We start from the raw sequence: 54,091 nt of genomic DNA, 5'->3' as shown, positions 1-54,091 counted from the left end.
GCGGCGCCGACGGTCACCGCGTCCGGCCCGAGCCTGCCCAGCTCGATGCCGACCTTCTCGGCCGGATGCCGCAGCGAGTAGGCGGCGGCGTGACGGCGGACGGCGGGCAGGAAGCGGCTGCCGAGCTGGAGACCGGCCCAGCCGCCGATCAGGATGCGCTCCGGCTGGAAGAGGTTGATCAGGTCGGACAGGCCCGCGCCGACGTACTCGGCGGTCTCGTCCAGCACGGCGAGCGCCACCGGGTCGGCCGGACCGCCGTCGGCCGGGTAGGCGCCGGAGAGCATCACGGACAGCGCGGTCTCCTCGTCGGCGCCCTGCGGGGCGCTGCCGCCCGCCTCGAACCAGCGGGCGAGCAGCGACTCGGCGCCCGCGTACGCCTCCAGGCAGCCCAGGGCGCCGCAGCGGCAGCGCCGGCCGCGGACCCGTACCGTCAGATGGCCCCACTCGACGGCCCGCCCGTGCTCCACCTCCGGGGTGACCAGACAGGCGCCGACGCCGGAGCCGAAGAGGACGACCAGCGCGTTCCCGGCGCCCCGGCCGGCGCCGAACCACATCTCGGCCTGGCCGAGTGTCCGGGCGCCGTTGTCGATGAAGTAGGGGACGCTGCCGGGCAGTTCCGAGCCGTCGCGCAGCAGCCGCTCCAGCGGGACGGCGTCCCAGCCGATGGTCTGGCCGTGCACCACGGCACCGAGGTCCGGGGTGCGTTCGACGATGCCGGGGACCCCTATGCCGACCCCGAGCAGCCGCCCGGGTCCGATGCCGGCGCCCGCGAGGACCTCCGCGATGCCGTCCCGCACATGGCGGACGATGCCGTCGACCTCGTAGCGCTGCTGCTCCAACGGCCGCTCGGCGCGGGCGAGTTCGGTGAGCGTGAGGTCGAACAGGCCGACCCGCACCCGGGTCTCGCCGACGTCGACGCCGATCATGTGGCCGCTGCCGGGGGCGACCCGCAGCAGGATGCGGGGACGGCCGCCGTCGGAGTCGACGCTGCCGGCCTCCTCGACCAGGCCGTCGCCGATCAGCTCGGCGACGACGTTGCTCACGGAACCGGAGCTGAGTCCGGTCGCCGGGCCGAGTTCGAAACGGCTGAGCGGGCCGTCGAAGTAGAGGCGCTGGAGTACGGCCGTACGGTTGCCCCGTCTGAGGTCCCGTACCGTGCGCCCGTTCCGCCCCGCCATGCGGCTCCCTTCCGACCTGCCGTTTCCCGCCCCGATGGATCCGCCTCCATTGTGAACCACGACGTCAGATGCTCGGCCGGGCCCCGGCCCGTGGCCCGGCGGCGGGGAAAACCGCTGGCCCCCGTCCGCCACCCTGCCTAACCTAGCCCAGAACCTAGAGCCCCTAGGTTTCGTTCGTTCCGTCCCAGCGCCCCCTGGAGGCTCCCATGAGGTCACTCACCGAGGCCGAGATCCGCGATGCGTTCGTCAACTGCTCCAAAGGCGAGGCGAAGCGCCTGTCCGTTCCCCGCGACCTGGACGAACGCCCCTGGGACGACCTCGACTTCCTCGGCTGGCGCGAACCGGGGGCGCCCGACCGCAGCTATCTGGTCGCCGAGCGCGAGGGGCGGCCGGTGGGCATCACACTGCGCTTCCCTTCGCAGCAGCGCGGCTTCACGCACCGCAGCCTGTGCTCCCTGTGCCTGACGACCCACCCCGGCGGGGGCGTCTCCCTGATGACGGCCCGCAAGGCGGGGCCCGCCGGGCGCGAGGGCAACTCGGTCGGTCTGTACATGTGCACCGACCTGGCCTGTTCGCTCTACGTGCGCGGCAAGAAGGTCCCCGCGTCCGGCGGGCGGTTCGAGGAGAGCCTGACCTTGGAGGAGCAGATCGCCCGCACCACCGGGAATCTGCGCGCCTTCCTCGACAAGCTGTACGCCTGAGCCCTCGCTCCGCTCCCCCGTGAGCCCGTTCGGCCGACCTCCGGGCCGGGTGTCGGTGGTCACCGGCCCCGCCTCCTGCTGTCGCCCGGCCCCTGCCACCACCCTGGGGTTTTGTGCGGATCATCATGTTCCGCACGCGGTGTGCGGGGGTGGCGGAAGGGGAACAGCCCAAGGATGCGTGAGGCACGTGAGGAGCAGTGGTCCCGCGAGCGGCTGGCCAAGCTGCTCCGGGACCCCGTGGTGGTGCAGACGCTGCGGTCGGCGGCCGCGGCGACGATCGCGTACGTCATCGCGCTGCGCCTGAGCCCCGAGGCGGCACCGCTGACCGCTCCCCTGACGGCGCTGCTGGTCGTCCAGGTCACCTTCTACGCCACGCTCACCAACGGCATCCGGCGGGTGAACTCGGTGGTGGCCGGCGTGCTGGTGGCCATCGCCTTCAGCCTCCTGGTCGGCCTGACCTGGTGGAGCCTCGGCCTGCTCATCGTGGCGGCGCTGGGGGTCGGCCATCTGGTGCGGGTCGACGAGTACGTCCCCGAGGTCGCGATCAGCGCGATGCTGGTCCTCGGCGTCACCTCCGTCGGCGACGTGGCCTGGGCGCGGGTGCTGGAGACATTGATCGGCGCCGTCGTCGGCCTCGGCTTCAACCTGCTGCTCGCACCGCCCGTCTGGGTGGACGAGGCCGGTGAGTCGATGGGGGGCCTGTCGCGGCGGCTGCGGCAGTTGATGCTGCGCATCGGCGAGGAGGCGGCGGGCCGGCAGCCGTACGAGCAGGCGGCGGCCCGGCTGCACGAGGCGCGCCGGCTCGACCACGACATCATCGAGGTGGACGCGGCGCTCCGGCAGGCCGAGGACAGCCTGCGCCTGAACCCGCGGGTCCGTGAGGGCCTGCTGCACCGCGTGGTGCTGCGCACGGGGCTCGACACCCTGGAGATCTGCACGGTGGTGCTGCGGGTGCTCGCGCGCACCCTGACCGACCTCGCCAAGGACCGCGAGCCCGACTCTCTGTTCGAGAAGGAGACGGGCGCGGTCCTCGACGAACTGCTCTCCGAGATCGCCGACGCGGTGGTCAGCTTCTCGGTCCTGGTCACCACCCATGTCAGCAGCAACGCCGACGCGGCGGAGTCCCGGCTGTCCGCGGAACTGCGCGCGGCGGCCGGCACCCGCGACCGGCTCGCCCCGCTGCTGCGCGAGGAGGCGACGCGCCGGCCCCAGCACTGGCAGCTGTACGGCGCCGTCCTGACCGAGGTGAACCGGATCATCGACGAGATGAACACCGAGCACCGCTCCCGCCGCCTGCTGGAGGAGCTGGACCGCGTGTCGCAGGCGCAGCGCGCCAGGATGCCTGGGCTGTACCGGATGCGGGAGCGCATGGGGATCCAGGAGCGGCTGTGGAGCCGGACCGGGGTGAGCGGGCGCTCCCGGTAGCCGTGCGGAGCCCGCGACGCGCGTGACGGCCGGTGCCGTCCTTGCGCCGGGCGGGCGCGGCGCGCCAAGGTGGCCGGGCGACCACGACGACCGACGACCTGAGGTGGGACATGGGCACGGGTGGGCTGAGCAGGCGCCGGTTCCTCGGCGCCCTCTCGGGGACGGCCGCCGGCGCGGCGCTGCCGGCGGTCACGGGCTGCGACGGCACGCCCGCCCCCTCGGACCCGCCGGCCGCACGGACGTCCACCCCCGGGACCCGCCCCAGTCCGCAGGCCGAGAGCTGTGCGCCCTCCGGGCCGCGCCGCCTGTACGTCGGCACCTACACCTCCGTCGACGGCGGGGGCGACGGCATCGGCGTCGCCACGTACGACCCGGTCACGGGCCGGATCACGGGCGCCGGGACGATCAAGGGCGTCCCCGATCCCTCGTACCTGGCCGTCCATCCGGACGGACGCACGCTGTACGCGGTCGACGAACGCGACGACGGTGCCGTGACCGCCGTGCGCCTGGCCGACCGGAAGGTGCTGGGGAGCCGAAGCACCGGCGGTGCGGCGCCCTGCCATCTGTCGGTGCACCCGAGCGGACGCTGGCTGCTCAGCGCCAACTACGGCACGGGCAGCGTGGCCGTGCACCCGATCGACGCGTCGGGGGCGCTGGGGGAGCGCACCGACCTCGTCACGCACTCTTCTCCGCCGCCCGGCCCGGACCAGGACGGCCCACACGCCCACCAGGTCGTCACCAGCCCGGACGGCCGCCATGTGCTCGCCGTCGACCTGGGCACGGACACGGTGTACACCTACCGTCTCGACACGGACGCCGGGAAGCTCACCGAGGTCTCCCGGGCGCGGGCCGCGCCCGGTGCGGGGCCGCGCCAGCTGACGTTCCACCCGGGCGGGCGGTACGCGTATCTGGCGAACGAGGTCGACGACACCGTGGCGGTGTGCACGTACGACCCGGCGACGGGACGGCTGGCGATCGGTCCGGGGCAGGACACGGGGTCGGGTTCGGGCACCAACTATCCGGCGCAGGTCGTCGTCGCGCCGGACGGCCGTCACGCGTGGCTGGCCAACCGGGGGCACGACAGTCTCGCGCGCTACGCGGTGGAGGAGGACGGCGCCCGGCTGCGCCTGCTCGGCACGGTGCCGGCCGGCGGGGACTTCCCCCGCCAGGTCGCGCTGTCCCCGGACGGCGCCCTGCTGTTCGCCGCGAACCAGAAGTCGGGCACCCTCGCCGTCTTCGGGGTCGACCCGGAAGACGGTGGACTGCGCCTGGTGGGCAAGCCGTTCGGGTCACCCGTCGCCGTCTGCGCGCTGCCGCTGTAGGGTCCGCGGGCAGCCGGCGGCGGCCTGGGCGAGCAGGGCGTGGACGCGTTCGGTGAGCTGGCCGAGGTCGTCGGCGGGCCGGTGGAAGGTGAGCCGTACGTCGCCGTGGGTACGGGCACGTTCGATCCGCAGGGTGAGGCCGTGCCGGTCGACGGCGAGGGGCCGCACCCGGACGGCGCCGTGCAGGCTGCCGGGGTCGACGAGCCGGGTGAGTCGCTCCACGGCGTCCGGGTGGCAGTCGGCGAGGTGGGTGAGCAGTCGGGCCTCAGCCCCGGCCAGCGGGTCGGGCCGGGCCTCGGCGAACTCGGCGAGGTCGACGACCTCGGGTCCGGAGGGCCGGCGCAGCACCACCCGTGCGGGCCTGAAGGCCAGTTCGTCCCGCTCGGGGGTGAACCAGCCGGACAGCCAGAGCCGGGCGCGGATGCGGGCCCGGACGGGTACGGGGGCGACGTCGGCGAACTCCAGGACGGCGGAGGGCTCACCGCGGGGCGCGCAGATCACGGCCGTGTGCAGGGCGCTGTCCTCCGGCACGGCGAGCAGCAGCCGGCCGTCGCCGGCCATCCGGTGGGTGCCGACGAGCTCCTCCCGGCAGCCCTCGGCGGTCACCGCGCAGGACCACGCGGCGGCGAGCACCGAGCGGGCCCGCTGCGCCGCGGAAGGAGCGGCCGTCCAGGTCTGGCTGTCACCCATCCCCAACCTCCTCTTAGGTAAGCCTTGCCTAACCTAGCGGAGATCGGAGCGCACGCCAACCAGCCCCGCCCGCCCGGACTCCCCCTCTCCCGCGGTCAGGAGGTGAGAACCCCGAGCAGCGCACGGACGCACAGGTCCCGCACCTGCTCCCGGGTCAGGTCCTCGCGCCGCAGCCACTCCAGGCAGACGGCCGTGGTGAACGCCAGCCAGCCCCGCACGGCGAGGCGGACCTCCGGGCGTTCCCGCGCGGCCGGGCCGAACTCGGGATCGGCGGCCAGCGCTTCCAGGATCTGCTTCTCCTGCGCGGCCAGGGCGCGCCGGTAGACCGAGCGCACGGCCTGGTCGCCCGCCGCGTCCGCGCGGTGGAAGGCGCGGTAGCCGTGGGCGTGGGCCTCGACGTACCCGAGGAACGTGTCGAGGCTCGCCGTGAGCTGGTCGCGCACCGGGACGCCGGGCGCGGCCGCGGTCATCCGCAGCATGCGCTCGCTCTCCCGTTCGACGACGGCCGCGAAGAAGTCCCGTTTGGTCGGGAAGTAGTGGTAGAGCAGCCCGCGCGAGACGCCGGCGATCTCCGCCACCTGCTCGATCCACACCTCGTCGTACGGGTGCTCCGAGAACAGGCGGGCGCCGACGGCGAGCAGTTGGGCCCGCCGCTCCTCGGTGCCGAGCCGGCGGCGTGTGCGCTCCTGGTTCCCGGCCATGCGCGCACCTTACTTGACGGGGCTTCGACGGCGGGCCCAGACTGAGGCGCGCTATTGAACTCATGTACAACGAACCCGAACTGCCGCCCCACCGAGGGAGATCGCGTCATGGCGGAGACGACGACCGGCACCGGCCTGCCGAAGGGGTTCCGCGGCGCCGAGCAGGGCTGGCCGGAGCTGTCGCGCATACCCCACCCCCCGTACCGCGTCCCGCTGCTCGGCGATGTGGTCGGCGCCGGCCGGCACACCCCGCTGCAGGACTCGCTGCGGCTCGCGCGGCGGCTCGGGCCGATCTTCCGGCGCCGGGTGCTGAACAAGGAGTTCGTGTTCGTGGCGGGCGCCGCGCTCGCCGCCGACATGGCGGACGAGTCCCGTTTCGCCAAGCACGTCGGCCTGGGCATCGCCAATCTGCGGCCGGTCGCCGGCGACGGCCTGTTCACGGCGTACAACCACGAGCCCAACTGGCAGCTCGCCCACGACGTCCTGGCCCCGGGGTTCAGCCGGGAGGCCATGGCGGGCTACCACCCGATGATGCTCGACGTGGCCGGCCGGCTCATGGACCACTGGGACCGGGCGCAGGAGGCCGGGCGGACGGTCGACGTGCCCGGCGACATGACCAGACTGACCCTGGAGACCATCGCCCGCACCGGGTTCGGCCATGACTTCGGCTCCTTCGAGCGGTCCCGGCCGCATCCCTTCGTGACGGCGATGGTGGGCACCCTCACCCACGCCCAGCGCCTGAACTCCGTACCGGTGCCGTGGCTGCTGCGACGGGCCGCGCGGCGCAACGACGCCGACATCGCGTTCCTGAACCACACCGTCGACGAGCTGATCCGCGCGCGCGGGGAGAACGGGCCCGGGGACGGGGACCTGCTGGACCGGATGCTCGCGACCGCGCACCCGGAGACGGGCGAGCGGCTCTCCGCGCTCAACGTCCGCCGCCAGGTGATCACCTTCCTCGTGGCCGGTCACGAGACCACGTCGGGCGCGCTGTCCTTCGCGCTGCACTACCTCTCCCGGCACCCCGACGTCGCGGCCCGCGCCCGCGCCGAGGTGGACCGCGTCTGGGGCGCTACGCGGACGCCCGGGTACGAGCAGGTGGCCCGGCTGCGTCAGGTGCGCCGGGTGCTGGACGAGGCACTGCGGCTGTGGCCGACGGCGCCCGCGTTCGCCCGGGAGGCCCGCGAGGACACCGTGCTGGGCGGCACGCACCCGATGCGACGGGGCGCCTGGGCGCTGGTGCTCACGCCGACGGTGCACCGCGACCCGGAGGTCTGGGGCGCGGACGCGGAGCGCTTCGACCCCGACCGGTTCGCCCCGCAGGCGGTGCGGACCCGGGCGCCGCACACCTTCAAGCCGTTCGGGACGGGCGCGCGGGCGTGCATCGGGCGGCAGTTCGCGCTGCACGAGGCGACGCTCGTGCTGGGCCTGCTGCTGCGCCGGTACGACTTCCACGGCGATCCCGGCTACCGGCTGCGGGTCACGGAGCGGCTGACCCTGATGCCGGAGGGACTGCGGCTGGGCCTGGAACGGCGGACGGCCGCCCCCGCGCCCACCGAGGACCCCGCGGCCGTCGAGGAGGACGAGGGATCAGCCCTGCGCTGTCCAGTGCGCGGGGCGGGAGACTGAGCCGGGCAGCCGGGTCCCGGCGCTCCCGCGCGCCGCGTCGACCTGCGGCTGGGTCAGGAAGAAGGCGTCCGTCAGATCGGCGTCCGTGAGGTCGGTGTCGCGCAGGTCCGCGCCGATGAGGTCCGCTCCGCGCAGATCGGCACCGGTCAGGTCGGCCGCGATGAGGTAGGCCCCGCGCAGGTCGGCCCCGCGCAGGTCGGCGCCCCGGAGGCGGGCACCCATCAGGTCGACGCCCCGGCGGTTCTTGCCGCGCCCGCGCACCCCCGCGCGGGCCAGCTCGCTCGTCCTGAGCAGCAGCACGTTCACCCGCTGCCGGTGGGCGGCGACGTCGAGTGCGGCCAACTCCTCCGGGGTACCGAGGGTGAGCGCCTCGGTGGTGTCCAGGAGTGCGCGCAGGTCGGCGCGCAGCGGGCGGGCGGCGGGCAGGGACAGGGCCTCGGTGAGGTACCGGAGCAGTTCGTGCAGCTGGCGGACGACGGGGAACACGTCGGACATCCGCCGGGCGCGGTCGGCGGGGCCCGTGCGCCAGTCCTCCCCGGCGAACGTGACCTGCGAGACCTTCTGCCCGGCGCCGAAGCAGTCGTAGACCGTGCACCCGGTGAAGCCCGTGTCCCGCAGCTGGGTGTGGATGCCGCAGCGGTGGTCGTCGAGGAGATTGCGGCAGGGCGTACCGGCCGCCTTGTCCACCGCGAAGTCCGCGGAGGCGGAGAAGGGCAGCGCCACACAGCACAGCCCGAAACAGTTTCCGCAGTCGCCGCGCAGCTCGGCGAGGGCCCGGGGTTGATCTTGCATGCCCTCATCCTAGGCCGCCGCGGCGATAACGCCGGTGCGTCGATGGAGTGCCGCGCTCGCCGATGCCGCTCGAACTCGGCACCGTCCGGCCGACGTTGCGTCCGTGGACCGGGCCCGGCATCGACGCCCGTCGCGCGCTCGTCGCCGAGCGGGGCGGCGGCATGCCCTCGGCCGAGGACGGCGGTGAACTGGTGTGGCTCACGCGGTCCCTGCCGTGACGGGCCCGCGCGCAGGGCGCAACGGCCTCAGCCGCGGGGGAAGAGTTCGAACGCGACCGCCGGGCGGCCGCCGAACCGCTCGCCCGTCAGTACCTCGATGGAGGTGCGGTGTTCCAGCAGGGAGCGCACCGCGCGGTCGAGGCCGGCGGTGGCGTCCACCGCGTGCGAGATCCAGCGGTTGCCGGCGTCGCCCGCCGCGTCCAGGGTGGCCCGGCCGACCGCCACATGGTCCGGGGAGTTCCAGGCGACGCCGCCCCAGGTGTCCCGGTGGTTGAGGGTGATCACCAGCTCGGGCCGGTGGCGGCGGATCGCGGCGGCGATGTCGCGGCACAGCGCGGTGCCGTACTCGATCACGCCATCCGCGTGGTCCAGGAACTCGACCGCGGTGACACCGACGACCGCGGCACCGGCCCGCTGCTCGCGCTCGCGCAGCGGGCCGCACTTCTCCGGCTCCAGGGTGTCGACGCCGGCCTCGCCGCGGGTCGCGAGGACGTGGGCGACCTCGCGGCCCGCGTCGGTCCAGGCGGCGACGGCGGCGGGCTGGTGCGCGCGTCGCGCGTCACGCCTCGTCACGGGTGAGGGCGAGCAGCCGGTCCAGCACCCGGGGGCCGCCGGCGCGGACGCCGTCGTGCTCGAACTCGTCGGTGACCCAGGTGCGCAGTCCGCGGACGGCGCGGGCGGTGGCCAGGGAGTGCGCGGTGTCGACGTACATGTCGTCGTGGTACACGGCCGCCGCCACCGGCACCTCGTTGACGCTGAGACGCGCCGCGTCGTACAGGGGCGTCCAGTCGGTGCGGGCGGCGAGGATCTCGGCGGTCTCGCGCAGCGGGCGCAGCGCCGGGTCGCAGTCGAACATCCAGGGGTGAATCGATTCGCCGGTGAAGAGCAGCGGCCCGTCCCCGGCGAGCGTCTTCGCCGCGTCGAACTGCGGGAACTCGGCGCGCACCCGCTCGGCGGCCCAGGCGGTGGGCCGGGCGTCCTGGGCGTAGACCGCCTCGTGGACGAGCGCGTACAGCGGATGCCCGGCGTACGACAGCAGGCCCTGGACCTCCTCCTGGAAGGTGTCCGACAGGACGGTCCCGTTCGGGGTGCGGACGAAGGCGTCCTCCAGGAGGTAGTGCAGCCGGTGGCTGCCCTCGCTGCCGCCGAGGAGGATGCCGAGCGACTGGAAGGCCTCGGCGGTCAGGCGGTAGCCGTTCGGCAGGACGACGTCATGGGCGAGGAGGTGGTCGGCGATCCGGCGGGCCCGCTCGACGTCCTGCGGGTAGCGGGCGTAGTGCGCGGCGACCTTGCGCTCGATGCGCGGGTAGGCGGCCCGGTAGACGTCGTCGGCGTGCGCGTCCAGGGAGGGCAGTCCGCCGGTGACGACGGCGGCGGTCAGGGCCTCGGGAGCGGTGGAGAGATAGGTGACCGTGCAGAAGCCGCCGAAGCTCTGGCCGAGGACGGTCCAGGGGGCGCCGCCGGTCACCTCCCGGCGGATCAGCTCGCAGTCGCGGACGATCGAGTCGGCGCGGAAGTGCGTGAGGTGGTCGGCCTGTTCGGCGGGGCCGCCGCGCAGCGGGAGCGTCTGGCGGTTGGCGGGCGTGGAGTGCCCGGTACCGCGCTGGTCGAGCAGCAGGACCCGGAACTCCCTGAGCGCGCGGCCGAGCCAGGCGGCCTTGCCGACGAAACGGTTCGCGCCGAAGCCGGGGCCGCCCTGGAGGTAGACCAGCCATGGGAGGTCCTGGTGCGCCTTGTCCCCGGCGACGACCTCCCGGGCGAAGAGCTCGATCGTCTCCCCCGTGGGGTGGGCGTGGTCGAGCGGCACGGTGAAGCGGCGGTCGGTGAGGACGACGCCGGGCTGGCGGTAGCTGACGGACAACGGTGCTCCCGGGACGGAGATTTTTTCGGGCCGCGTCCCAGTTCAGCACATGTTCCTCCGCCGGGGAGCCCCCGGATCATGAAATCGTACTGAACGGCGGATCAGCGGGCGGCGAGCGAGGACCGCCGCACCACCGGTTCCGGCTGCAGGACGACCCCGCGGTGCTCGTGCGTCCGGACGCCCGTCCGCGCCTCGGTCTCCTCCGGCAGCACCTCCGCGGCGAGGGTCCCCATGGTGACGGCGGGCTGCCGTACGGAGGTCAGCGGGACTGCCGCCGCGGCGGCGGACTCGATGTCGTCGTGGCCGACGACGGCCAGGTCGTCGGGGACGCCGACACCGGCCGCGTACGTGGCCTGGAGCACGCCGAGGGCGAGCAGGTCGTTCGCGCGGAAGACGGCGGTCGGCCGGTCCGCGAGGCCGAGCAGGCGCGCCCCGGCGTCCCGGCCGGCGGCGACGTCGAGCCGTCCGGTGGGCAGCTCCCGCAGGTGCTCGGGTCCGAGGCCGGCCACCGACTCGACGTGGGCGAAACCGTCGCCGTGCGAGTCCGCGCACAGGTGCGGTCGGCCGCCGGCACAGATCACGTCGGCGGTACGAGCCCGGCGGGGACGCGGCGCGCCGGGCCGAGGCGGAGGCCCGGCTCGCCAGGGCGTGAGCGGGCCTCCCCGCGAGCGTGCCACCGCACTACCCTGCACTCGTCCGATGACCGACTCCGAGGAGCCGCGATGCGTGTCGCCCTGTTCCTGACCTGTGTCAACGACACGCTCTATCCGGACACCGGGCGCGCCGTGGTGAAACTGCTGACCAGACTGGGTGTCGAGGTCGACTTCCCGATGGCGCAGACCTGTTGCGGGCAGGCGCACTACAACACCGGTTACCGGCACGAGGCCGAGCCGCTGGCCCGGCAGTTCTCCGATGTCTTCGGGGAGTACGACGCGATCGTCACCCCGTCCGGGTCGTGCGGGGCGATGGTGCGGGAGCTGTACCCGCGGATGGGCGAGCGGGCCCGGGCCGAGGGGCGCGGCGACTCGCTCGCGGCCACGCTGGCCCCGGTGGTGCCCAAGACGTACGAGCTGACGGAGTTCCTGGTGGACGTGCTGGAGGTGACGGACGTCGGCGCGTACTACCCGCACCGGGTGACGTATCACCCGACCTGCCACGGGCTGCGGTCACTGGGGGTCGGCGAGCGGCCGCTGCGCCTGCTGCGGGCCGTCGAGGGCCTGGAGCTGGCCGAACTGCCGGGCGCGGACGAGTGCTGCGGCTTCGGCGGCACGTTCGCGCTGAAGAACCCCGACGTCTCGGCGGCGATGGGCGCGGACAAGGTGCGCAACGCCGAGTCGACGGGCGCCGAGGTGCTGTGCGCGGCCGACAACTCCTGTCTGATGCACATCGGCGGCACGATGGCACGGCTGCGCACGGGGATGCGGCCGGTGCACATCGCGGAGATCCTGGCGAGCACGAAGGAGGACCCGGCCGTATGAGTGGCACGTTCGTCGGGATGCCGGCGTTCCCCCGAGCCGCCCGGGAGGCGGTGCACGACGCGACGCTGCGGGGCAATCTGCGGCACGCCACGCACACCATCCGCGCCAAGCGCGCCAAGGCGGTCGCGGAGGTGGCGGACTGGGCTCGGCTGCGGGAGGCGGGCAAGCGGATCAAGGACCACACGCTGCGTCATCTCGACCGCTATCTGGAGCAGTTGGAGGCGTCGGTGACGGCGGCCGGCGGCACCGTGCACTGGGCGGCGGACGCGGATGAGGCCAACCGGATCGTGGCGGGCCTGGTGAAGGCGACCGGTGAGTCGGAGGTCGTCAAGGTCAAGTCGATGGCCACCCAGGAGATCGGGCTGAACGAGGCGCTGGAGGCGGAGGGCATCCGCGCCTACGAGACCGATCTCGCCGAGCTGATCGTGCAGTTGGGCAAGGACCGGCCCTCGCACATCCTCGTCCCGGCGATCCACCGCAACCGGGCCGAGATCCGGGACATCTTCCGCAGCGAGATGGGCGCGTGGGGCCGCCCCGCCCCGGACGGGCTGACGGACACGCCCGCCGAGCTGGCCGAGGCGGCCCGGCTGCATCTGCGGGAGAAGTTCCTGCGGGCGAAGGTGGGGATCTCCGGCGCGAACTTCATGGTGGCCGAGACCGGCACCCTGGTCGTCGTGGAGTCCGAGGGCAACGGGCGGATGTGCCTGACGCTGCCCGAGACGCTGATCTCGGTCGTCGGCATCGAGAAGATCGTGCCCACCTGGCGGGACCTCGAGGTGTTCCTGCAGACGCTCCCCCGCTCCTCCACCGCCGAGCGCATGAACCCGTACACGTCGATGTGGACCGGGACGACCGACGAGGACGGGCCGCGCTCCTTCCATCTGGTGCTGCTCGACAACGGGCGCACCGACACGCTCGCCGACGAGGTGGGGCGGCAGGCGCTGCGCTGCATCCGCTGCTCGGCCTGCCTGAACGTGTGCCCGGTGTACGAGCGGGCCGGCGGGCACGCCTACGGCTCGGTCTACCCGGGCCCGATCGGCGCCATCCTCAGCCCGCAGCTGCGCGGCACGGCCAGCGAGATCGACGCGTCGCTGCCCTACGCCTCGACGCTGTGCGGCGCCTGCTACGAGGTGTGCCCGGTCGCCATCGACATCCCCGAGGTGCTGGTGCATCTGCGGGAGCGGGTCGTCGAGGGCGGCCAGGTGACCTCGCGGGGCGACAAGGTGGTCCTCAAGCCCGCGAAGGGACACGCGGCGGAGCGCGCGGCGATGCGGGCGGCACGCTGGGCGTTCAGCCACCCGGGCGCCCTGCGCGCCGGCCAGCGGCTCGCCTCGCGCACCCGACGGCTGCATCCGCGGACGCTGCCCGGTCCCGGCCGGGCGTGGAGCGGGACCCGCGATCTGCCGGAGGTGCCCGCGGAGCCGTTCCGGGACTGGTGGCGGCGGACGAACGGCGGAAAGGACGGGGCGAAGTGAGCGCCAGGGAGCGGATTCTGGGCCGCGTGCGGCGGGCGCTGGCGGACGTGCCGCGCGAGGAGCCGCCGTACGAGGAGGCGGTGCCGCGCGACTATCTGCGCGAGCACGGACGGCGTGGCGTCGAGGAGACGGTGGACCTGCTGGCCGAGAACCTGGCGGACTACCGGGCGATCGTGCACCGGGCGGACGAGAGGGAACTGCCGGACCTCATCCGCCGGTTGCTGGACGAACGGGGGTCCGGGCAGGTGCTCGTACCGCCCGGGCTGCCGTCGGAGTGGCTGCCGGCGACCGGTCCCAGCCGTGTCGAGGACCTGGCCGGGAGCACGCCGCACGAGCTGGACCGGGTGGGGAGCGTGGTCACCGGGTGCGCGGTCGCCGTCGCCGAGACGGGCACGATCGTCCTGGACGGCTCTCCCGACCAGGGCCGCCGCCGCATCACCCTCGTCCCCGACCATCACATCTGTGTCGTCCGCGTCCCGGAGCAGGTCGTGTCGTCCGTCCCGCAGGCGCTCGCGCGGCTCGACCCGGTGCGTCCCCTGACGTGGATCTCCGGTCCTTCGGCGACCAGCGACATCGAACTCGACCGGGTGGAGGGGGTGCACGGTCCGCGCACCCTGGAGGTGGTGCTGCTGGGCTGAGGCCCGCCGGTCCGTCAGGCCAGGCCGGAGGCGTCGAGGAGCAGCGTCACCGTGTCCGTGGTCAGCCCGTCCAGGGTCTCGACGCGGGCCCCCGCCCGGGCGTTGGCTCCGTCGAAGACCAGCATGAGCTGCCGGGACAGCAGCTCCGGGTCGCGGGCGCCGCCCTGGTCGGCCAGGGCGCGGAAGTAGTCCCTCATCCAGTCCTTGGCGCCCCGGGCGACCACGCTGGCCGGGTGCTCGGGGTCCTTCAGCTCGACCAGCGCGGCGAGGTAGGGGCAGCCCTGGTAAGTGGGCTGAGCCGCGCTCTTCTCCAGGTGCTCGAACACGTGCAGGATGCGCTCGCGCGGGGTGCCGGGCTCCTGCTCGGGGAGGATCAGCTGGGCCTCGTACGCGGGGAGCCGGCGCTCCAGGCTGGCCGCCAAAACCTCGTCCTTGGAGGCGAAGAGCTGGTACATGGACCGCTTCGAGACCCCGGCGGTGCGGCAGAGCGCCTCGACGCCGATGGAGACGCCGTCGCGGTAGAAGAGCTCGGACGCCGCGTCGAGGAGCCGGTCCCGGGTGGACGCCTTGTCTGATGTGGCCATACCCGCGAGGGTACCGCGCGGACGACCGCGAGGAAACCGATCGGTGTACCGTCTTCCGGTGCCGGGAACGCGCGTGGCATCATCCACTGAACAAGCGCTTGGACAGCTCCCCTCGGAGGCCCCCGTTGTTCACTTCCGTCGACGACGTCTCCGCGCGTCTGGCCGCGAACGGCTACCTCGCCTCGCCCGCCGTCGCCACGACCGTCTTCCTCGCCGACCGGCTCGGCAAGCCCCTGCTGGTCGAGGGCCCGGCCGGGGTGGGCAAGACGGAGCTCGCCAAGGCCGTCGCCGAGGTGACGGAGGCCCGGCTGGTCCGGCTCCAGTGCTACGAGGGGGTCGACGAGTCCCGGGCGCTGTACGAGTGGAACCACGCCAAGCAGCTGCTGCGCATCAGCGCGGGCCGCGACGAGACGTGGGACGAGACGCGCACGGACATCTTCAGCGAGGAGTTCCTGCTCACCCGCCCGCTGCTGACGGCCATCCGGGGCGACGACCCGAAGGTGCTGCTGATCGACGAGACCGACAAGGCCGACGTCGAGGTGGAGGGCCTGCTGCTGGAGGTGCTCAGCGACTTCCAGGTGACCGTCCCGGAGCTCGGCACCATCGCCGCGACCCGCCGGCCCTTCGTGGTCCTCACCTCCAACGCCAGCCGGGAGCTGTCCGAGGCCCTGCGCCGCCGCTGCCTGTTCCTGCACATCGGCTTCCCGGACGAGGAGCTGGAGCGCCGGATCGTCCGGCTGAAGGTGCCGGGGCTCGACGAGGCGCTGGCCCGCTCGGTCGTCCGGGTCGTCGGCGCGCTGCGGGCCATGGACCTGCGCAAGGTGCCGTCGGTCGCCGAGACCATCGACTGGGCGCGCACGCTGCTCGCCCTCGGCGCGGGCACGCTGGACGAGGCGGTCGTGCGGGCCACCCTCGGGGTGCTGCTCAAGCACCAGGACGACGTGCTCAAGGCGACCGCCAAGCTCGACCTGGACGCCCTGTGACCACGCCCGCGGGGGTGGCCGAGCGGTTGACGTCCCTGGTGGGGGCGTTGCGGGCGCACGGCGTGCGGATCGGCACGGGCGAGAGCGTGGACGCCGCCCGGGCCGTGGAGGCGCTCGGCCTGGCGGACCGGGAGCTGCTGCGGGAGGGCCTGGCCGCGACCCTGCTGCACGGCACCGGGCAGCGGCAGGTGTTCGACCCGGTCTTCGACCTGTACTTCCCGCGCGGGGTCGGGGGCCCGGAGCAGCCGGCGGTGGGCCGCGAGGACCTGCGGGAGCGGCTGGCGGCCGCCCTCGCCGCCGACGACCGTGCGCTGATGCTGCGGCTCGCCGCCGAGGCGGTCGACGGGTTCGGCGGCTACGGTTCGGCGCCGGAGTCGGACGGCTGGTCGTCGTACCAGACGCTGGAGCGGGTGCGTCCGCAGACGCTGATGGCGCGTGTCCGCGACGACGTGCGGGCGCGGGGCGGCGCTCCGGGGTTCACCGACCGGCTCCTGGAGGACGAGGTGCGGCGCCGTATCGACGCCTTCCGGGCGATGGTGGCCGCCGAGGCGCGGCGCCGGGTGGCCGAGCGGCGCGGCCGGGACGAGATCGCGCGGCGGGCGGTGCGGCCGACCGCGGACCGGGTCGACTTCCTGTTCGCCGGCCGCACCCAGCTGGCAGAACTGCGGCGGACGGTGCAGCCGCTGGCCCGCAAGCTCGCGACGCGGCTGGCCGCCCGGCGCCGGCGGGCCTCCCGGGGCAGCATCGATCTGCGCAGGACCCTGCGGGGTTCGCTGTCCACGGGCGGGGTGCCGATGCGTCCGGTGCTGCGCCGGCGCCGGCCCGCACGGCCCGAACTGGTGCTGCTGTGCGACGTGTCGGGCTCGGTGTCGGGATTCTCGGACTTCACGATGCTGCTCGTGCAGGCGTTGCACGACCAGTTCTCCAAGGTGCGGGTGTTCGCCTTCGTCAACCGGGTCGACGAGGTGACCGGGCTCCTGGAACACGGGACCGCCGACCCGGAGGGGCTGGGCGCGCGCATCCAGGGCGAGGCGGGCGTCACCGGCTACCACGGCAGCAGCGACTACGGCATGGCGCTGGGCGAGTTCGACGAGCGGTACGAGGAGGCGGTGGGCCCGCGGACCACCGTGTTCGTCCTCGGTGACGCCCGGACGAACATGAGCGACCCGAACCTGCCGGCCGTGCGCCGGATCGCACGCCGGGCGCGCCGCGTGTACTGGCTCAACCCCGAGCAGCGGTCCCGCTGGGGCACCGGCGACTCCGCCGCCCCGGCCTACGCCGAACTGGTGGAGATGCACGAGTGCCGGACCGCCCGGCAGCTCAGCGCCCTGGTGGGGTGCCTGCTGCCGGTGTGATCAGGCGGCGAACCGCGCGTAGAGCGCGGTCGGGTCGGCGGCGAGCCCGGCCTTGACCTGGCGGGAGATGTCGTCGGCCAGCACCTCGAAGGCGTTCGTCTCGATCCCGTCGAGCGCCTGCGCGGCGACGCTGTCGGCGGTGACCTTGGGCGCGTCGATGTGGGCGGTCAGATCGGTGTCGACGTAGCCGACGTGCAGACCGGTGACCTCGATGCCGCGCCCGCGCAGGTCGAGCCGGAGCGAGTTGGTCAGTGACCACAGGGCGGCCTTGGAGGCGCTGTAGGAGTTGGCGAGGCCGATCCACGACAGCACGGAGTGGACGTTGAGGATGTGGCCGCCGCCGTTGCGCTCGATGACGGGGACGAAGGCGCGGGTGACCTGGAGCGGCCCGTAGAAGTTGGTCTCGAACTCGCGCCGGACGTCCTCGACGGGAGCGTCCAGGAACTTGGCGTTCACGGACGCGCCCGCGTTGTTGACGAGCAGGGTGACGTCCTGCGCCCGCTCGGCGGCGGCGGCGACGGACGCGGGGTCGGTCACCTCCAGGGCCAGCGGCACGGCGTCGGGGTGCGTGACAGTGCGCGGATCCCGGGCGGTGGCGTACACCTTCTTCGCGCCGCGCTCGTACAGGGCGGCGACCAGGGCCCGGCCGATGCCGCGGCTGCCTCCGGTGACCAGGGCGACGGATCCTTCGATGGCGGTCATGGCTCTCTCCTCGGAGCAGGGGTGCGGGTCGCGCCGACCCACGAGGAAACCGATCGGTTTCCTCTCCTGCCAGCGTAAACCGATCGGTTTTCCGAGGCAAGCGCGGGAGGTCCGTGCCCTGCCACGGGCCGCCGGGACCCGGGGAGAAATCAGGGTGCGGCCCGGATGGTCAGGTCCGGTGGGCTTTCCTACGCTCGGCGTGAGTGGAGGGGGATCCCATGAAGGCAGTGGTCCAGGACCGGTACGGCCCGGCGGACACCCTGGAGTTCACGGACGTCGAGCGGCCGGTGCCGGGCGCCGGTGAGGTGCTGGTGCGGGTGCGGGCCGCGTCCGTCAACGCCTACGACTGGCACTTCATGCGCGGTGACCCGCTGATCGGGCGCGGCACGATGGGCTGGCGCCGGCCCAGGACCCGCATCCGGGGCCGGGACCTCGCCGGCGTGGTGGAGACGGTGGGCGCCGGGGTCACGGGCCTCGAGCCCGGCGACGAGGTGTACGGCGAGGCCGACGGCACCTTCGCGGAGTTCGTGTGCGCCCGGGCCGACGAGATCGGTCCGAAACCGGCCGGGCTCACCTTCGAGCAGGCGGCGGCCATGCCGCTGGCGGGGAACACCGCGCTGATGGCCCTGCGGGACACCGCCCGCGTCCAGGCGGGCCGGACCCTGCTGGTGAACGGCGCCTCGGGCGGCGTCGGCACCTTCGCCGTCCAGCTCGGCAAGGCGTACGGCGCCGAGGTGACCGCGGTGTGCAGCGCGCGCAACGCCGACCTGGTCCGCTCACTGGGCGCCGACCACGTCGTCGACCGCGCCCAGGAGGACTTCGCCCGGCGCGCCGAGCGCTGGGACGTGGTGCTGGACCTCGTGGGCAACCGCTCGCTCGGGGACCTCCGGCGCGCCCTCGCGCCCACCGGCACCCTCGTCCTGTCCGGCGGAGGAGTCTACGAGGGCGGCAGCGTCGTCGGGCCGATGGCGCTGTTCCTCCGACGGCAGATGGCGGCGCCCTTCGCACGCGGGCAGCGGCTGCTCGCCGTCGCCGCCCGGCAGAGCCGCGCCAACCTCGCGGCCCTGCGGGAACTGGCCGAGTCGGGGAGGATCGCCCCGGTCGTCGAGCGGACCTACGAACTGGGCGAAGCAGCCGAGGCGATCCGGTATCTGGAGGTCGAGCACGCGCGCGCCAAGGTCGTCATCACCGTCTGACGGACCGGAACGCGCCGCGCCCGCCTACGTCTCGGCGAGCTCCCGGGCCGTCTGCCCCTGGAAGCCGTACACGACGACCTGCTCGTCGCCGGCGACCCGGGCGTCGTGGCCCGGCCCTCTGCGATCCCGTCGTCCGGCCGGTCACTGGGGTCCACGGGCGGGACTCAGCGCCCCGGGCCGCACAACTCGGCGAACCGTCCGGCGTCCACGTTGCCGCCCGAGACGATCACGCCGACCCGGCGCGGGAGCGGTCCGGTCCGGCCGGTGAGGAGGGCGGCGAGCGGGGTGGCGCCGCTCGGCTCGACCACGATCTTCAGGCGCTCGAAGGCGAACCGCATCGCGTCGCGGATCTCGTCGTCGCCGACCAGCACGATGTCGTCGACGAGCCGCCGGTTCACCGAGAAGGTCAGCTCCCCCGGCGTGTGCACGGCCTGCCCGTCGGCGATGGTGCGGGGCACCGGGACGCTGACGCGCCGCCCCTCGGCGAGCGACCGCCGGGTGTCGTCCCCGGCCTCCGGCTCGACCCCGGTCATACGGATGCCCGGGTACTGGGCCTTGGCCGCCGTGGCGCTGCCGGCCATCAGCCCGCCGCCGCCGACCGGCACCACCAGCATGCCCAGCTCCCCCACCTCCTCGAGGAGTTCGAGAGCGGCGGTGCCCTGCCCGGCCATGATGTGCGGGTGCTCGTACGGCGGGATCACGGTCAGGCCCCGCTCGGCGGCCAGCGCCTCGGTGATCGCCACCCGGTCGCCGGTGTAGCGGTCGTAGGTGACGACCTCGGCGCCGTAGCCCTCGGTCGCGGCCCGCTTCGAGGGCGGGGCGTCCTCGGGCATGACGATCACCGCGGTGGTCCCGAGCTCGCGGGCGGCGAGCGCGACGGCCTGGGCGTGGTTCCCGGACGAGTAGGCGGCGATGCCCCGGGCGAGCTGCCCGGGACTGAGCCGGGACGCCGCGTTGTAGGCGCCGCGGAACTTGAAGGCCCCGGCCCGCTGGAGGTTCTCGCACTTCAGGAGAACCTCGGCGCCGACGCGTTCGTCGAGGACGCGTGAGCGCAGCACCGGGGTTCGGTGGGCGACGCCCGCGAGGCGCGCGGCCGCGTCACGGACGTCGTCCAGGGTGACCGTCGGGGTGGTGGTCGTCACGCGTGTCCTCCAGGGGGTGCGGTCGGTCGTGCCCGCCGCCCCCGACCCTACGGCCGTTCCTCCACCAGTTGAGGGCCGTTGTTCCGGACGCTGTTCACCGCCGTGGAGACGGGGCGGGCGGCGAGCCGGCCCTCCGCCGGCTGGACCAGCAGGGCACGCAGGTCGTCCGTGGACTCGTGCCGCGGGTCGAGCCAGGCGTCGTAGTGGTCGGGCGGGAGGGCCAGCGGCATACGGGGGTGGACGCGCCCGGCGGCGTCGGTGGCGTCGGTGGTGATGATGGTGCAGCTCAGCAGCCAGGCGGCCGGGTCGTCGTCGTCCTTGACGGCCGGGTCGCGCCAGAACTCGTACAGTCCCGCGAGGGCCAGGACGCTCCCGTCCTCCGGGTGGATGTAGTAGGGCTGTTTGCGGACCTTCCCCGACGCGTCGTCCCGGACCTGGTCCCACTCGTAGAAGCCGTCCGCGGGGATCAGACAGCGGCGTTTGACGAACGCGCGCCGGAAGGCGGGCTTCTCGTGGACGGTCTCCACGCGCGCGTTGATGAGCCGGGCGCCCGCCTTCACGTCCTTCGCCCAGGACGGCACCAGGCCCCAGCGCAGCGGCCGCAGCACGCGCGCCGCCGGGGCGTCCTCGCCGGCCCCGCGCGGCCGGCGTTCCAGGACCGCCCACACGTCGTCGGTCGGGGCCACGTTCCAGCTGGGTTCCAGGGCCTCCTCCGGGTGCCACTCGGCCACCTGGAACAGCTGTGCCAGGTCCTGGGGGCTGCGGGTGGAGGCGTAACGGCCGCACATGGGGCCACTGTGCCACGGGCCCGGCACCCGGTCCTGATTTCCGGTGCCATGCGGGAGCTGGACCTGTCCGCGGTCGTGGAGGGCCGGCGTCCGCCCTGACCCTCCTGACCGCGGGTCAGCCGCGCAGCGTGCGCGACGGGCTGGTGCCGTACACGTCCCGGTAGAGGGAGGCGAAACGTCCCGGGTGCGGGAAGCCCCAGCGGGCGGCGATGGCACCCACCGACGTCTCGTCACCCGGTCCGGCCGCCAGCAGCTCGCGGTGGGCGTGGCTGAGCCGGACCTGCCGCACATAGCCGAGCGGCGTGGTGTCCAGGTGCCGGCGGAACGCGTACTGCAGCGTCCGAATGATGACGTGGGCGGCGGCCGCGATGTCGGCGACGGAGATCGGCTCGTGCGCGTGGTCGTCCACGAAGGCGATGGCGCGCCGGAGGGTCGCCGAGTGGGCGTCGGTGCGGTCCTGGGCGGTGGGGTCGGTGCGCGCGTTGCTCGGGAAGGCCGCCAGGACGTTGGCGGCGAGCAGCTGGGTGCCGGCCGACACGACCAGGGGCTCGGCGGCGGCGTCCGGGTCCCCCAGCACGTGGTCGCGCAGATAGACGATCGTGCGCTTCAGCCGCTCGGCGGCGGCCGGGGTGTGCGGCCGGTGCCCGGTGAGCCGGACGGGCTCCAGCAGCGTCTTCCCGGAGCCGGCGGCGACCTGGTCGAGCAGGCCGGGGTCGAGCATGGTGATGTTGTAGCGGGCCTTGTCGATCCGGCCCGCGTACGGCAGGTCCGGCGGCGCGAACATCACCACGTCACCGGGGCCGAAGTAGTCCCGGACGCCCTGGAAGACGTGGTCGCGGACGGTGCCCTCGTGGACGACGCACAGGCAGATCCGGCCGAGCGGGGCCACCGAGTACGTCATCTCGAAGTCGAGGTCGAGCTCGTCCACGCTCACCGACGCGCCGGCGTCGCGGTGGATGCGCGCCCTGCTGGACTCGGGGGTGCTGCTGCCGATGCTCATCCGGGCGTAGGCGCGGCAGAGGAACTCCTCGGTCGCCTCGAGGTCATCACTGTCGAAGGTCAGCGAACCCATGGGAACCTCCTGCCCCGAATCGACGCGGTCACCGGTCCGAGTGGCGAGTTGCTCCGACTTCGAAGCATTCGCATTTCGTTTTCCGTACAGCCGTCACCGCGACGATTCGTTCAGCGCACCCTCTTCGGCGCCGATCGGGGGCAGCGTGTCAGTAAAGGCACGACTGACCTTCCGGAGAGCCATTTCGCCATGTCGGAGCAGGTGGAGAGCGATGAGACGATCGCGGCGCTGCGGGCAGAGGTAGCGCAGCTCCAGCACGCCGTCTTCTCGCACGCGATCGTGGACCAGGCGATCGGCGTGGTGGTCGCCTACGGCGGGGTGCGCCCCGACACGGCCTGGGACGTCCTCAAGGAGATCTCCCAGCACACCAACACCAAGCTGCGGGAGGTGGCCGAGCACGTGGTGCGCTGGCCGCACGAGGGGCAGCTTCCCAAGGACCTGCGCGGTGCTCTGACGACCGCGGTGGCACGGGTGAATGCGCGCCAAGGGGCCGAGCAGCCGACCAGCTCCTGACCGGTCAGCCGCCGGGGTCACGGGCGGCGCCAGGAGTCGTCCGGCAGATGCGAGCCGGCCTGCGGGCCCATGCGCAGCATGCCGCCGTCGACCGCCCACGAGGCACCCGTGACATAGGACGCGTCCGGGCCGGCGAGGAACGCGATCACGGCCGCGACCTCCCGGGCGTCGCCGGGCCGGCCGAGCGGGACGCCCGGCCTGCGCTCACCGGAGACGTCGGTGTCGGTCTGGCCGGTCATCGGGGTGGCGATCTCGCCGGGCGCGACCGCGTTCACCGTGATCCCGTGCTCGGCCAGCTCCAGCGCCATCACCTGGGTGAGCAGTCCCAGCCCCGCCTTGGCCGCGCAGTACGGAGCCGCGCCCACCCGCGGCTGGTGCTCGTGGACGCTCGTGACGTTGACGATCCGGCCGCCGCTCCCCTGCCGGATCATGCGACGGGCGGCCCGTTGACCGCACAGGAAGGGCCCCACCAGGTCGACGTCGAGGACGTCGCGGACCGTGTCGAGGTCCAGCTCCAGGAACGGGGTCATGGTGCCCGTCCCGGCGTTGTTGACCAGTACGTCGATCCGGCCGAGCGCGTCGGCCAGCCGGTCGACGGCGTCGGCGGCGCCGGGCAGCCGGGTGAGGTCCAGCTGCTCGACCGCGGCCCGGCGCCCGAGGGCCCGGACCTCGTCGGCCGTGCGCAGCGCCCCTTCTCGGTCGGTGTGCCAGGTGATGCCGATGTCCATGCCGGACTGCGCGAGGCGTACGGCGGTGGCCCGCCCGATCCCGGAGTCGGAACCGGTGATCACCGCCACCGGGGCGGCGGCGTCGTCCGAGCTGTCGTCGTGCTGCGATCCCATCGGAACTCCACGTGTCGCGTCCTGCGCCGGGCCGGTGCGCGGCCGGCGTCCGAAGGGGACTTCGCGTACCCCGCCCCGCCCGGGCCATACCGGGCGCCCGAGTGGTCACCGGGCCGCGTTTTCGGTGGGGACCGGCGGGCACCCGGCCCGCATGCATCTGAGTAGCGCCCCGATCGCGGACAGCTCACTGGCCCTGCTGGCCAAGGGATACACCTGGCTCCCGGACCGCCGGCGCCGCACCGCGCGCTCCCTCGTACGCGCGCGGGTGATGGGCCGGCACACGGTCGCCCTGCGGGGGCCGGAGGCGGTGCGGTTCTTCTACGACGAACGGCACGTGGCCCGCCGTCCGGCGCTGCCCGGCCCGGTGCTGAGCACCCTGTTCGGCCACGGCGCCGTGCACACCCTGGACGGCGCGGAGCACCGGGCCCGCAAGGGCATGTTCCTGGACCTGCTCACCGGACGCGACGCCGTCGCCGGTGTGGTGGAGAGCGTCGGCGCGGCCTGGGACGAGGCGGTGCCCACCTGGTGCGCCCGGCCGTCCGTGGTCCTGTTCGACGAGGCGAGCCGGGTGCTCACCCGAGGCGTCTGCCGGTGGGCCGGCATCCCGGTGGACGACGTGGACGGCGTGGCCCGTGACCTGGTCGCCATGGTCGACGGGTTCGCCATGCCCGGCCCTCGGCACTGGCGGGCCCGGCGGGCGCGGTCCCGCAGCGAGGCCTGGCTGTGCCGCCTCGTGGAGGACGTGCGCGCGGGCACCGCGACCGCGCCGGAGGGGTCGGCACTGGACGTGGTCGTCCGGCACCGGGACGCCGACGGCCGCCCGCTCGACCCGCACACGGCCGCGGTCGAGCTGCTCAACGTCATCCGGCCGACCGCCGCGGTCACCTGGTTCGTCACGTACGCCGGACACGCGCTGCACCACCGGCCGGAGATCCGGGAGCGGCTGGCGCAGGACGATCCGGCGTACGCCGTGGCGTTCGCCCACGAGCTGCGGCGCTTCTACCCGTTCGCCCCGTTCGTGGGCGGCCGGGCCACCACCGACCTGGAGTGGGAGGGCGAGCCGATCCCGGCCGGGACCCTGATCCTGCTCGACCTGTTCGGCCAGAACCACGACCCGGACCTGTGGAGCGACCCGTACACCTTCGCCCCGGAGCGGTTCGTGGGCCGGGCGCCCGGACGCGACGAGCTGGTGCCGCAGGGCGGCAGCGACCGGACCGCGGGCCACCGGTGCCCCGGGGAGGACATCACGGTGGCGCTGCTGTCGGTCCTCGGACCGCGGCTGGCCCGGCTGGAGTACCGGGTGCCCGCACAGGACCTGCGGATCCCGCTCAACCGGCTGCCGTCCCGGGTCCGCAGCGGCCTGGTCCTGGAAGCCGTCCGCGCGCCGGTGCCGGCGCCCAGCGCGGTGCCGGCGTGAGGCGCCGGGAGGACACCTCCTGAAGCCTGCTGGGCATCCACCTCGACGACCACGTGGCGCGGTGCTCGTCCGACGGCCCGCGCACACCTTGTACGGCCCCGTACGGGGACGCACAGCCGCCTCATCAGGGAGCAGCGCGGCCCAGGTCCCGGCGAGCCCTCGCCGTGACCGCTTCCGGGGCCGCCGCGCGTTCCGTGGGGGAACCGCGGCGCCGCCGGATCGGCCCGGCGCTCACACCGGTGCCGGTGCCGTCCCCGCCGTCACCCTGACCCGCTGCCCGTGCCGGCAGGGCACCAGGCGGTCGGAGAGGCCCAGGGACGCTACCTCGTCCAGGAACGCGCTCAGCGGGGAGCGCAGCACCGTGTAGTCGTCGTAGTGCACCGGCAGGACGCGGCGGGGATCGAGGCGGCGGGCCAGTTCGGCGCCCTGGGCACCGTCCATGGTCACCACGAAGCCGCCCGGCAGCGTGGTGCCGCCCAGGTGCAGGACGGCGAGGTCGGCGGCCGGGAAATGCCGGGTGATCTCGTCCAGGCCCTCGTACACGAGGGTGTCGCCGGAGAGGTACAGCCGCAGGCGGACGGGGCCGCCTGCGGACCCGAACTCCAGCATGCTGCCCATCACCGGGGGCAGCAGCGCCCGCAGAGCGGGGTTGCCCGCGTGCCGGCCCGGCAGCGCCGTGATCCTGACCCGCTCGCGGCCGTTGCCCAGGGTGAGCCCGCGCCAGGTCCGCACCCCCGCCGTGCGGGGGAAGCGGTGCAGGACCCGCAGGCGGCGGGCGGCGTGCGGTGTGGTGACCACCGGCACGGTGTGGTCCAGGTAGCGGCTCGCGCGCCGGTCCCAGTGGTCGCCGTGCAGATGGGAGAGCACGATTCCGTCCAGCCGGGGCAGTTCGCCGACGTCGAGCGCGGGCTCGGTCAGCCGCCGGCTCCACAGCCCGTACCCGAGGTGGGCGTACTGGCCGCGGTGCAGGAAGTTCGGATCGGTGAGCAGGGTGAGCCCGCCGAAGCGGATCACCAGGGTCGCGTTGCCGACGAAGTGCAGGTCGACCGCGTCGTCGGTGGTGTCGTCGCTGACCGGCGTCATGACCGTCCCGTCCGGCGGGGCCCGGAGGCCGCCCCGCCTCGGCAGGCGTTCCCGAGTCCTCCGGACCCCCCGCAGTACCCCCGGCCGGCACTGATCACTACCCGCTGCGGCGGGTGGCCCCGGTCAGCCGCCCGGCGGTCGGGGCAGGGCGGTGTGCCGGCGTCCGTGCCACCCGCCGTGCGCGGCCCCGTCACCGGAGGCGGAGACGTACAGCGCGCCGTGCGTCACCGGGGCATCCTTCTCCTCGACCCGCTCCGGCGTGCGCGGCCTCACGGGTACCCCCGTCGCCCGGCGCGTGACCGGATCCGGTGCCGGGCGCGCGGCGGCCGGTTTCCCGTGCGGGAACCGCGGCACTCGGTACGTGGTGGGCGTGCGCCCGACGGCGGCGGGCCCGCCACCGTGGAGACAGCGACTCCGGCGACGGGGCGGAACAGAGAGCGACCGATGACGACGATCGGTGTGGAAGAGGAGTACCTGCTGCTCGACCCGGTCACGGGTCTGCCCGTGCCCGCGTCCGACAAGGTCCGCGCGGCGGCGGGCCTCGCGCCCTCCGTGGGCGACGAGGAGGTGCAGAGCGAGCTGTTGCAGGCGCAGGTCGAGGTGGCCACCCCGGTGTGCGAGACGCTGGAGGAGGCGGGTGGGCATCTGCTGCGGCTGCGGCTCGCCGTCGGAGCGGCGGCCGAACGGCACGGCTGCCGGCTCGCGCCGTGCGGGACGTCGCCGCTGCGGCACGGCCGGCCGGTGGCCGTCACCGACAAGGCCCGCTACCGGGCCATGCGCTCACAGGCCCCGCAGCTGGTGGCGGAGCAGCTGGTCAACGGCATGCACGTCCATGTGGCCGTCCCCGGCCGCGAGGAGGGCGTGCAGGTGATGAACCGGCTGCTGGTGTGGCTGCCCACACTGACGGCCATGGCGGCGAACTCCCCGCTGTGGGACGGCCGCGACACGGGATTCGCCAGCTGGCGCACGGTGGTCTTCAGCCGCTGGCCGGTCAGCGGGATGCCGCCGTACTTCGCGGACGTGGCCGACTACGACCGGCGGGTGCAGCGGCTGCTGAAGAGCGGTCTGATCGCGGACATCGGCCAGCTGTACTGGGTGGTGCGCCTGTCGGCCCGCTATCCGACGATCGAGGTGCGCTGCCTGGACGTGCAGCTGCGCCCGGACGACGCCGTGATGTTCGCCGGTCTGGTCCGGGCCGTCGTCCGTACCGAGCTGGAGTCGGTCGAGGCCGGGGCGCCCGCGCCCGACGTCGCGCCCGAGCTGCTGCGGGCCGCGCTGTGGCACGCCTCACGGCACGGTCTGAGCGGCACGCTCGTCGATCCCCACGGCGAGTCCCGGCGGGCCGGTGACGTGCTGTACCAGCTCCTGCGGCATGTCTCGCCGGCCCTGGAGGAGGCCGGGGACACCCGGCTGGTGTCGGGCCTGGTCCACCGGCTCCTGCAGGACGGGACCGGTGCCGACCGGCAGCGCGCCGCGCTGGCCGAGGGGGGTCTGCGAGCGGTGACGCAGCTGATCGTCGGATGAGCGGGGCAGCGCGGCGGCGCCGACTGCGCTTCGACGGCTGGATCGCCGGTCTGGGCACCACCTCGGGCGTGCGGGTCGTGGTCGGGCACTGGCCGGCTTCGCCGTTCGGGCCGTTCTCCGACGTCATGCTCGAACGGGCCGACGGGGAGCGGCTGCTGCTGGCACCCACACCGGAGACGGCCGACTTCATCGGGTCGACCTACACATTCGACACCGTGCGGATCGTCCCGGTCGACGTGACGGTCGCGGGCCGGGTGTGGACGGTCACCGCGGGGCCGTTGCGGCTCCGCTTCGCCACCGGCCGCCGGACCGTGCTGGGACTGCTCCTGCGCGCGGTCCCGGCGCCACTGGCCCGCCGTCCCGTCTGGAGCGCCCTGACGGACCGTCCGGCCCGGCTGCTCATGCCTGGTGTGCGGACCCGGGGCAGCGCCGGGGGCGGACGCCGCGAGTGGTACGGCGCACGGGACCTGCGCCCGGTGACGTCGCTGTCGGCGACCTTCGAGGCCCGCGACCTGGGCGCGTCGGCGCCCGTGGAGCCGCCGGTGCGCTTCGGGTTCGGTTCGGTGCCGCGCCGGCCCGCCGTCACCCGCGTCACGACCACGGTGGAGCTGGGCGCCGGGTGAGGCGTCGCGGTCCGCATCTCCTCGCCGCCGCCAGGGCGGACCGGGCAGCGCGGCGAGCAGGAGGACGGACTGCCGCACCGGGTGCCCCCGGCTCGGAGGAGAGCCTGTCGCCGAAGGGCCGTCAGGGCACACGCAGCACGGCGGGCGCGCCGCGCGAGATACGGCACCTCCCACGGTGACCGTCCCCGCGACACGCCGGTGGCCCCCCGGACGAATGGTTGATTGGGCCGTTCGACGCAGAAACGGCCGTCGCCGGGCCGTGCGAACGGGCGGACGGGACTAGGTTCCGCAAAGCTGGTGACCTGCCCCAGCGCGAGCCCCGAGGCCCTCCGCCCGTCAACGCCTGTGCCGATTGCGAGATCTGATGGCGATCCAGACCGAACCCGTGTCCCCCGTGCCCGCGGTGGAACGCCGCAGCAGAGGGGAGGTGATCATCACCTGGCTCACCACGACGGACCACAAGAAGATCGGTCACCTCTACCTGATCACGTCGTTCGCGTTCTTCCTCTTCGGTGGGTTGCTGGCCATGCTGATCCGGGCGGAGCTGGCCCGGCCCGGACTGCAGATCATGTCCAGCGAGCAGTACAACCAGTCGTTCACCATGCACGGCACGATCATGCTGCTGCTGTTCGCGACGCCGACGTTCGCCGGATTCGCCAACGCCATCATGCCGTTGCAGATCGGCTCCCCGGACGTGGCGTTCCCGCGGCTGAACATGTTCTCGTACTGGCTGTTCGCGCTCGGCGGGCTGATCGCGTTGGCGGGCTTCCTCACGCCCGACGGCGCGGCCGACTTCGGCTGGACGGCCTACACCCCGCTCAGCGGAGGCGAGCGCACCACGCACGTGGGCGGCGACCTGTGGATCATGGGCCTGGCCCTGTCCGGCTTCGGCACGATCCTCGGCGCGGTCAACTTCATCACCACCATCATCTGCATGCGCGCGCCGGGCATGACCATGTTCCGGATGCCGATCTTCACCTGGAACGTGCTGCTCACCTCGGTCCTGGTGCTGCTCGCCTTCCCCGTCCTCGCCGCCGCGCTGCTGGTGCTGGAGGCGGACCGGAAGTTCGGTGCGCACGTCTTCGACCCGGAGAACGGCGGCGCCATCCTGTGGCAGCACCTCTTCTGGTTCTTCGGGCATCCCGAGGTCTACATCATCGCGTTGCCGTTCTTCGGCGTGGTCACGGAGATCTTCCCGGTGTTCTCCCGCAAGCCGGTCTTCGGCTACATGGGTCTGGTGGGCGCGACCATCGCCATCACCGGTCTGTCCTTGACCGTGTGGGCCCACCACATGTTCGCCACGGGTGCCGTCCTGCTGCCGTTCTTCTCGTTCATGAGCTTCCTCATCGCCGTGCCCACCGGGGTGAAGTTCTTCAACTGGATCGGCACCCTGTGGAACGGCTCGCTCTCCTTCGAACCACCCATGCTGTGGGCGGTGGGCTTCCTGGTGACCTTCCTCTTCGGCGGGCTGACCGGCGTCCTGCTCGCCTCGCCTCCGCTGGACTTCCACGTCACCGACTCCTACTTCGTGGTCGCCCACTTCCACTACGTCGTCTTCGGCACGGTCGTCTTCGCGATGTTCGCCGGGTTCAGCTTCTGGTGGCCCAAGATGACCGGCACGATGCTCGACGCACGACTGGAGAAGATCCACTTCTGGACGCTGTTCGTCGGCTTCCACACGACGTTCCTGGTGCAGCACTGGCTCGGCGCGGAGGGCATGCCCCGCCGCTACGCCGACTACCTCGCCGCCGACGGCTTCACCGCCCTGAACACCGTGTCGACCATCGGCGCGTTCCTCCTCGGTCTGTCCACCCTGCCGTTCCTGTACAACGTGTGGAAGACGGCCCACACGGGCAAGCGGATCGAGGTCGACGACCCCTGGGGGTACGGGCGTTCGCTGGAGTGGGCCACGTCCTGCCCGCCGCCCCGGCACAACTTCACGACGCTGCCTCGCATCCGCTCCGAGTCCCCCGCCTTCGACCTGCACCACCCGGCCGTGGCCGCGCTCGACGAGAAGGAGTACGCCGGCAAGCGCGATGTGCTCGACGCCGAGGGCCACGAGGGTTCGCAGCAGTGAGCAACGGCCGCAACGACGCGCCCGCAGGCGAGGTGGACGGTACCGTCGCCGACGAGGCCGCGGGCTACCTGCTCGTGCACGACCACCATGTCCGTGCGTGCCGGGAGGCCGCGGAGCTGTGCGAGCGGCTGCCCTGGCTGACGACCGCACAGGCCGAGGACCTCTCCCGCCACTACGTCCAGCAGCGCGTCGACCTCACACGGCGGATGCTGCGCGCCACGGTCGAACGGGCGGGGCAGCTGCGCGAGGAGTACGAGACCCGGTACGCCGAGCTGCGCCGGGCCCTGCTCCGGCGGCACGCGCTCGCCGCGTGCGCCCTCGTGGCCGGCACGGGCGGGGCGGGTGCGCTGGTGTCGCTGCTGGGCCGGTGACGACGCCGAGGGACGGCGGCTCACCGACCGTGGGCGCCGCTCCTCGGCACCGGTCCGGCGCCGTGTGACCGCGTCCACGGGTCCGCCACCGGCGTCGTCGCCGACGCGCCGGGGTGGGCGCCGGCTGGTACGCGGCACGCGTCCGGGCGCCGCGGGCACCTCACGCCGCCCGGACGGGGCGCTCCACCCGCGAAACGCGCCGCATTGTACACAGAATATCGGGTAGTCCGACTACGGACTGATTCGCCGCCGAAGGGGCTGGACCGTGATGCTGTCTCACACCGTCGAACGAGGCGTACTGGTCATCACGGTGCTCGAGGACCCCGGCATCGGCGGGCGGGCCGCCCTGCTCACCCAGATCAGCGACCTCGTGCAGGGGGTCAGGCCGTCCTCCGTGGTCATCGTCCTCGACGAACCCGCGGCGACCGAGGCGGCCGTCAGCGTGGTGCTGCGCGTGCACCGGCTGTGCAGCCACCTCGACGTGGTGACCTTCGTCGCCACCCACAGCGCCCCGGCCCGGCGTCTGCTCGACGCCAACGCCGACACCCACGGCATCCGTATGATCATCCACGCCCGCGCGCACACCGCCATCGAGACCGCCACCGCGCTCACCACGGCCGCCTGACCGGCCCGGCGGCGGCCGGGGCGGGTCACAGGCCCAGGTGGCTCTGCAGCCAGTCGGCCGCGGCCCGGCGGAACAGCCGGCGGTTCTCCGCCCGCAGGAAGTCGTGCCCCTCGTCGCGCAGCATCAGCAGCTCGGCCTCGACGCCCCGTTCGCGCGCGGCCCGGACGAACTGCTGGGACTCCCCCGGCGGCACGTTGGTGTCGTGTTCCCCGTGGACGGCGAGGACCGGGGCGCGCAGCGCGTCGATACGGCTCATCGGTGACAGGCTGCGCAACAGGGCGCGGTCGCGCTCGGGATGCCCGTACTTGTGCGCGGCCGACTCCGCGATCCACGGCTCGGTCCCGGCGAAGAAGGTCAGGAAGTCCGACATGCCGCAGACGGCGACCGCCGTGCGGAACAGGTCCGGGTGCCACACCACGGAGGCGAACGTCAGATAGCCGCCGTACGAACGCCCCATGACCGCCAGCCGGGTCGGGTCGGCGGGGCCCGCGACGACCGCGTGGGCCGCGCAGTCCGCCACGTCGTCGAGCGCGGCGAAGCGGCCGGCGCCGAGGTCGGCGTCGACGAACGACCTGCCGTGCCCCAGGGAGCCGCGCACGTCGGGTGCGAAGACGTCCATGCCGCGCCCGAGGAGTTCGTGGTAGAGCGGGTTGAAGACCGGCCGCTCCTGTTCCTCGGGGCCGCCGTGCAGATGGATCACGCAGGGCGCGGGCACGTCCGGGCCGCGCCCCGGCGCCCGGTAGTACCAGCCGCTCAGGGGCAGCCCGTCCCGGGCGGTGAGCCGCACGGGTACGGGGCGTACGGGAGGGCGGCCGGGCGGGACGGCGTCCTCGTCGCGCGACGACCAGGGGGTGCGCAGCAAGGCCACGCCCTCGTGGGCCCACCAGATGCCGGGGCGGCGCTGCGACCCGGACAGGGCCAGCAGCAGCCGACCCGGGCCCGCCGTGGCGACCCGGGTGACCACCTCGTGGGGCAGCGGGACCGGGCGGAGCGGGCCCAGGGTCCCGGGCTCCTGACCGGGCGGTGAGGTCTCGACGACCTCCAGCTCGCTGGCGCCCCGCACGTTCCACGCCAGGATCGCCGTGGTGCCGTCGTGCGCCAGGGTCAGCAGTTCCAGGTCGCTGCCGTCGCGCTCGGCCAGGACGGACGCGCCCCGGGGCCCGCCGTCCTCGTCCAGTTCGACGGCGACGAGGGCCGCGAACTCGCGGTCGGCGTTGCTGCGCAGCCACAGGGTGCGCCCGTCGGGGGAGAACCGGCCGATCCACGGGTCGCCGTCGGCGACCGGCATCACGAAGGTGGCCTCCGCGTCGGCGGTGCGCCTCACCACCGCCTCCCGGTGCCCGCGCGGGCCCCGGCGCAGCAGCACGAGACGGCCGTCGCGGCTCAGGTCGCAGACCCGTAGGGACGCCGCGTGCGTCTCGGTCGAGATCAGCACGGGGGAGGCCAGGCCGTCGGGGTCGATGAGGTAGACGGACAGGCCGCCCTCGGTGCGGACGGCCTGGCCGGCCGGTGCGGTGACGGTCGCGGGGCCGCCGCCCGGCCGCGGTCCCGTCACGGCGTCGTAGGCGAGGGGGCCGAGGAGGGTGGCGTGCCCGTCCCGTTCCGTCCACTCGGCCGCCGTCCCGGGCGCGCCGCCCTCGTGGTCGAGGGCGGCGGAGGCGGGCGCCATGCCGGCCGCCACGGTGACGGAGACCGCCGATCCGTCATGCGCCCAGCGGCCCAGGTAGGCGGAGCCCGCCGGGTCGGCGCCCGCGAGAAGTCGCCGTCCGGAGCCGTCGGGGCGTACGCACAGGACCCGGGTGTGCTCGCCGCCGCCCGGCGCGGTGGTGTACGCGATCCAGCGGCCGTCCGGTGACCAGGACACCTCCTTGACGGGGTCCGGCGAGGCGTCCAGGAGCCGTACGTCCTCGCCGTCGACGGGACCCGCCCAGAGCTGGGGGACGCCGCCTCGGTCGCAGATGAAGGCGACCTCGGTGCCGGTGGGGTCGGCCGAGGGGTACCAGCAGCCGTGGGCGCGCAGCCGCGTCACGGGGTCGCGCGGGCCGCCCGCCCCGGGCAGCTGCACGGGCGCCGGGGCGGCGGTCCGGTCGGCACCGCCCCACTCCCCCGCCCGGCTCTCCGCCTGCCGTGCGGAGGACGGGCCGGAGGCCGGGCGGAACGCGAGGAGCCGCGGCGCCGGACCGCCTCCGGGGCCGGTCACCTGATTCCATGCGTCTGCAGCCATATCTCCAGCAATGCGATCTGCCACAGGGCGTTGTTGCCCCGCCGGGTCCGGTGCTCGTCGGGTGCCGCGAGCAGTTCACCGACGTAGGACGGACGGAACAGCCCGCGCCGCTTGGCCTCGGGTGCCTCCAGGGCCTCGCGCACCCGCTCCAGGACGGGGCCCGCCATGTGCCGGATGGCCGGCACCGGGAAGTAGCCCTTGGGCCGGTCGACGACGTCCACCGGCAGGAGCTTGCGGCCCGCCGCCTTGAGCACACCCTTGCCGCCGTCGGCCAGTTTCAGCTCCGGTGGGCAGGCCGCGGCCAGCTCGACCAGTTCGTGGTCGAGGAACGGCACACGGGCCTCCAGACCCCAGGCCATCGTCATGTTGTCGACCCGTTTGACGGGGTCGTCCACCAGCATGACATGCGTGTCCAGGCGCAGTGCCGCGTCCAGGGCGGTCTCGGCGCCGGGGGCGGCCATGTGCGCGTCGACGAACCGGCCGGAGACGTCGTGGTCGGCGAGCAGGTCGGGCCGCAGGATACGGGCGATGTCGTCGTGGGAACGGTCGAAGTACACCTCGGCGTACCGGCGCGGCTCGTCCTCGCGGGTGGTGTCCGCGAGCCGCGGGTACCAGTGGTAGCCGGCGAAGACCTCGTCGGCGCCCTGCCCGCTCTGGACGACCTTGACCTCCTTCGACACCTGCTCGGCGAGGAGGTGGAAGGCGACGACGTCGTGGCTGATCATCGGCTCGCTCATCGCGGCGACGGCGCCCTCCAGGGCGGCCGAGACCCGGTGGGAGGGAACCATCAGCCGCCGGTGGTCGGTGCCGAACTCACCGGCCACCAGGTCCGAGTAGGCGAACTCGTCGCCGTCCTCGCCGCCCTCCGACTCGAAGCCGACGCTGAACGTCTTCAGGCCGCGCTGCCCCTCGTCGGCCAGCAGCGCGACGATCAGGCTGGAGTCGAGGCCGCCGGACAGCAGGACGCCGACCGGCACGTCGGCGACCATGCGGCGCCGGACGGCCGTGCGCAGCGCCTCCAGCACCACGTCGCGCCACTCGTCCGCGCTCATGCCGACGTACGCGTCACGGCGGGTGTACGACGGCTGCCAGTAGCAGTGGTCCCGATGCGTGCCGTCCGGCTCGACGACCCGCACGGTGGCCGGCGGGAGCTTGCGGACGCCGTTGAGGATGGTGTGCGGCGCCGCGACCGTGGCGTGCCAGCTCAGGTACTGGTGCAGGGCGGCCGGGTCCAGGGACGTGTCCACGTCGCCGGCGGCGAGGAGCGCGGGCAGGGTGGAGGCGAACCTCAGCCGGCCCGGGGTGCGGGCCAGGTACAGGGGCTTGATGCCGAGCCGGTCGCGGGCGAGGACGAGCCTGCCGGTGCGGTGCTCGAAGATCGCGAAGGCGAACATGCCCTTGAAGTGGTCGACGCAGCCGGTGCCCCACTGCCGGTACGCCTTGAGGACGACCTCGGTGTCGGACGTCGACTCGAAGCGGTGCCCGAGGGCGCGCAACTCCTCCCGCAGCTCCGGGTAGTTGTAGACGCAGCCGTTGAAGACGCCGGTGAGCTCACCGCGGGCGTCGGTCATCGGCTGGGCCCCGCGGTCCGTCAGGTCGATGATCTTCAGCCGCCGGTGCCCGAGGGCGACGGGGCCCCGGTGCCAGCTGCCCTGCCCGTCGGGGCCGCGCCCCACGAGCTGTTCATTCATGCGCTCGACAGCCGTCACGTCGGCCGGCTGCCCGTCGAAGCGGATCTCCCCGCTCAGCCCGCACATGCGGTGACTCCTCCCTTCCGGGCACCCGCCCCGGCTCGGGTAGGCGAAGGAGCCGACGCGCGGCCGGCGGCAGCGGCCTCGGCGGTGACGGAACGCATGGGGGGATCCTCTCTGTTCGGGGACAGGACAGGCGCCGTACGGGACCGGGGCACGCCGAAGCGCGGGCCGGTCCCCGGCATGTCAGCGGCCGACCACATCCGGGGCATCCGGACCGGCCGGCGGAGGCGTCGGCGCCATGACGGTCCGGGGCGGCGCGGTGCGCGCGGGGCCGCGGCCGCGGCGCTCGCCGCGGGTCTCGGCGATCAGCATGTCGACGCAGCCCAGCAGGTCCTCCTGGCGGGCCGTGCGACGCATCCGGCGGGCCGCGGAGCCCTCGGCGAGGGTCTCCTCCGCCAGCTCCCGGACGGTCGTCCAGTCGCCGTGCGCCTCCAGCGCGGGGCGCAGCCGCAGCAGCAGCTTGTGGACGACCTGGCGCGCGGAGGCCTCCCGGTGCGTCTCGGGGTCCACGAGCGTGCCCTCCAGGCCCGAGCGGGCGGCCCGCCAGGACGCGCCCCGCAGCCACTCGTGCCGGCCCGCGCAGCCGGGGGTGCCGCGCCTGCGGAGCCGGGCGCGGGCCTCGGTGACCAGGGCGCGGAAGAGGCCGGCGATCAGGACCACGGTCTCCGCGCGCGGGCAGGCGTCGCAGATGCGCAGCTCCAGGGTGCGCAGGTGGTCGGAGGGCCGGACGTCGTAGTAGACCATCCCGGTGTCGCTGATGATCCCGGCCCGCACGAAGTCGTTCACCGCGGCGTCGTACTCGGCGGCGGTCGCGAAGCAGCCGGCCGGGCCGGCGGTGGGCCAGCGCTGCCACACCAGGGTGCGCCAGCTCGCGTACCCGGTGTCGGTCCCCTGCCAGAACGGCGAGCTCGCGGACAGGGCCAGCAGCGCGGGCAGCCAGGGCGACACCTCGCACATGACCTGGACGGCGGTGTCGCGGTCGGGGACGTCGACGTGGACCTGGGCGCCGCAGATCAGTTGCTCGTCGGCGACTCTGCGGTACTCCTCGGCCATGTGCCGGTAGCGGTCCTCGGCGGTGGGGTTCGCGGACGCGGCGGGGGCGAGCGGGGCGGTGCCCGAGGCCACGACGGCGAGCCCCAGCGAGGAGGCGGCGGCGTCCAGCTGCCGGCGCATGCCGGTCAGGTCGGCGTGCAGATCGTGCAGGGACGTGTGCACGGCGCTGTTGGCCTCGACGGTGCACGGTTGCAGTTCGGTCGTGAAGGTCTGTCCGGGGAGGCGCCGCAGCACCGCGTCCGCACGCGGTACGAGCAGCCCGCTCTCCACCTCCAGGACGTGGAACTCTTCCTCCACACCGATGCGCATGGTCACGGGTCTCTCCTCGGGATCCGAGCTCCGGCCCGGCGGGTGAGGGGGCTCCCCCTCCGGGCGGTCCCGGGTGGTTGTGGTCTGCTCTGGGTTCCCAGCCCTGAGGGGCACAATCCCGGCACCGCACGGGGGTACCGCCTGCGCCGCAGGTGAGGGCGTCCAAGGGCCCGCCGGCACCCCCGCGCCACAGGCGGAGTCCCGGTCGGCGGACCGGCCCCCGGAGGGGCCCGGCAGCCGCGAGCGACCATGGCTCCACCTTGCCCGGCGGCCGCCCGGCCCGCGCGCCGGGCCGCCGGCGTGCGTCGGTGGTGCCCGGCGGGGAACCAGGGGCGCACGAGGGGACGTGCGAGGAACTACGCCGTGGCCGCCTCCGGGCAGTGGACCGACGAGGAAAAAGGAAGGCGCCGGCTGCCCGCCGGGGAGGTCCACGCCTGGGCGCCCGGCCTGAACCAGACCGTCTGCGGCCTGTCGCTCAGCCGCTCCCGCCTGTCGCGCTTCGCGCACGTGCCGCGGCCGGACATCTTCCCGGAGTCGGGCGGTGCGGCGGCCCGCGTCCAGCAGGTGTGCCCACGCTGCGCCGCGTCGGCCGGCCGCCGCGGACCGGACGCCCGGCCCCGGTGGCAGCAGGTGAACCCGCGTCCGTGACGGGCGCCACCGGGCGCCAGGAGTGATGCGGCGGGGTGTAGCCCCGCGCTCAGGCACGATCGCCACCGGGCATTCGGCATGACGCGTTAGCGCGGGCCGGATCCGGCTCAGTCGCAAGCCGACGTGGCCGCGGCCGCGCGCCCCCGGATGAGCAGGTCCGCACGCCGCCGAGCGCCCACCAGGACGGCGCCGGCCGACCGGCGTGCGGGACGCACAGCTCCCTCGTCGAACACGTCGGCCACCGGCCGGGAGTCACGCCAGCTGCGGCACGATCGCCACCGGGCATTCGGCGTGGTGCAGCAGGGTGTGACCGACCCGGCCCAGTTGCAGGCCGAAGTGGCCGTGCCTGCGGCGGGCGCCCAGGACCACCAGGTCGGCCGCCGCCGAGCGGTCCATCAGGACGCCGCGGGCCGGGCCCTCGACGGTGGTCCGGTGCACCCGCACGTCCGGGTGTGCGGCCAGCGGAGCCCGCAGCGCCTCGTCGAGCAGGGTCGCGGCCCGCCGTTCGTGATCGTCGTCCCCGGCGGTCCCGGCGCCGACCGGCGCGGGGTGCCGCCAGGCGCGTACGGCGTCCAGGGCGCAGCCGCGTACTTCCGCCTCGCGGACGGCGAAGTCCACCGCCCGGCCGCTGGTCGCGGTGTCGCCCACGCCGAGCAGCACGCGTTCGTACAGGCCGACGACGCCCGGCTCGCCGCCCCGGACCACGATCACCGGGCAGCGGGCGCGGGCCGCGACACCGAGGCTGACGGAGCCGAGCAACAGGCCCTTCAGCTCGCCTCGGCCGCGGTCGCCCACCACCAGGGCGTGGGCGTTGGCACCTTCGTGCAGGAGGCCGTCGACGCCCTCGGCGGGCAGGATGTCCGTCGTGACCTTGAGTCCGGGGGCCCGCCGGGCGGCCCGCTCGGCCGCGGAGGCCACGAGGTGCTCGGCCAGGGCGCGCTCGGAGAAGCGTCCCCCGCCCCGTGTCGGCATGGTTCCCGCGTAGCGCTCCCACAGGGAGGCGTGCACCAGCCGCAGTGTCAGTCCGTGGCGGACGGCCTCGTCCACGGCCCAGTCGACGGCGACCAGGCTGGGATCCGATCCGTCGACGCCCACGATCAGGGGAAGCGTCATCGCCCTCACCGCCTTCCGTCCGGCTGCCCGGCAGGACAGCCATGGGCTTTCCGATCCCACCGTCCCTCCGGCGGGGCGGCGGCACGAGAGGCGGACGGGCAGTCGGCACCGGTGACCGGCCCCCACGGGGTGGGCCGGGCGGCCCATACGGGGCGCACGGACGACGACGGCGGCGGCTACGCGGCCGGCAGGGGCACCCACCACACCAGCCGGGTGCCGCCGCCCTCGGGGCTGCCGAGTTCCAGGTCGCCGCCGGACTGCCGGGCCCGTTCCGCCATGTTGCGCAGGCCGCTGCGGCGGCCGCCGGACGGGATGCCGACGCCGTTGTCCGTGACGCTGAGGCGGACCCGGCCGGACTCGGCGACGAGGGCGACGTCGGCCCGTTCGGCGCGCGCGTGCCGGGCGACGTTGGTCAGGGCCTCGGAGAGGACGGCCACCACGTGGTCGGCGGTCTCCCGGGGCACGTCGGTGTCCACCAGGCCCTCCATCCGGACGCCGGGCGCGAAGCCCAGCACCGGCGCGGCCTCGCCCACGACCCGCACGACCCGCGCCCGCAGCCCCGACCCGGCGCCGCCCTCGCGTGTGCGCAGCCCGAAGATCGTGGACCTGATGATCTTGATGGTCTCGTCGAGGTCGTCCACGGCCCGGACGACGCGTTCCGCGGCCTCGGGGTGCTCGATGAAGCGGCCGGCGCTCTGCAGGGTCATCCCCGTCGCGAACAGCCGCTGGATCGCCAGGTCGTGCAGGTCACGGGCGATCCGGTCGCGGTCCTTGAGGACGGCGACCTCCTCGGCGTCCTGCCGCCGCTGCGCCAGCTCCATCGCTACGGCGGCCTGGGCGGCGAACGCCTGCAGGGTCTCGGTCTCCGACGGCGAGAACACCGTCTGCCCGGCCTCCCGCGCGAGCAGCAGGACGCCCCGGACCTCGCCCTCGGCGGTGCCGATCGGCACGGCGACGGCCGGGCCGAGTCCGGCGAAGCGGGGCGGCTCCGGAGAGACCCGCGGGTCGGCGCCGACGTCCGCGGTGGTGACCGGTACGGCCCCGGTGAAGGCCAGCCCCATCAGCGTCGTGCCGACCGGCAGCACGAGCCCCTGGTGGGCCTCGGCGTCCACTCCCACGGCGATCTCCACGGAGAGCGTGCCGGTGTCCTCCATGGGCATGCCGACCGCGGCCAGCGCCGAGCCGGTGATCTCGCCAGCCCGCTCGGCGATGAGCCGCAGCACCTCGGCGCGTCCGCCGCCGGACAGCAGGCTGTGGGTGATCTCGGCGGTGGCCCGCAGCCAGCGCTCCCGCTGCCGGGACTCCTCGTACAGCCGGGCGTTGTCGATGGCGACACCGGCCGCGACGGCCAGCGTCGACAGCACCGACTCGTCCTCGCCGTCGAACTGCGCCCCGCCCCGCTTCTCGGTGAGGTACAGATTGCCGAACACCTGGTCGCGGACCCGGATGGGGACGCCGAGAAAGGTGTTCATCGGCGGGTGGTTGGGCGGGAAGCCGTACGACGCCGGATGCTCGGAGATCTTGGTCAGGCGCAGCGGTTCGGGGTGGCGGATCAGCTCGCCGAGGATGCCGTGGCCCTCGGGATAGTGCCCGATCCGGGCGATCTGCTCCTGGCTGACGCCCACGGTGTGGAAGGCGGACAGCCGCTTGCCGTCCGGGCCGATCACGCCGAGGGCGGCGTACTCGGCGTCCACGAGGACCGCGGCGGCCTCGACGATGCTGTGCAGGGCGTGTTCCAGATTCAGTTCCCGGCCGACGGAGAGCACCGCCTCCAGCAGGCTGTGCACCCGGTCGCGGGTGCCGCGGGCGGCGTCCAGCCGCGCCTGAAGCTCCTCCAGCAACTCGTCCAGCCTCAGCTGCGGCAGCCCGATGCGGGGCTGCCGCGGCGTCTCGGCGCTTCCCACCTGCGTCTCCTCCGGTTCCGTCGGCGGTCGGACTCGGCCGCTCCGGACGGAAACCACGCTACCGGCCGGCGGCACGCGCCTGCAGAGAATCAGCCGCGCGGGACCACCCGGTGCGCCTGTGCGCCGCCCCCGGGCCGTACGGGCCCCGTCCAGGGCCCATCGGCCCTGGCGCCGGGCGGCGACAGGAGGGATGGTTGAGGAAGGAGCGGCACCGATCCCCCGCGGTGTCGCTCCGTGCGTGCAGGCGCCGCACGGCGCACGACCCCCTCCGACGGAAGCCCGCGATGGTTCACGACGACACCCGGCCGGCCCTGGTGGGGCCGCGCCGCCGCATCGAGCTCGACAGCGCCGAGGCGCTGCGGCTGCTGGGCAGCGTGTCCCTGGGCCGGATCGTCTTCACCCGGCACGCGCTGCCCACCGTCCGCCCGGTCAACCACGTCCTGGACGGCGGGGACATCGTCATCCGCACCCATGAGAGCGCCGCCCTGACGTCCCGCACGGAGCGGGCCCAGGACCCCGGGGTGGTCGTCGCCTACGAGGCGGACGCCATCGACCCGCGCACTCATCTCGGCTGGAGCGTGGTGGTGACCGGATACGCCCGCCTGGTGACCGATCCCGAGGACCTGGCGCGCTGCCGGGCGCTGGTGCGGCCGTGGGTGGACCAGGCGATGGACCAGGCGGTCCGGATCCGCCCCGACCTGGTCACCGGCGTCCTGCTGACCATCGCGGACGACTGCCCCGCCGGGGCCTGAGGCCCTCGTGGTCGTGGGCGATCCGGTCGCCCTCAGGCCGCCTCCACCGGCAGGATCTCGTCGTGGTGCTCGCCGCCGAGGACCACCTTCAGCGCCCCGGTGTCGGCCGCGCCGGCGAAGACGTCGTACGCCTCCTGCATCTGGTCGAGGACGAAGGTGTGGGTGACCAGTTCGGCGGCGGGCAGCCGGCCGGCGGCGGTCATCCTCAGCAGGGTCGGCGTGGAGTAGGTGTCGACGAGGCCGGTGGTGAGGGTGATGTTCTTGGTCCAGAGGTCTTCCAGGTGCAGGGTCGCGGGGGCGCCGTGCACGCCGATGTTGGCGACGTGCCCGCCGGGGCGGACCATGCGGGTGCACAGCTCGAAGGTCTCGGGTGTGCCGACGGCCTCGACGACGACGTCCGCGCCGAGTCCGTCGGTCAGGTCGGCGACCAGCTGTTCGGGCATCTCGCGGGCGTCGGCGACCGCGTCGGCGCCGAGCCGCCGGGCGGCCTCCAGCCGGGTGGGGGCCAGGTCGACGGCCACGACCCGTTCGGGCGAGAACAGCTGGGCCGTGGCGACGGCCGCGAGCCCGACGGGCCCGGCGCCGACCACGGCGACCGTGTCGCCGGGCCGCACCCGCCCGTTGAGCACGCCCACCTCGTACGACGTGGGGAAGATGTCGGCCAGCGGCACGGCCGCCTCGTCGGACAGGGTGCCGGGCAGCGGGTGCACGGACAGGTCGGCGAACGGGACGCGGACGTACTCGGCCTGGGTGCCGTCGATCAGATGGCCGAGGATCCAGCCCCCGCCGCCCCGGCACTGCCCGTACGCCGACCGGCGGCAGGAGGAGCAGCGCCCGCACGCGGTGATGCAGGAGATCAGCACGCGGTCCCCGGGGCGCACGGTCCGTACGTCGCCGCCGACCTCGACGATCTCGCCGACCGCCTCGTGCCCGAGGACGGTGCCGGGGCGGACCTCCGGTACGTCGCCCTTGAGGATGTGCAGGTCCGTGCCGCAGATGGCGACGGCGCCGACGCGCACGACCGCGTCGGTGGGTTCCTTCAGGGCCGGGTCCGGGACCTCCTCCCAGGCGGCCTGGCCGGTGCCGTGGAACACGTAACCCTTCATGGCACTCCTCACCCCACTCGTCCGGTGGCGGGACACGGGACCGGCGCGGCCGGACGTCCCGCATCTCCAGCTTGACCCGGATGGGCGGGGCCCGCACGGGCCGGGCGGGCCCGCCACGGGTCCCTGCCCGGCCGGCCTCCACCCGCCGCGATGTCGGGACCGCGGGCCCACCCGGCAGGGACCTTCGGCCCTGTCGCCCGCACGCGCCGCGGAGGTTTGATCGGCCTATGACCGAGAACCACACGGAACTCGCCGTCGCCACGGCACGGGGTTCCGTCGACGGGCCGACCGTCGTGGCACTGCGCGGCGAGATCGACCTCGGTGCCGCGACCTCGCTCACGGCGCGCCTGGACGCCCTGACGTCGGGCCCGTCCCCGGATCTCGTGCTCGATCTGCGTGGTGTGACCTTCATCGACTGTGCCGGCCTCGGTGTGCTGTGCCGGGCGCGCAACCGGGTCCGGGCCCGCGCGGGCCGGCTCCGGCTGGTCAGCGACAGCGCCCGGTTCAGACGCATGCTGGGCATGCTGGATCTGGGCGGCGTGTTCGAGGTCGCGTCCCGGCTGCCGGACGTTACGTCCCGGCCGCTGGACACGCCCGCGGGGGCGTGGGTCGCCCTGCGCTGAGTTCCCGCACCCCCGCGCCGGGTCAGGCGTTCCAGGACCAGTCGGCCACCTCGGGCAGGTCGGTGCCGTGCTCGCGGATCCAGGCGTGGTGCCGGGTGCGGGCGTCCACCATGGCCTGCCGTACGGCGGCGGCCCGCACCGCGAGGCCGGGGACCCGGTCGACGACGTCCATGACGAGCCGGTAGCGGTCCAGGTCGTTGCGCACCACCATGTCGAACGGCGTGGTCGTGGTGCCGGACTCCTTGTAGCCGCGCACATGCAGCTGGGAGTGCCCGGAGCGGCGGTAGGCGAGGCGGTGGATCAGCCACGGATAGCCGTGGTAGGCGAAGACCACCGGCTTGTCGCGGGTGAACAGTCCGTCGTACTCGAAGTCCGTCATGCCGTGCGGGTGTTCCTCGTGCGGCAGCAGCCGGGTCATGTCGACGACGTTGACCACGCGGACGGCGAGCTGGGGCAGGTGGCGGCGCAGCAGCTGCGCCGCGGCCAGCACCTCCTGGGTGGGCACATCCCCGGCGCAGGCCAGGACGACGTCCGGTTCGCCGCCGTTCTCGGTACCGGCCCACTCCCAGATGCCCGCTCCGCGCGCGCAGTGGTCGCGGGCGGCGTCCATGGACAGCCAGTCGAAGCAGGGCTGCTTCCCGGCGACGATCACGTTGACGTAGTCGCGGCTGCGCAGGGCATGGTCCGCCACCGACAGCAGGGTGTTGGCGTCCGGCGGCAGATACACCCGGACCACCTCGGGGCTCTTGTTGAGGACGTGGTCGACGAAGCCGGGGTCCTGGTGGGAGAAGCCGTTGTGGTCCTGGCGCCACACGTGCGAGGTCAGCAGGTAGTTGAGGGAGGCCACCGGGGCCCGCCACGGCAGCCGCCGGGACGTCCGCAGCCACTTGATGTGCTGGTTGACCATCGAGTCGACGATGTGCACGAACGCCTCGTAGCAGGAGAACAGCCCGTGCCGGCCGGTCAGGAGGTAGCCCTCCAGCCAGCCCTGGCAGAGGTGTTCGGACAGCACCTCCATGACCCGGCCGTGCCGGTCCAGGTGCTCGTCGACGGGCAGGACGGCGGCCTGCCACGCCTTGCCGGTGGCGTCGAAGACGGCCTGGAGGCGGTTGGAGGCGGTCTCGTCGGGGCCGACGAGCCGGAAGTCGCGGCGCGCCCAGGTGTCCTTCATGACCTGTTCCAGCAGGTCGCCGAGGACGCGGGTCGGCTCGTGCAGGGACACGCCGGGCTTGTCGACGGGCACGGCGAAGCGGTCCAGGGACGGGACGGGAAGGTCGTGCAGGAGCAGGCCGCCGTTGGCGTACGGGGTGGCGCCCAGCCGCCGGGAGCCCTCCGGCACGCAGGCGAGGACGTCGGCGACGGGCCGCCCGTCGGCGTCGAAGAGTTCCTCGGGCCGGTAGGAGCGCAGCCACGCCTCCAGCTGCCGCAGGTGCTCGGGGTTGTCCCGTACGCCGGCGAGGGGGACCTGGTGCGAGCGCCAGGTGCCCTCGACCGGGAGCCCGTCGACCTCGCCGGGGCCGGTCCAGCCCTTCGGGGTGCGCAGCACGATGACCGGCCAGTGGACGCGTTCGGTGACGCCGTCCTCGCGGGCGGAGCGCTGCATGAGGGCGATCCGGTCGAGCGCCGTGTCGAGGGCCCGCGCCATGGCCCGGTGGACGGCGGCCGGGTCGTCACCGGCGACGTGGATCGGTTCGTGGCCGTAGCCCCGCAGCAGTGCGTCGAGTTCGGCCTCGGGGAGCCGGGCCAGCACGGTCGGGTTGGCGATCTTGTAGCCGTTGAGGTGCAGGATCGGCAGCACGGCGCCGTCGTGGACGGGGTCGAGGAACTTGTTGGAGTGCCAGGAGGCGGCGAGCGGCCCGGTCTCCGCCTCGCCGTCGCCGATGACGCAGGCGACCAGCAGGTCGGGGTGGTCGAAGGCGGCGCCGTAGGCGTGCGCCAGCGAGTAGCCGAGCTCGCCGCCCTCGTGGATGGACCCCGGGACCTCGGGCGCCACATGGCTCGGCACACCGCCGGGGAACGAGAACTGCCGGAACAGGCGCTCCATGCCGGTCGCGTCGCGCGAGACGTCCGGGTAGTGCTCGCCGTAGCTGCCGTCCAGCCAGGAGCCAGCGAGGACCGACGGCCCGCCGTGCCCCGGACCCCACACGCACAGCGTGTCCAGACCGCGGGCGGAGATCACACGGTTGAGGTGGGTGTAGACGAGGTTCAGACCGGGCGAGGTGCCCCAGTGGCCGAGGAGGCGCGGCTTGATGTGCTCGGGGCGCAGCGGCTCGCTCAGCAGCGGGTTCGCCATCAAGTAGATCTGCCCGGCGGCCAGGTAGTTGGCGGCCCGCCAGTGGGCGTCCAGCGTGCGCAGTTCGTCGTCGGAAGGTGCCGTGCGGGGGTGGAGGTCCACCTGGGACATGAGAGGTCTCCGTGGTCGTCGGTTCGGCTCGCGTGCGGTGGTCCGGCGGTCGGGGTGCTGTGTCGCGGGTGCGCCCGTCCTCGCATTTCACTCCGGCCCGGGGACGACGGCGACCGGGCAGGCCGATCGGTGCAGCACGCCGTGGACCACCCGGCCGAGGTGCCCGGCGGGCCGGTGGCGCCGCTCGGCGCCGACGACCAGGAGGTCGGCGGCGTACGAGGCGTCCGCGAGGACGGTACGGATGTGCCCCTCCGCCGTGCGGCGGTGCGTGACGACGCCGGCCGGAACCTCGCCCAGCGCCTTGTCCAGTACCTCGGCCGCCCGCAGTTCATGCGCGCCCCGGAGGTGCTCCCCGCCCGCCAGGGGCGTGTCGGGGGTCTCGCGCGCGGGCTGCCGCCAGGCCCGTACGGCCTCCAGGACCGCGCCGCGCCGGCGGGCCTCCTCGGCGGCGAACCGAACGGCGGCCGCCGTGGCCGGCCCGTCGCCGACGCCGACGACGACCCGGCCGTGCGGCCGTATCCGGTGGTCGTGCCCGGGGCGCACGACGGTCATCGGGCAGTGCGTGTGACCGGCGACGGTCAGACTCACCGATCCCAGCAGGGCCTCGGCGATACCGCCGCGGCCCCGGGTGCCGGTGACGAGCAGCGCGGCGGTGCGGCTCTCCCGCACCAGCGCGTACTCGGGTTCCTCGGGCACCGTGACCACGGCGAGCCGCAGCTCGGTGCGGCGGCGACGCGCCCGGCGGGCGGCGCTGTCCACGATGTCGACGGCGTCGACCCGCTCGGGTGGCCCCTCCAGGTCACGGGCGAGGGCGGCACCCTCGTACCGGCCCCATCGTGCGGCGTACACCAGCCGCAGCGGCGCCCCGCGCAGCGCGGCCTCGTCGGCCGCCCAGTCGACGGCGCGCAGGGCGGCCTCGGAGCCGTCGACACCGACGACGACGGGCACGTCCGGCTCGGGCGGCGGAGCCTTCATGGTGGTGTCTCCTCGATCACTCGTCGGTCGTGGGCCGGTCATGGGTCAGGCGGACGCCCGGACTGCCGCCGACCCTGCTGCACGTCCGGAGCCGGACCGGCCCTCCCGGACCGCCGACCGCCCCTTCCCGTCGTGGTCCCGCCCCGTGCCGGGCGGTGCGGTGGGCCACGCCGGAGCCCACCGCACCTCCTCTCCCCCCCGGTCGGCACAGCCAGGGGCCGCGGTGGACGGGCGGGACCCGTGGTGAGCGGGCGCGGGCCCCGGTGCCGTCCGCCGTACCTCACCCTGGCGGTGTCCGGTGCACGGCCGCCCGATGCCGAAGGTCCGCCGTCGGGGGCCCAACGGCCCTTTCGCCGCGCCCGGTCCGGGGCTATCGGCGCCTGCGTGCGCGACGGGAGCCGGACGGCCCGCCGGAACGGGGTCCAACGGCCCTGGCGCCGCCGGCGCGGCGGGCGGACGCTGACGGTGGGGAAAGTCCCTGGCCGTCGTCGGGAGGCACGCCATGATCACCACATCTGCTCCCAGCATGACGCGCGCTCTGGACGCGGAGCAGCGGCAACGGCTCGTGCTCCTCGCCCGCGAGGTCTCCTTCCCGCAGGGTGCGCGCATCTTCGAGGAGGGCGCACGGGCCGACCGGTTCTGGATCATCCGTACCGGCACCGTCCAGCTGGACATGCGGGTGCCGGGCCGCCGCCCGGCCGTCATCGAGAGCCTGCGGCACAACGAACTCCTCGGCTGGTCCTGGCTGTTCTCCCCGCACGTGTGGCACCTGGGCGCCGAGGCGACGACGCCGGTGCGGGCGTACGAGCTCGACGCCGCGGCCGTACGGTCGCTGTGCCGGGACGATCCCGCGCTCGGCCACGCGGTGTCCCAGTGGGTCGGTGACGTCCTCGCCCACCGTCTGCGCTGCGCGCGGGCGCGGCTGCTGGACCTGTACGCCCCCTACGGGGCGGGGAGCGCCGTCTGACCGTTGGGGCGGCCGATGGGGCCGGTCGGCCCTAGTGCGTCCGGCCCCGGCGAGCGATGATCGGGAGGAGGAGCGGTCGGCCGGGCCGCTTCCGGTGTGCCGTCGGGACAGGGAAGCGCCATGACCGAGTCAGGACCGTTCACGGAACAGCGCCCGATCCGCGTGTTCCTCCTCGACGATCACGAGGTCGTGCGCCGGGGACTGACGGATCTGCTCGACGCGGAGCCGGACATCTCGGTGGTGGGCGACGCGGACACCGTCGAACACGCGCTCGTCCGGGGCCCGGCGCTGCGCCCGCACGTCGCGGTGCTGGACGTCCGTCTCCCGGACGGCGACGGCATCACGGTCTGCCGGGAGCTGCGCAGCCAGATGCCGGAGCTGGCCTGCCTGATGCTGACGTCGTTCGACGACGAGGAAGCCCTGCTGGACGCCATCATGGCCGGCGCCTCGGGCTATGTCCTCAAGCAGATCAGGGGCTCCGACCTGGTCTCCGCGGTCCGCACGGTCGCCTCCGGCCAGTCCATGCTGGACCCGGCGACGACGGCCCGCCTGATGCGCTCGCTGCGCGCGGACCCCGTGGAGACACCGTCCGTCCCGCCGGAACTGGCGGGCCTGTCGCCCCGGGAGCGGGACATCCTGGCCCTGATCGGCGACGGCCTGACCAACCGCGAGATCGGCAAGAAGCTCTATCTGTCGGAGAAGACGGTCAAGAACCACATCTCCCGCCTCCTGGCCAAGCTCGGCGTACAACGCCGCGTCCAGGCGGCGGTCCTGGCCTCCCACCTGGAACAACCGGAGCCGGGCGACCGCTCGGCACGCTGAGCCGCCCCGACCGCCCAGGCCGGTCCCGGCGCCTCACCGGTCGTGGCCGGACGGTCAGCGCACGCGCCCCCGCGGCTTCAGCCGGGTCGCCGGCAGGCGCGGGGCCGGGAGCGGGGCGCCGTCGTAACCCTTCACCTCGCCGAAGCGGGTGCCTTCCATCCAGTCGCGGCGGGCCTGTTCGATCTCCTCCTGGGTGCGGCCGATCCAGTTCCAGAACATGATCAGCTCCTCCTCGAACGGCTCGCCGCCGAGGAGCATCACGGCCGCGTCCGACTCTGCGCGCAGCGGGAGTTCGGTGCGGCCGCAGCCGAGGTAGAGCATCGAGCCCGGCAGGACCGGCACGCCGTCCACATGGGTCTCGCCGGACATGGCGAGCACGGCGTACTCGAAGTCCGGCTCCAGCGGCAGGCTGACGTCGGCTCCCCGGCTCAGCGCCAGGTCGGCGCCGACGATCGGGCTGTACGCCGTGCCGGGCGAGCTCGCGCCGTCGAGGTCGCCCAGGATCAGCGTGGCCCGCAGGCCGGGCGCCGTGACGACCGGCAGGTCGGCGTGGTGCTCGAAGTGCGGCTCGGTGTGGCGGTGGCCGTCCGGGAGGGCGACCCAGAGCTGGGCGCCGTGCAGGAAGCGGGCGTGGGAGCGCGGGCTCTCCTCCGAGTGGCTGATCGCCCGGCCCGAGGTCATCAGGCCCAGCTCGCGCGGGCGGATCGTCTGGAGACTGCCCGTGGAGTCCCGGTGCAGCACCTCGCCCTCGTGCAGCCAGCTGACCGTCTGCAGGCCCATGTGCGGGTGCGGGGGCACCTGCATACCGGGCTCCTCGGCGATGTCGTCCGGGCCGTAGTGGTCGACGAAGCACCAGGCGCCGACCATGCGCCGTCCCAGATTGGGCAGCAGACGGCGCACCTCGGTGGACTCGCCGAGCCGTACCCGCCGGGGGCTGAGGAGTTCGCGGACGGGCTCCGCGACGACGAACCCGCGGCCGCCGCAGACGGAGGGCACCGCCTCGCGATCAAGATTGCTCATGGCGCCCAAACTAACCCCCTTCGGGGCACCCCGTCAGTCCGTCGTACGGGCTGTCTTGCGGGCGGTCGTCCAGCGGTGGGTCCCGGGTGCGTCCAGGACCCGATAATAGTAGCTATGGACATAGTAGCCATGTACTGTATGCGGCATGAGCATGGGTTCCGTGAACGCCACCCCGGGCTACCTGGTGTGGCGGTTGTCGACGAAATGGCGGGTCGCGGTCGACCGGGCCGTGGCCCCGCTGGGGCTCACCCACGCCCAGTACGCCGTGGTGGCCTCGCTGTACGGCATGCAGCGCGAGGGTGAGCGCCCCAGTCAGCGACGCCTGGCCGACCACACCGGCCTGGAGCCGCTGTACGTCTCCAAGCTGGCACGCTCCCTGGAGAGCGCCGGTCTTCTCGAACGCACCCGCGACCCCCGTGATCCGCGCGCCGTCCAGCTGGCGCTGACCGAGCGGGGCCGGCAGCGGACCCGGAAGGCGATCGACGTGGTGCGAGGGCTCCACGAGCGGTGGCTCACCCCGCTCGGCGGTCTCGACAGCGCCACCGCGCGGGAGTTCACACGGAATCTGGCGACCCTGCTCGACGCGCCTCTCGATCCGTCCGCCCCGGACGGCGAACACCTCGGCGAACACGACAACGAGCACGACAAGGAGCAGTCATGACCACCACCTCTCCCCGTCTCGATCCGCGCGTCATAGCCCTGGCCCACTACGCGAGCCGTGCCCTCCTGGAGCATGTGCTGGCCCGTCACGGCGCCACCTTCCAGCAGTCCGTCACCCTGCGCGTGGCCGCCGTCGCCGACGGGCCCGTCGAGCGCGAGCACCTGATCGGCCAGGTGACCGGTTCGCTCAAGTGCGCGCCACAGGAGGCCCGTTCCGTGATCGACGAGCTGGTGGGCGCCGGCCTGCTGGCCGCTGAGGGGCCGTCCGCCGTGCGCATCACGGACGCGGGACGCGCCCTGCACACCACCACAACCGCCGAGACGGCCCCCGTCTCCGCCCGGATCTACGCGGGCCTGCCCAAGGAGGACCTGGCCGTCGCGGGGCGGGTGCTGACGCTCATCACCGAGCGGGCGAACCGCGAGCTCACGGCCCTGCCCCGGAAAGCGGCCGGCTGTTAGTGGAATATTCAACCACTCGGGCCGGTTGCCCCGCACGAAGGAGGTCAGAGTGGAGACGACGTACTACGACCACGGGACACCGGCCGAGCGCTGGGAGCGGGCGCGGATGTTCTTCGACGCCAAGGACTACGCCGCCGCGGCGCGGGTCCTCGGCAGCCTGGTCGAGGAGGTGCCGGAGCAGACCGGACCGCGGCTGCTGCTGGCCCGCTCCTACTACCACTCGGCCCAACTGCGCCGCGCCGAGAACGAGTTGCGTGTCATCGTCGAGCGCGACCCGGTCGAGCAGTACGCCCGGCTGATGCTGGGCCGTACGCTCCAGCGCCAGGGACGGCACGAGGAGGCCGAGCCGCACATGCGCCTGGCCGCGGCACTGGCCGGTGACTTCGAGCAGATCTGAGACGAGTTGGACAGGCAGGGCCCGGACTCCGTACCGACGGAGGCCGGGCCCTCGTCTACTCCGCTCGCGCGGGCCTTCGCCCGTCCCGCCGGTGCGCGATCTCGCCCCGTACGGCGTCCACGACGACGAACCCCGCCAGCGGGATGCCGAGCAGCGGCACGACGTAGCCGAGCGCGGCGACGAGCGCGGCCAGCGGGACCAGGACGCGCGGGGGCACCTGCCGCCAGGCGCCGCGCGGGACCGGCCGTCCGAACGACGCGCCCCGCCCGCGCTGCCACCACATGCGGTAGCCCCACACGATCAGCAGGATCAGCGCGAGTGCCAGCGCCATCAGGGCGATCTGGTTGACCAGCCCGAACAGGACCCCGGTGTGCAGATCGATGCCCCAGCGGGTCAGCTTGGCGAGCACCGGGAAGTCCTCGAACCGCAGGACGTCGGTGACCTCACCGGACACCGGGTCGACCGCCACGGCGTCCTGTTTCGTCGGCCAGGCGCGCTGCACCTGCCGGACCACAAAGGCGGACGAGGCGTCGGCGGGCGGCACGATCTCCACGGGGTCCGACAGGCCCTCGGAGCGGGCGGCCGCGAGGACCTTGTCGAGGCCGGCGCCCTGTCCGCCGGCGCCGCCGGTCGCCGCGGCACCGCCGTGGCCGCCGTGGTCGCCGCCGCCCGCCGAAATCGACGGAGTGGCCTGGCGCAGGGAGGTGCGCAGGTCGTCGATGTGCGCTCCGGCGTACGTCGACCAGGTCAGGCCGGTCGCCGACAGGAAGAGGAAGCCGAGGGCCGCCCAGACGCCGACGGTGCCGTGCAGGCCGAGGGTGCGCCGGCGCCCGCTGGTACCGCGCACCCGGCGCTGGGCGCGCCGGCGGGAGAACCACAGCACCAGTCCGCCGGCCGCGATCACCCACAGCCAGCTGGCGGCCAGTTCGCTGTACAGCCGGCCGGGCTCGCCGAGGTGCAGGTCGCGGTGGAACTCGTCGATCCAGGTGCGCAGCGGGAGGGCGCCGGTGGAGCCGTACTGCTCCACGGCGCCGCGCACTTCGGCGGTGTACGGGTCGACGAACACGGCCAGGGTGTGGTCGGCGTCGACGCCGTCGGCCCCCGAGAGCATCACGCGGGTGGACTCGTCGTCGGCCGGGGAGGGTCGTACGGCCGAGACCGTGCCTTCGGGGTGGGCCTTCCGGGCGGCGGCGACCTGTTGCGACACCGGCAGCTTGGTGTCGCCGGCGGGGACGTGCATCTCGTGGGCGTAGAGCAGCTTCTCGGCCTGGAAGGCGCCCGCGTACAGGAATCCGGTGGCCGCGGCGACGAGGAGGAACGGGGCGACGAGCACCCCGGCGTAGAAGTGCAGGCGCAGGACCAGCGGGCGCAGGGTCGCCCAGCCGCGGCGGGGCGGGGCCGGGGCGTCCGGCGCCGGAGCCGGGGCGGTCGAGGGGGCGGTGGGCATCGGCGGTTCTCCGGGGGGTGGGGACGGCTGTGCTCGGGCGGTCCGGTAGTCGGACCGGCGGGCCCCGGAGTTCCCGGCGCCCCAAGTGACCCACGCCACAGGAAAGTTCAGGGGGCGGTAGGGCCGCGTGGCATGCTGGGGCGATGGCACTCCCGAACGAGCGCGCGTCCCTCGCCGAGCAGATCGAACAGCTTCTCTCCACCGAGGGTCCGCTGCCCATCGTGGCGGCCGGCGACCCGGTGCTGCGGCGTCCCGCCGCGCGGTACGAAGGACAGCTGGACGCGGCGCTGCTGGCCCGCTTCGTCGAGGCCCTGCGGATCACGATGCACGCGGCTCCCGGCGTCGGCCTCGCCGCGCCGCAGGTGGGGGTCGGCCTGCGGATCGCGGTGATCGAGGACCCGGCGCCGGTCCCGGACGAGGTGCGCGTGGTGCGCGGACGGGTGCCGCAGCCGTTCCGGGTGCTGGTCAACCCGTCGTACGAGGGGACCGGACCGGCGCGTGCCGCGTTCTACGAGGGCTGTCTGAGCGTGCCGGGGTACCAGGCGGTCGTGGCCCGGCACGCCGAGGTGCGCCTGCGGGGCGAGGACGAGCACGGGCACGCCGTCGACGAGGTGTTCACGGGGTGGCCCGCCCGGATCGTGCAGCACGAGACGGACCACCTCGACGGGGTGCTCTACCTGGACCGGGCCGAGCCGCGCTCGCTCGCCTCGAACCAGGCGATGGCCGAGCTCTGGGCCGAGCCCGCCCCGGTCCGGGCGGCGCGGGCCCTCGGGTTCGACCTGCCCGGCTGAGCGCGTCAGCTGTCGCGGTACGTCTCCAGCAGCCGCAGCCACACCTCGCTGATCGTCGGGTACGACGGGACCGCGTGCCACAGCCTGCTGATCGGCACCTGGCCGACGACCGCGACGGTCGCCGAGTGGATCAGCTCGCCGACGCCGGGTCCGACGAAGGTCACGCCGAGCAGGATCTCGCGTTCCAGGTCGACGACCATGCGGGCCTGCCCGCGGTAGTCCGCGCGGTACAGATAGGCGCCCGCGACCCAGGAGATGTCGTAGTCGACGGCCCGGACCCGGTGGCCGGCCTGCTCGGCCTCGGCCAGGGACAGACCCACCGCGGCGGCCTCGGGGGCGGTGAAGACGACCTGCGGGACGGCCGCGTGATCGGCGGTGGCGGCGTGCGCGCCCCAGGCCCGGGTGTCCAGCTCCGCCGTCCCGGAGGCGCGGGCGGCGATGGCCGCGCCGGCGATCCGTGCCTGGTACTTGCCCTGGTGGGTGAGCAGGACGCGGCGATTCACATCGCCGACGGCGTACAGCCACTCGCTTCCGGTGACCCGCAGGCTGTCGTCGGTCTCCAGCCAGGAGCCCGGCTCCAGCCCGATCGTCTCCAGGCCGATGTCGTCGCTGCGCGGGGCGCGCCCGGTTGCGAAGAGGATCTCGTCCGCCTCGATGCGCTCGCCCTGGTCGGTGACGACGACGACCGTGCCGCCCTCCCGGGTCACCGAGGTGACGGAGGTGCCGGTGCGGACGTCGGCACCGGCCTCGGTGAGCGACTGGGCGACCATCTCGCCGACGAAGGGCTCCATGCGGTTCAGCAGGCCCTTGCCGCGCACCAGCACGGTGACCCGGGAGCCGAGGCCCTGCCAGGCGGTGGCCATCTCGGCGGCGACCACTCCCCCGCCGACCACGACGAGCCGGCCGGGCGCGGCCTGGGCGCTGGTGGCCTCGCGGCTGGTCCACGGCTTGACCTGGTCGAGTCCCGGCAGGTCGGGCAGGACGGCCCGGCTGCCGGTGCAGACGGCCACGGCGTGCCGTGCGGTGAGCACGCGCCGGGTGCCGTCGGGGCCGGTCACCTCCACGGTCCGGTCACCGGCCAGGCGGCCGTGCCCGCGGTAGAGGTCGGCGCCGATGCGTTCGAGCCAGGTGACCTGTCCGTCGTCGTGCCAGTCCTTGGTGACCTCGTTGCGGTGGGCGAGCACCCGTGCGGTGTCGAGCGGGCCCTGAATGGTCTCGGCGAGGCCGGGCAGGTGCAGGGCGTCGGACTGGGCGATGACCGGCCGCAGCAGCGCCTTGCTGGGCATGCAGGCCCAGTAGGAGCACTCACCGCCCACCAGTTCGCTCTCCACGACCGCCGTGGTCAGACCGGCCGCGCGGGTGCGCTCGGCGACGTTCTCCCCCACCGGCCCGGCTCCGAGCACCACGACGTCGTACGCGATGGAATCCATTTCCGTCATGGGGTCAGTCTTACGGGTGGTGTGCCCGCTGGCCACACGGGTACGTGCGCGGAATAGGCGGCCCCATCGCCGTGTTGTCGCCCACGCTTCGCCCGGACACCCAGGAAGAGGGACACGCCATGAGCAGCACCATGGAGCTCACCAAGGAGAACTTCGACCAGACGGTCACGGACAACGAATTCGTCCTGATCGACTTCTGGGCGTCCTGGTGCGGGCCGT

Annotated in this window: 53 protein-coding genes and 1 pseudogene (2 of these 54 cut by a window edge); 28 read left to right on the top strand and 26 right to left on the bottom strand. The window is 74.0% G+C overall.

The features are described from left to right. Nucleotides 1-1,178, bottom strand: partial view of an ROK family protein gene (locus tag ACFRAC_RS15115; RefSeq protein WP_382924338.1) — the 5' portion only. The gene continues 97 nt to the left of window position 1, outside the view; the window shows 1,178 of its 1,275 coding nt (coding positions 1-1,178); the start codon lies at nucleotides 1,176-1,178; its stop codon lies beyond the left edge, outside the window. A 206-nt stretch (nucleotides 1,179-1,384) separates the two neighbouring features. On the opposite strand from ACFRAC_RS15115, the gene ACFRAC_RS15110 reads away from it, so the two are divergent. The 3 genes from ACFRAC_RS15110 to ACFRAC_RS15100 all read left to right on the top strand — a co-directional run bounded on the left by ACFRAC_RS15110 (nucleotide 1,385) and on the right by ACFRAC_RS15100 (nucleotide 4,626). Continuing rightward, entirely contained in the window at nucleotides 1,385-1,879 is a 495-nt protein-coding gene (locus ACFRAC_RS15110) for an FBP domain-containing protein (RefSeq protein ID WP_382924337.1), read from the top strand. A gap of 174 nt (nucleotides 1,880-2,053) precedes the next feature. Next, nucleotides 2,054-3,304 (top strand): aromatic acid exporter family protein, encoded by a 1,251-nt coding sequence (locus ACFRAC_RS15105; RefSeq protein WP_382924336.1) that lies wholly within the window; start codon nucleotides 2,054-2,056, stop codon nucleotides 3,302-3,304. Nucleotides 3,305-3,414: 110 nt separating this feature from the next. Further along, entirely contained in the window at nucleotides 3,415-4,626 is a 1,212-nt protein-coding gene (locus ACFRAC_RS15100; protein ID WP_382924335.1) for a lactonase family protein, read from the top strand. On the opposite strand, the gene ACFRAC_RS15095 is transcribed toward ACFRAC_RS15100, so the two are convergent. Both ACFRAC_RS15095 and ACFRAC_RS15090 read right to left on the bottom strand, forming a co-directional pair. After that, complete coding sequence (locus ACFRAC_RS15095) at nucleotides 4,594-5,316, bottom strand: DUF2470 domain-containing protein (protein ID WP_382924334.1); 723 nt, start codon at nucleotides 5,314-5,316, stop codon at nucleotides 4,594-4,596. The genes ACFRAC_RS15100 and ACFRAC_RS15095 overlap by 33 nt on opposite strands. 95 nt (nucleotides 5,317-5,411) lie before the next feature. Continuing rightward, a complete protein-coding gene (locus ACFRAC_RS15090) occupies nucleotides 5,412-6,017 on the bottom strand; it encodes a TetR/AcrR family transcriptional regulator (protein WP_382924333.1) in 606 nt (201 codons plus the stop codon). Between the two features lie 108 nt (nucleotides 6,018-6,125). Between ACFRAC_RS15090 and ACFRAC_RS15085 the strand changes: the two genes are divergently transcribed. Continuing rightward, nucleotides 6,126-7,646: a cytochrome P450 gene (locus ACFRAC_RS15085; protein WP_382924332.1), complete on the top strand. Its 1,521-nt coding sequence runs from the start codon at nucleotides 6,126-6,128 to the stop codon at nucleotides 7,644-7,646. Here the strand turns inward: ACFRAC_RS15085 and ACFRAC_RS15080 are convergent. Then, nucleotides 7,608-8,438, bottom strand: a complete 831-nt coding sequence (locus ACFRAC_RS15080) for a pentapeptide repeat-containing protein (protein ID WP_382924331.1) — start codon at nucleotides 8,436-8,438, stop codon at nucleotides 7,608-7,610. The genes ACFRAC_RS15085 and ACFRAC_RS15080 overlap by 39 nt on opposite strands. Nucleotides 8,439-8,500: 62 nt before the next feature. On the opposite strand from ACFRAC_RS15080, the gene ACFRAC_RS15075 reads away from it, so the two are divergent. Next, nucleotides 8,501-8,656, top strand: a complete 156-nt coding sequence (locus ACFRAC_RS15075) for a hypothetical protein (RefSeq protein WP_382924330.1) — start codon at nucleotides 8,501-8,503, stop codon at nucleotides 8,654-8,656. A gap of 27 nt (nucleotides 8,657-8,683) precedes the next feature. On the opposite strand, the gene ACFRAC_RS15070 is transcribed toward ACFRAC_RS15075, so the two are convergent. The 3 genes and pseudogenes from ACFRAC_RS15070 to ACFRAC_RS15060 all read right to left on the bottom strand — a co-directional run. Further along, the gene (locus tag ACFRAC_RS15070) at nucleotides 8,684-9,229 is read right to left on the bottom strand and encodes a PIG-L deacetylase family protein (protein ID WP_382924329.1); all 546 of its coding nucleotides are present in this window, start codon (nucleotides 9,227-9,229) and stop codon (nucleotides 8,684-8,686) included. After that, nucleotides 9,216-10,517 carry an alpha/beta fold hydrolase gene (locus ACFRAC_RS15065; protein ID WP_382924328.1) on the bottom strand — a complete coding sequence of 434 codons (1,302 nt, stop codon included), beginning with the start codon at nucleotides 10,515-10,517 and terminating at the stop codon, nucleotides 9,216-9,218. The genes ACFRAC_RS15070 and ACFRAC_RS15065 overlap by 14 nt, the downstream gene beginning before the upstream one ends. A 101-nt stretch (nucleotides 10,518-10,618) precedes the next feature. Next, nucleotides 10,619-11,023, bottom strand: a pseudogene (locus ACFRAC_RS15060) (substrate-binding domain-containing protein); the annotation flags it as partial. A gap of 216 nt (nucleotides 11,024-11,239) precedes the next feature. Between ACFRAC_RS15060 and ACFRAC_RS15055 the strand changes: the two are divergent. Genes ACFRAC_RS15055 through ACFRAC_RS15045 form a run of 3 tightly spaced genes read left to right on the top strand, consistent with a single transcriptional unit; the run spans nucleotide 11,240 to nucleotide 14,108 of the window. Continuing rightward, complete coding sequence (locus ACFRAC_RS15055) at nucleotides 11,240-11,995, top strand: (Fe-S)-binding protein (protein WP_382924327.1); 756 nt, start codon at nucleotides 11,240-11,242, stop codon at nucleotides 11,993-11,995. Further along, nucleotides 11,992-13,470 carry a LutB/LldF family L-lactate oxidation iron-sulfur protein gene (locus ACFRAC_RS15050; RefSeq protein WP_382924326.1) on the top strand — a complete coding sequence of 493 codons (1,479 nt, stop codon included), beginning with the start codon at nucleotides 11,992-11,994 and terminating at the stop codon, nucleotides 13,468-13,470. The genes ACFRAC_RS15055 and ACFRAC_RS15050 overlap by 4 nt, the downstream gene beginning before the upstream one ends. Continuing rightward, on the top strand, nucleotides 13,467-14,108 hold the full coding sequence (locus ACFRAC_RS15045; protein ID WP_382924325.1) for a lactate utilization protein C: 642 nt from the start codon (nucleotides 13,467-13,469) through the stop codon (nucleotides 14,106-14,108). The genes ACFRAC_RS15050 and ACFRAC_RS15045 overlap by 4 nt, the downstream gene beginning before the upstream one ends. A 14-nt stretch (nucleotides 14,109-14,122) precedes the next feature. Here ACFRAC_RS15045 and ACFRAC_RS15040 read toward each other — a convergent pair whose 3' ends face one another. Continuing rightward, complete coding sequence (locus ACFRAC_RS15040; protein ID WP_382924324.1) at nucleotides 14,123-14,692, bottom strand: TetR/AcrR family transcriptional regulator; 570 nt, start codon at nucleotides 14,690-14,692, stop codon at nucleotides 14,123-14,125. Nucleotides 14,693-14,817: 125 nt separating this feature from the next. On the opposite strand from ACFRAC_RS15040, the gene ACFRAC_RS15035 reads away from it, so the two are divergent. Both ACFRAC_RS15035 and ACFRAC_RS15030 read left to right on the top strand, forming a co-directional pair. Then, nucleotides 14,818-15,675, top strand: coding sequence for an AAA family ATPase (locus tag ACFRAC_RS15035; RefSeq protein WP_382924323.1), 858 nt, complete (start codon nucleotides 14,818-14,820; stop codon nucleotides 15,673-15,675). After that, entirely contained in the window at nucleotides 15,672-17,030 is a 1,359-nt protein-coding gene (locus tag ACFRAC_RS15030) for a VWA domain-containing protein (protein WP_382924322.1), read from the top strand. Before ACFRAC_RS15035 ends, ACFRAC_RS15030 begins: the two co-directional genes overlap by 4 nt. Here ACFRAC_RS15030 and ACFRAC_RS15025 read toward each other — a convergent pair whose 3' ends face one another. Continuing rightward, nucleotides 17,031-17,732, bottom strand: a complete 702-nt coding sequence (locus ACFRAC_RS15025) for an SDR family oxidoreductase (RefSeq protein ID WP_382924321.1) — start codon at nucleotides 17,730-17,732, stop codon at nucleotides 17,031-17,033. It lies immediately after the preceding gene. 218 nt (nucleotides 17,733-17,950) lie between these two features. On the opposite strand from ACFRAC_RS15025, the gene ACFRAC_RS15020 reads away from it, so the two are divergent. Continuing rightward, on the top strand, nucleotides 17,951-18,928 hold the full coding sequence (locus ACFRAC_RS15020) for an NAD(P)-dependent alcohol dehydrogenase (protein ID WP_382924320.1): 978 nt from the start codon (nucleotides 17,951-17,953) through the stop codon (nucleotides 18,926-18,928). Between the two features lie 164 nt (nucleotides 18,929-19,092). On the opposite strand, the gene ACFRAC_RS15015 is transcribed toward ACFRAC_RS15020, so the two are convergent. From ACFRAC_RS15015 to ACFRAC_RS15005, 3 genes are all read right to left on the bottom strand, one after another. Continuing rightward, the gene (locus ACFRAC_RS15015) at nucleotides 19,093-20,070 is read right to left on the bottom strand and encodes a pyridoxal-phosphate dependent enzyme (protein ID WP_382924319.1); all 978 of its coding nucleotides are present in this window, start codon (nucleotides 20,068-20,070) and stop codon (nucleotides 19,093-19,095) included. 47 nt (nucleotides 20,071-20,117) lie between these two features. Next, nucleotides 20,118-20,858, bottom strand: coding sequence for an SOS response-associated peptidase (locus tag ACFRAC_RS15010; RefSeq protein WP_382924318.1), 741 nt, complete (start codon nucleotides 20,856-20,858; stop codon nucleotides 20,118-20,120). A 115-nt stretch (nucleotides 20,859-20,973) separates the two neighbouring features. After that, nucleotides 20,974-21,930, bottom strand: coding sequence for a helix-turn-helix transcriptional regulator (locus tag ACFRAC_RS15005; protein ID WP_382924317.1), 957 nt, complete (start codon nucleotides 21,928-21,930; stop codon nucleotides 20,974-20,976). Nucleotides 21,931-22,119: 189 nt separating this feature from the next. On the opposite strand from ACFRAC_RS15005, the gene ACFRAC_RS15000 reads away from it, so the two are divergent. Further along, complete coding sequence (locus tag ACFRAC_RS15000; protein ID WP_382924316.1) at nucleotides 22,120-22,443, top strand: ANTAR domain-containing protein; 324 nt, start codon at nucleotides 22,120-22,122, stop codon at nucleotides 22,441-22,443. 17 nt (nucleotides 22,444-22,460) lie between these two features. Here the strand turns inward: ACFRAC_RS15000 and ACFRAC_RS14995 are convergent, their stop codons facing one another. Continuing rightward, a complete protein-coding gene (locus tag ACFRAC_RS14995; protein WP_382924315.1) occupies nucleotides 22,461-23,285 on the bottom strand; it encodes an SDR family oxidoreductase in 825 nt (274 codons plus the stop codon). 151 nt (nucleotides 23,286-23,436) lie between these two features. On the opposite strand from ACFRAC_RS14995, the gene ACFRAC_RS14990 reads away from it, so the two are divergent. Beyond that, on the top strand, nucleotides 23,437-24,702 hold the full coding sequence (locus tag ACFRAC_RS14990; RefSeq protein WP_382924314.1) for a cytochrome P450: 1,266 nt from the start codon (nucleotides 23,437-23,439) through the stop codon (nucleotides 24,700-24,702). A gap of 231 nt (nucleotides 24,703-24,933) precedes the next feature. Here ACFRAC_RS14990 and ACFRAC_RS14985 read toward each other — a convergent pair whose 3' ends face one another. Continuing rightward, nucleotides 24,934-25,785 carry an MBL fold metallo-hydrolase gene (locus tag ACFRAC_RS14985; protein ID WP_382924313.1) on the bottom strand — a complete coding sequence of 284 codons (852 nt, stop codon included), beginning with the start codon at nucleotides 25,783-25,785 and terminating at the stop codon, nucleotides 24,934-24,936. A 123-nt stretch (nucleotides 25,786-25,908) separates the two neighbouring features. Next, complete coding sequence (locus tag ACFRAC_RS14980; protein WP_382924312.1) at nucleotides 25,909-26,058, bottom strand: hypothetical protein; 150 nt, start codon at nucleotides 26,056-26,058, stop codon at nucleotides 25,909-25,911. 171 nt (nucleotides 26,059-26,229) lie between these two features. Between ACFRAC_RS14980 and ACFRAC_RS14975 the strand changes: the two genes are divergently transcribed. From ACFRAC_RS14975 to ACFRAC_RS14955, 5 genes are all read left to right on the top strand, one after another. Then, a complete protein-coding gene (locus ACFRAC_RS14975) occupies nucleotides 26,230-27,309 on the top strand; it encodes a glutamate--cysteine ligase (RefSeq protein ID WP_382924311.1) in 1,080 nt (359 codons plus the stop codon). Beyond that, entirely contained in the window at nucleotides 27,306-27,932 is a 627-nt protein-coding gene (locus ACFRAC_RS14970; RefSeq protein WP_382924310.1) for a hypothetical protein, read from the top strand. The genes ACFRAC_RS14975 and ACFRAC_RS14970 overlap by 4 nt, the downstream gene beginning before the upstream one ends. A gap of 364 nt (nucleotides 27,933-28,296) precedes the next feature. Continuing rightward, the gene (gene ctaD / locus ACFRAC_RS14965) at nucleotides 28,297-30,009 is read left to right on the top strand and encodes a cytochrome c oxidase subunit I (RefSeq protein ID WP_382924309.1); all 1,713 of its coding nucleotides are present in this window, start codon (nucleotides 28,297-28,299) and stop codon (nucleotides 30,007-30,009) included. Beyond that, nucleotides 30,006-30,380 carry a hypothetical protein gene (locus tag ACFRAC_RS14960; RefSeq protein ID WP_382924308.1) on the top strand — a complete coding sequence of 125 codons (375 nt, stop codon included), beginning with the start codon at nucleotides 30,006-30,008 and terminating at the stop codon, nucleotides 30,378-30,380. Before ctaD ends, ACFRAC_RS14960 begins: the two co-directional genes overlap by 4 nt. A 268-nt stretch (nucleotides 30,381-30,648) precedes the next feature. Further along, a complete protein-coding gene (locus tag ACFRAC_RS14955; protein WP_382924372.1) occupies nucleotides 30,649-31,005 on the top strand; it encodes a hypothetical protein in 357 nt (118 codons plus the stop codon). A gap of 25 nt (nucleotides 31,006-31,030) precedes the next feature. On the opposite strand, the gene ACFRAC_RS14950 is transcribed toward ACFRAC_RS14955, so the two are convergent. From ACFRAC_RS14950 to ACFRAC_RS14940, 3 genes are all read right to left on the bottom strand, one after another. Next, nucleotides 31,031-33,229 (bottom strand): prolyl oligopeptidase family serine peptidase, encoded by a 2,199-nt coding sequence (locus ACFRAC_RS14950; RefSeq protein ID WP_382924307.1) that lies wholly within the window; start codon nucleotides 33,227-33,229, stop codon nucleotides 31,031-31,033. After that, nucleotides 33,202-34,986, bottom strand: coding sequence for an N-acetylglutaminylglutamine amidotransferase (locus ACFRAC_RS14945; protein WP_382924306.1), 1,785 nt, complete (start codon nucleotides 34,984-34,986; stop codon nucleotides 33,202-33,204). Before ACFRAC_RS14945 ends, ACFRAC_RS14950 begins: the two co-directional genes overlap by 28 nt. 180 nt (nucleotides 34,987-35,166) lie before the next feature. Further along, a complete protein-coding gene (locus ACFRAC_RS14940) occupies nucleotides 35,167-36,345 on the bottom strand; it encodes a glutamate--cysteine ligase (protein ID WP_382924371.1) in 1,179 nt (392 codons plus the stop codon). 363 nt (nucleotides 36,346-36,708) lie between these two features. Between ACFRAC_RS14940 and ACFRAC_RS14935 the strand changes: the two genes are divergently transcribed. After that, complete coding sequence (locus ACFRAC_RS14935; protein ID WP_382924305.1) at nucleotides 36,709-36,993, top strand: hypothetical protein; 285 nt, start codon at nucleotides 36,709-36,711, stop codon at nucleotides 36,991-36,993. A gap of 252 nt (nucleotides 36,994-37,245) precedes the next feature. Here the strand turns inward: ACFRAC_RS14935 and ACFRAC_RS14930 are convergent, their stop codons facing one another. Both ACFRAC_RS14930 and ACFRAC_RS14925 read right to left on the bottom strand, forming a co-directional pair. Beyond that, complete coding sequence (locus ACFRAC_RS14930; protein WP_382924304.1) at nucleotides 37,246-38,106, bottom strand: universal stress protein; 861 nt, start codon at nucleotides 38,104-38,106, stop codon at nucleotides 37,246-37,248. Between the two features lie 176 nt (nucleotides 38,107-38,282). After that, nucleotides 38,283-40,010: a GAF domain-containing protein gene (locus ACFRAC_RS14925; protein WP_382924303.1), complete on the bottom strand. Its 1,728-nt coding sequence runs from the start codon at nucleotides 40,008-40,010 to the stop codon at nucleotides 38,283-38,285. Nucleotides 40,011-40,294: 284 nt separating this feature from the next. Here ACFRAC_RS14925 and ACFRAC_RS14920 point away from each other — a divergent pair, with 284 nt between their 5' ends. Continuing rightward, entirely contained in the window at nucleotides 40,295-40,762 is a 468-nt protein-coding gene (locus ACFRAC_RS14920; RefSeq protein ID WP_382924302.1) for a pyridoxamine 5'-phosphate oxidase family protein, read from the top strand. Nucleotides 40,763-40,794: 32 nt separating this feature from the next. On the opposite strand, the gene ACFRAC_RS14915 is transcribed toward ACFRAC_RS14920, so the two are convergent. Then, nucleotides 40,795-41,868, bottom strand: a complete 1,074-nt coding sequence (locus ACFRAC_RS14915; RefSeq protein WP_382924301.1) for a zinc-dependent alcohol dehydrogenase family protein — start codon at nucleotides 41,866-41,868, stop codon at nucleotides 40,795-40,797. A gap of 227 nt (nucleotides 41,869-42,095) precedes the next feature. On the opposite strand from ACFRAC_RS14915, the gene ACFRAC_RS14910 reads away from it, so the two are divergent. Beyond that, entirely contained in the window at nucleotides 42,096-42,491 is a 396-nt protein-coding gene (locus tag ACFRAC_RS14910) for an STAS domain-containing protein (RefSeq protein WP_382924300.1), read from the top strand. Nucleotides 42,492-42,513: 22 nt separating this feature from the next. Here the strand turns inward: ACFRAC_RS14910 and ACFRAC_RS14905 are convergent, their stop codons facing one another. Continuing rightward, the gene (locus ACFRAC_RS14905) at nucleotides 42,514-44,895 is read right to left on the bottom strand and encodes a phosphoketolase (RefSeq protein WP_382924299.1); all 2,382 of its coding nucleotides are present in this window, start codon (nucleotides 44,893-44,895) and stop codon (nucleotides 42,514-42,516) included. An 87-nt stretch (nucleotides 44,896-44,982) separates the two neighbouring features. Continuing rightward, nucleotides 44,983-45,870: a universal stress protein gene (locus tag ACFRAC_RS14900; RefSeq protein ID WP_382924298.1), complete on the bottom strand. Its 888-nt coding sequence runs from the start codon at nucleotides 45,868-45,870 to the stop codon at nucleotides 44,983-44,985. A 502-nt stretch (nucleotides 45,871-46,372) separates the two neighbouring features. Between ACFRAC_RS14900 and ACFRAC_RS14895 the strand changes: the two genes are divergently transcribed. Further along, the gene (locus ACFRAC_RS14895) at nucleotides 46,373-46,837 is read left to right on the top strand and encodes a cyclic nucleotide-binding domain-containing protein (protein ID WP_382924297.1); all 465 of its coding nucleotides are present in this window, start codon (nucleotides 46,373-46,375) and stop codon (nucleotides 46,835-46,837) included. 120 nt (nucleotides 46,838-46,957) lie between these two features. Beyond that, the gene (locus ACFRAC_RS14890) at nucleotides 46,958-47,659 is read left to right on the top strand and encodes a response regulator (RefSeq protein ID WP_382924296.1); all 702 of its coding nucleotides are present in this window, start codon (nucleotides 46,958-46,960) and stop codon (nucleotides 47,657-47,659) included. A gap of 54 nt (nucleotides 47,660-47,713) precedes the next feature. Here the strand turns inward: ACFRAC_RS14890 and ACFRAC_RS14885 are convergent, their stop codons facing one another. After that, a complete protein-coding gene (locus ACFRAC_RS14885; protein WP_382924295.1) occupies nucleotides 47,714-48,679 on the bottom strand; it encodes a pirin family protein in 966 nt (321 codons plus the stop codon). A 145-nt stretch (nucleotides 48,680-48,824) separates the two neighbouring features. On the opposite strand from ACFRAC_RS14885, the gene ACFRAC_RS14880 reads away from it, so the two are divergent. From ACFRAC_RS14880 to ACFRAC_RS14870, 3 genes are read left to right on the top strand one after another with little or no spacing between them, the layout of a single operon-like run. Further along, complete coding sequence (locus tag ACFRAC_RS14880; protein ID WP_382924294.1) at nucleotides 48,825-49,340, top strand: MarR family winged helix-turn-helix transcriptional regulator; 516 nt, start codon at nucleotides 48,825-48,827, stop codon at nucleotides 49,338-49,340. After that, nucleotides 49,337-49,798, top strand: a complete 462-nt coding sequence (locus ACFRAC_RS14875) for a MarR family transcriptional regulator (protein ID WP_382924293.1) — start codon at nucleotides 49,337-49,339, stop codon at nucleotides 49,796-49,798. The genes ACFRAC_RS14880 and ACFRAC_RS14875 overlap by 4 nt, the downstream gene beginning before the upstream one ends. Before the next feature lie 49 nt (nucleotides 49,799-49,847). After that, a complete protein-coding gene (locus tag ACFRAC_RS14870; protein ID WP_382924292.1) occupies nucleotides 49,848-50,195 on the top strand; it encodes a tetratricopeptide repeat protein in 348 nt (115 codons plus the stop codon). 55 nt (nucleotides 50,196-50,250) lie between these two features. Here the strand turns inward: ACFRAC_RS14870 and ACFRAC_RS14865 are convergent, their stop codons facing one another. Further along, nucleotides 50,251-51,642, bottom strand: coding sequence for a PepSY-associated TM helix domain-containing protein (locus tag ACFRAC_RS14865; RefSeq protein ID WP_382924291.1), 1,392 nt, complete (start codon nucleotides 51,640-51,642; stop codon nucleotides 50,251-50,253). Nucleotides 51,643-51,785: 143 nt separating this feature from the next. On the opposite strand from ACFRAC_RS14865, the gene ACFRAC_RS14860 reads away from it, so the two are divergent. Continuing rightward, a complete protein-coding gene (locus ACFRAC_RS14860) occupies nucleotides 51,786-52,433 on the top strand; it encodes a peptide deformylase (RefSeq protein ID WP_382924290.1) in 648 nt (215 codons plus the stop codon). A 5-nt stretch (nucleotides 52,434-52,438) separates the two neighbouring features. On the opposite strand, the gene ACFRAC_RS14855 is transcribed toward ACFRAC_RS14860, so the two are convergent. Beyond that, nucleotides 52,439-53,872 carry a dihydrolipoyl dehydrogenase family protein gene (locus tag ACFRAC_RS14855; RefSeq protein WP_382924289.1) on the bottom strand — a complete coding sequence of 478 codons (1,434 nt, stop codon included), beginning with the start codon at nucleotides 53,870-53,872 and terminating at the stop codon, nucleotides 52,439-52,441. A 119-nt stretch (nucleotides 53,873-53,991) separates the two neighbouring features. On the opposite strand from ACFRAC_RS14855, the gene trxA reads away from it, so the two are divergent. Next, nucleotides 53,992-54,091, top strand: the beginning of a protein-coding gene (gene trxA / locus ACFRAC_RS14850) for a thioredoxin (RefSeq protein ID WP_382924288.1). It continues 305 nt past the right edge of the window; only the first 100 of its 405 coding nucleotides appear in the window; its start codon is at nucleotides 53,992-53,994; the stop codon falls past the right edge of the window.

This window comes from Streptomyces sp. NPDC056628, from assembly GCF_042792555.1.
Taxonomy (GTDB): Bacteria; Actinomycetota; Actinomycetes; order Streptomycetales; family Streptomycetaceae; genus Streptomyces.
This window is presented reverse-complemented; position numbering and strand designations above follow the sequence as displayed.

Bases quoted from the DNA above. Each gene is read 5' to 3' on its own strand.
- ACFRAC_RS14865 (WP_382924291.1), bottom strand. From the start codon at position 51,642: ATGCCCACCGCCCCCTCGACCGCCCCGGCTCCGGCGCCGGACGCCCCG.
- ACFRAC_RS14890 (WP_382924296.1), top strand. From the start codon at position 46,958: ATGACCGAGTCAGGACCGTTCACGGAACAGCGCCCGATCCGCGTGTTC.
- ACFRAC_RS15110 (WP_382924337.1), top strand. From the start codon at position 1,385: ATGAGGTCACTCACCGAGGCCGAGATCCGCGATGCGTTCGTCAACTGC.
- ACFRAC_RS14975 (WP_382924311.1), top strand. From the start codon at position 26,230: ATGACGACGATCGGTGTGGAAGAGGAGTACCTGCTGCTCGACCCGGTC.
- ACFRAC_RS15005 (WP_382924317.1), bottom strand. From the start codon at position 21,930: ATGGGTTCGCTGACCTTCGACAGTGATGACCTCGAGGCGACCGAGGAG.
- ACFRAC_RS15100 (WP_382924335.1), top strand. From the start codon at position 3,415: ATGGGCACGGGTGGGCTGAGCAGGCGCCGGTTCCTCGGCGCCCTCTCG.
- ACFRAC_RS14995 (WP_382924315.1), bottom strand. From the start codon at position 23,285: ATGGGATCGCAGCACGACGACAGCTCGGACGACGCCGCCGCCCCGGTG.
- ctaD (WP_382924309.1), top strand. From the start codon at position 28,297: ATGGCGATCCAGACCGAACCCGTGTCCCCCGTGCCCGCGGTGGAACGC.
- ACFRAC_RS15050 (WP_382924326.1), top strand. From the start codon at position 11,992: ATGAGTGGCACGTTCGTCGGGATGCCGGCGTTCCCCCGAGCCGCCCGG.
- ACFRAC_RS14990 (WP_382924314.1), top strand. From the start codon at position 23,437: ATGCATCTGAGTAGCGCCCCGATCGCGGACAGCTCACTGGCCCTGCTG.
- ACFRAC_RS15090 (WP_382924333.1), bottom strand. From the start codon at position 6,017: ATGGCCGGGAACCAGGAGCGCACACGCCGCCGGCTCGGCACCGAGGAG.
- ACFRAC_RS14940 (WP_382924371.1), bottom strand. From the start codon at position 36,345: ATGCGCATCGGTGTGGAGGAAGAGTTCCACGTCCTGGAGGTGGAGAGC.
- ACFRAC_RS14945 (WP_382924306.1), bottom strand. From the start codon at position 34,986: ATGTGCGGGCTGAGCGGGGAGATCCGCTTCGACGGGCAGCCGGCCGAC.
- ACFRAC_RS15080 (WP_382924331.1), bottom strand. From the start codon at position 8,438: ATGCAAGATCAACCCCGGGCCCTCGCCGAGCTGCGCGGCGACTGCGGA.
- ACFRAC_RS14955 (WP_382924372.1), top strand. From the start codon at position 30,649: ATGCTGTCTCACACCGTCGAACGAGGCGTACTGGTCATCACGGTGCTC.
- ACFRAC_RS14915 (WP_382924301.1), bottom strand. From the start codon at position 41,868: ATGAAGGGTTACGTGTTCCACGGCACCGGCCAGGCCGCCTGGGAGGAG.
- ACFRAC_RS14875 (WP_382924293.1), top strand. From the start codon at position 49,337: ATGACCACCACCTCTCCCCGTCTCGATCCGCGCGTCATAGCCCTGGCC.
- ACFRAC_RS15000 (WP_382924316.1), top strand. From the start codon at position 22,120: ATGTCGGAGCAGGTGGAGAGCGATGAGACGATCGCGGCGCTGCGGGCA.
- ACFRAC_RS15095 (WP_382924334.1), bottom strand. From the start codon at position 5,316: ATGGGTGACAGCCAGACCTGGACGGCCGCTCCTTCCGCGGCGCAGCGG.
- ACFRAC_RS15025 (WP_382924321.1), bottom strand. From the start codon at position 17,732: ATGACCGCCATCGAAGGATCCGTCGCCCTGGTCACCGGAGGCAGCCGC.
- ACFRAC_RS14855 (WP_382924289.1), bottom strand. From the start codon at position 53,872: ATGACGGAAATGGATTCCATCGCGTACGACGTCGTGGTGCTCGGAGCC.
- ACFRAC_RS14920 (WP_382924302.1), top strand. From the start codon at position 40,295: ATGGTTCACGACGACACCCGGCCGGCCCTGGTGGGGCCGCGCCGCCGC.
- ACFRAC_RS15075 (WP_382924330.1), top strand. From the start codon at position 8,501: ATGCCGCTCGAACTCGGCACCGTCCGGCCGACGTTGCGTCCGTGGACC.
- ACFRAC_RS14860 (WP_382924290.1), top strand. From the start codon at position 51,786: ATGGCACTCCCGAACGAGCGCGCGTCCCTCGCCGAGCAGATCGAACAG.
- ACFRAC_RS15010 (WP_382924318.1), bottom strand. From the start codon at position 20,858: ATGTGCGGCCGTTACGCCTCCACCCGCAGCCCCCAGGACCTGGCACAG.
- ACFRAC_RS14880 (WP_382924294.1), top strand. From the start codon at position 48,825: ATGAGCATGGGTTCCGTGAACGCCACCCCGGGCTACCTGGTGTGGCGG.
- ACFRAC_RS14970 (WP_382924310.1), top strand. From the start codon at position 27,306: ATGAGCGGGGCAGCGCGGCGGCGCCGACTGCGCTTCGACGGCTGGATC.
- ACFRAC_RS14950 (WP_382924307.1), bottom strand. From the start codon at position 33,229: ATGGCTGCAGACGCATGGAATCAGGTGACCGGCCCCGGAGGCGGTCCG.
- ACFRAC_RS14910 (WP_382924300.1), top strand. From the start codon at position 42,096: ATGACCGAGAACCACACGGAACTCGCCGTCGCCACGGCACGGGGTTCC.
- ACFRAC_RS15020 (WP_382924320.1), top strand. From the start codon at position 17,951: ATGAAGGCAGTGGTCCAGGACCGGTACGGCCCGGCGGACACCCTGGAG.
- ACFRAC_RS15105 (WP_382924336.1), top strand. From the start codon at position 2,054: ATGCGTGAGGCACGTGAGGAGCAGTGGTCCCGCGAGCGGCTGGCCAAG.
- ACFRAC_RS14900 (WP_382924298.1), bottom strand. From the start codon at position 45,870: ATGAAGGCTCCGCCGCCCGAGCCGGACGTGCCCGTCGTCGTCGGTGTC.
- ACFRAC_RS14905 (WP_382924299.1), bottom strand. From the start codon at position 44,895: ATGTCCCAGGTGGACCTCCACCCCCGCACGGCACCTTCCGACGACGAA.
- ACFRAC_RS14985 (WP_382924313.1), bottom strand. From the start codon at position 25,785: ATGACGCCGGTCAGCGACGACACCACCGACGACGCGGTCGACCTGCAC.
- ACFRAC_RS15055 (WP_382924327.1), top strand. From the start codon at position 11,240: ATGCGTGTCGCCCTGTTCCTGACCTGTGTCAACGACACGCTCTATCCG.
- ACFRAC_RS14895 (WP_382924297.1), top strand. From the start codon at position 46,373: ATGATCACCACATCTGCTCCCAGCATGACGCGCGCTCTGGACGCGGAG.
- ACFRAC_RS14930 (WP_382924304.1), bottom strand. From the start codon at position 38,106: ATGACGCTTCCCCTGATCGTGGGCGTCGACGGATCGGATCCCAGCCTG.
- ACFRAC_RS15085 (WP_382924332.1), top strand. From the start codon at position 6,126: ATGGCGGAGACGACGACCGGCACCGGCCTGCCGAAGGGGTTCCGCGGC.
- ACFRAC_RS14885 (WP_382924295.1), bottom strand. From the start codon at position 48,679: ATGAGCAATCTTGATCGCGAGGCGGTGCCCTCCGTCTGCGGCGGCCGC.
- ACFRAC_RS15040 (WP_382924324.1), bottom strand. From the start codon at position 14,692: ATGGCCACATCAGACAAGGCGTCCACCCGGGACCGGCTCCTCGACGCG.